Genomic DNA, 57353 nt, shown 5'->3' on the forward strand with positions numbered 1-57353 from the left:
CCCCCCGACCCGAACCGTTCCAGATCCCCGAAGGGACCGTACTAGGTCGCGCGCCGTTCAGCTACGCACCAATGTCCATGTTCCACCCATGAGCAACCAGCCGAAGACATCCGCTCCGGAACTGGCCTCTGGACACCCCCAACGGGATGCCACATGCTCCTTAGAAAGGAGGTGATCCAGCCGCACCTTCCGGTACGGCTACCTTGTTACGACTTAGTCCTAATCACCGATCCCACCTTCGACGGCTCCCTCCACAAGGGTTGGGCCACCGGCTTCGGGTGTTACCGACTTTCATGACTTGACGGGCGGTGTGTACAAGGCCCGGGAACGTATTCACCGCAGCGTTGCTGATCTGCGATTACTAGCGACTCCGACTTCATGAGGTCGAGTTGCAGACCTCAATCCGAACTGAGACCGGCTTTTTGGGATTCGCTCCACCTTACGGCATCGCAGCCCTTTGTACCGGCCATTGTAGCATGCGTGAAGCCCAAGACATAAGGGGCATGATGATTTGACGTCATCCCCACCTTCCTCCGAGTTGACCCCGGCAGTCTCCTATGAGTTCCCACCATCACGTGCTGGCAACATAGAACGAGGGTTGCGCTCGTTGCGGGACTTAACCCAACATCTCACGACACGAGCTGACGACAACCATGCACCACCTGTTCACCAGTGTCCAAAGAGAACCCCATTTCTAGGGCGTTCTGGTGTATGTCAAGCCTTGGTAAGGTTCTTCGCGTTGCATCGAATTAATCCGCATGCTCCGCCGCTTGTGCGGGCCCCCGTCAATTCCTTTGAGTTTTAGCCTTGCGGCCGTACTCCCCAGGCGGGGCGCTTAATGCGTTAGCTGCGACACGGAAACCGTGGAATGGTCCCCACATCTAGCGCCCAACGTTTACGGCGTGGACTACCAGGGTATCTAATCCTGTTCGCTCCCCACGCTTTCGCTCCTCAGCGTCAGTTACGGCCCAGAGAACTGCCTTCGCCATCGGTGTTCTTCCTGATATCTGCGCATTCCACCGCTACACCAGGAGTTCCATTCTCCCCTACCGCACTCTAGCCTGCCCGTACCCACTGCAGACCCGAAGTTGAGCCTCGGGATTTCACAGCAGACGCGACAGACCGCCTACGAGCTCTTTACGCCCAATAATTCCGGACAACGCTCGCACCCTACGTATTACCGCGGCTGCTGGCACGTAGTTAGCCGGTGCTTTTTCTGCAGGTACCGTCACTTACGAAAAGCTTCTTCCCTACCAAAAGAGGTTTACAACCCGAAGGCCGTCATCCCTCACGCGGCGTTGCTGCATCAGGCTTGCGCCCATTGTGCAATATTCCCCACTGCTGCCTCCCGTAGGAGTCTGGGCCGTGTCTCAGTCCCAGTGTGGCCGGTCACCCTCTCAGGCCGGCTACCCGTCGTCGCCTTGGTAAGCCATTACCTCACCAACAAGCTGATAGGCCGCGAGTCCATCCCCCACCAAAAAATCTTTCCACCCACAACAGATGCCTGTGCGGGTCATATCCAGTATTAGACGCCGTTTCCAGCGCTTATCCCAGAGTGAAGGGCAGGTTACTCACGTGTTACTCACCCGTTCGCCACTAATCCCCCCAGAGCAAGCTCCAAGGATCATCGTTCGACTTGCATGTGTTAAGCACGCCGCCAGCGTTCGTCCTGAGCCAGGATCAAACTCTCCATAAAAAATGATTACCCCCAACCAAGCAAAACCTGGAAGAAGGCGAGTTTGTCTGACTAGATCGAATATCAAACTGACATTCAAAATATCTAACCAAAAGGAATCTCGCACCAACAACAACCAAAAAAGGCCGCCATCAGTGCCGAGGTTAATTGGCATTGAACATTGTGCACGCTGTTGAGTTCTCAAGGATCGGACACTCCCGGTTTTCAGTCTCTCGACTTGCTCTCCGGGGCAACTTCTCTACCTTACCACTCTCGCCGTTCTTGTCAAGCTGGCGATCCGGCATCGTCGGCGCCCGGGGGCGCATCGACACCGGGAGATCCAGATGATCTGAGATCAGGCTCCGAGTGGATTTTCCATCCTACAGGCCAGTGGTTCTCTCCTACAAGAGGAGTAGCTCTTCGGCTGAGGATCGGTCCCGCTTGAGGCCGGAAGCCCTTCGGACTTTCCGCACCTTTGGGGTGACGAGTGATTACTTTACGCAGCGGCGGCCGGGGCGCGCAAATCGTGACGGCACGTCGGGCGTGTCGAAGGCATCCGCAGCGCCCGTCACTCGACGAAGACGCCGGCGAGGGTCTTCTTGCCCCGCCGTAGCACCGCCATTCCCGTCGGAAGTACCCGGCCGGCGATGGTGGCCGCGGCGTCGTCGACCTTGTCGTTGTTCACGTAGACACCGCCCTGACTGATGGCACGGCGTGCGTCGGAAAGGCTCGACGTGAGCCCCGTGTCGACGAGGAGTTGAGCGATGGGTGCGTCCGGCGACGTCGTGGTGTTCGGCAGTTCTCGCAGGGCTGCATCGAGGGTGCCGGTGTCGGTCGCGGCGAGATCACCATTGCCGAACAGCGCAGCAGCGGCGCCGATGGCCGCCTCGGTGGCGGCACGGCCGTGCACCAATGTGGTCACTTCGAGGGCAAGGGCACGCTGTGCTTCTCGCTTGTACGGCTCCTCGGCCACCGCCTTCTCGAGGCGTTCGATCTCGGCGCGCGGCAGGAAGGTGAAGACCTTGAGCCGATCGATGACATCGGCGTCCAGCGCGTTGAGCCAGAACTGGTAGAAGGCGTACGGACTGGTCATGGCCGGATCGAGCCAGACGGCATTGCCCTCGCTCTTGCCGAATTTCGTGCCGTCGCTGTTCGTGACGAGGGGGGTGCCGATGGCGTGGACTGATGCGCCCTCGACGCGATGGATGAGGTCGGTTCCACTCGTGAGATTCCCCCACTGGTCGCTGCCGCCGGTCTGCAGAACGCAGCCGTACTGACGGAACAGCTCGAGGAAGTCGTAGCCCTGCAATATCTGGTAGCTGAACTCGGTGTAGCTGATGCCGGCATCCGAGTTCAGGCGCGCCGAGACGGCATCCTTCTTCAGCATGGTGCCGACCCGGTAGTGCTTGCCGATGTCGCGGAGAAAGTCGATGGCCGACAGCGGCGCCGTCCAGTCGAGGTTGTTGACGAGTCGCACGGCGTTCTCGCCCTCATCGCTGAGGAAGCGCGAGACTTGTCCTTGCAGGTAACCGACCCATGTCGAAACGGTCTCTTTGGTGTTGAGCGTGCGCTCAGCGGTCGGCTTCGGATCGCCGATCAGCCCCGTTGACCCGCCGACGAGGCCCAGCGGACGGTGTCCGGCGAGCTGCAGCCGGCGCATCACGATCAGCTGCACGAGGTTGCCGAGATGAAGGCTCGGTGCCGTGGGATCGAACCCGCAGTAATAGGTGATCGGACCCGCATTCAGTGCCTCGCGCAGCGCTTCGGGATCTGTGGAGACGTGGATGTGTCCGCGCCACACGAGTTCCTGCCAGATGTCGTCGAAATCGGGATCGTTGCACTGAGTGGCGAGTACGTCGGCTGGCACGCGATACACAGTACCAAGGCCCTCCGCCCTAGTCTCCCGATAATTAAGGATGTTGGCTTTACAAGGCGGCAGTTAGGCCTGTAGCCTTATGGCTCGAAGAGTGGGGCGAAGGAGGACCGGGAATGTTCGTCATCACAGCGGATCAGGTGAACAGCAGGAACGCGCCCGATCTCGTCGGGCATGCGCTGCGGTCGCTCGACGACCGATTCGGTGATCTGCTCGCCCTCCCACCTGACCGCAACGCCGGCGACGAGCTGCAGGCGATCACCCACGACTCGGCGGCGGCGCTGGGGATCGTCCTCATGCTCGACCGCGCAGGGACCTGGAGCACGGGTGTCGGCGTCGGTTCGGTGCGCGAGCCGGTTCCCGACAACGTGCGCGCCGCAAGCGGACCCGCATTCTTCGCCGCGCGCGACGCCGTCGACGCCGCGAAGAAGACGATCCCACGATTCGCCCTGCGTTCCGGCAGCGACGCGAACGAAGCACAGGCATCCGATCTCGAGGCGCTCATCGATCTGCTGCTGAGCATGCGAAGCCGACGGAGCGAGGCGGGCTGGGAGCTGTACGACCTGCTCGAGCAAGACCTGACCCAACGCGAGGCGGCCGAACGGCTCGGGATCAGCGCTCCTGCGGTCAGTTCACGCGCGCGTGCCGCCGCCCTCAAGATCGAGGATGCCGCGGTGCCGGCGCTCAGTAGGCTGTTGCGGGACCTCGATCGGCAGTCGAACGAAGGAGTCTCCGCGTGAACCACGACTTCGGGCTGGATCTGATTCTCGCCACCGTGTACTGGGGGATCGTGATCGCCGTGCTCGCGCTCGGAGTGGTGTGCGCGGCCGTGACCCTGCGCACGCCCCGGCGATGGCTGGTGATCACGGCCGCGACCACGATCGTCGTCGGCACCATCATCGTGCTCATGCCGCATCGGCCTCCCGTTCCCGGCGTCAGCGTGCTGGTCGCCCTGGCCGCACTCGCGCTCAGCGTGCTCGGCGGCGGGCCGGCGGTGCTCTTCACCCTCGCGCTCGCCTCACGCGGCAGCGTGCGCGAGGGCGCCCACGGCGGGATCGTCGTCACGAAATCCGCCACACTCCCCGACGGGGAGGTGGAGCGCGGCGAAGTGCTGCGCGGCGGCACCGTGATCGGAATATTCGAGCGAGTGGCAGCCACGGCCAGCATCATGGTCGGCTACCCCGCGGCGATCGCGGTGGTCGTCGCGGTGAAGAGCGTGGGGCGTTTCACGGAGCTGGCCGCCGCCGAGGCGAGAGAGAGATTCATCATCGGCACGCTGGTCAGTCTCGTCTGGGCTGCCGCATGCGGCGCCCTGTTCCGGTTCGTCATCGGCGCCTGAGGACGTCACAGGTCCGAGACAACCGCCCCGGGTCTCCCGCGTCACCGCGGTTGCGCGAGCGGCCTCAGTTCGCGGATCCCGCCTTCGGATGCCGCTTGTACGGTGAAACCGATCTCTCACCCGGGATCCAGAACCGCCACGGGTACCGCCCGCCGTCGCCGCCGGCACCACTCACTCCCGTTCGGGGACCCGCTGCGACCGAGGCGACCGGCTCGTCGGGCAGGACGAGCGAGAACGGGGCGCTGAAGGCATCCGCACCGTTCTCGTCCAGACGGATGCCGGCGGCCACCGTAAGCCGTGCCGGTCCTCTGGCCAGATCGCGATCGGAGACCTGGGTCGCCCGCGTTTCGTGCTCGTGCGCAGTGCCTCCCCGGCCCGCCGACCTGCGCAAGCGGGCGAGATCGACGCCCTCGACGACCTCGGCGGCGCGCAGAAGCACCGCCGACGCTCTGGCCTGCGGCGAGCACACGAGGTTTGCGCACGCGTGCATGCCGTACGTGAAGTAGACGTAGACGTGGCCGGGTTCGCCGAACATCACTGCGTTGCGCGGTGTCTTTCCCCGGAACGCGTGCGACCCGGGATCGTCGCCGTGTCCGAGGTAGGCCTCGACCTCCGTGAGCCGCAGCGACACGGTCCCCTCGGGTGTCGTGTGCGAGAGCACTGCTCCGAGCAGATCGGGAGCCACCGCTACCGAGTCCCGTTCGAAGAATGATCGTTCCGGGGCGCGCACGTGGTTCAGAACAGGCTTCCGCCGAGCACGAGCGCGGCCACAACGGAGCCGACCACGAGGAGCACTGCGACCCAGACGACCGCTTGGATCACCCGGTTGCGGGTCCCACGACGCTTCGCCATGATCCGCCCCCTCAGACCAGGCCGATCGATCGATCGCCGAAGAGCGCGTCCGAGAGCACGCGCACGCGTTCGGTCAGATGACTGCGCTGCTCGGCCACCCGATCGGACGCTGTGCCGCCGAGCCCGCTGCGCGAGGCGACGGACCCGTCGAGTGTGAGGATGTCGCGCACCCTCGAGGTCAGCTGCGGCGAGATCCGGGCCAGCGCGGCATCGTCCACCTCGTCGAGCTCGAGTCCGTGGGACTCCGCGTAGGAGACCAGGTTGCCCGTGATCTCGTGCGCGTCGCGGAACGGCACGTGCTGCTTCACCAGCCACTCGGCCACGTCGGTGGCGAGCGAATACGCCTGCGGGGCGAGTTCACGCATCCGATCGGTGTGGAACGCGAGCGTCGCGACCATACCCGTGAACGCGGGCAACAGGACCTCGAGCGTGTCTATCGAGTCGAACACCGGCTCCTTGTCTTCTTGCAGGTCACGGTTGTAAGCGAGCGGAAGACCCTTGAGTGTGGCGAGAAGACCGCTGAGGTTGCCGATCAGGCGACCGGCCTTGCCCCTGGCCAGTTCGGCGATGTCGGGGTTCTTCTTCTGCGGCATGATCGACGATCCGGTCGAATACGAGTCGCTGAGCGTGACGAAGCCGAACTCGCGAGTGTTCCAGAGGATGATCTCCTCGGCGATGCGCGACAGATCGACTCCGAGTTGGGCCGTGATGTAGGCGAATTCCGCCACGAGGTCGCGGGACGCGGTGCCGTCGATGGAGTTCTCCACGACGCGGGAGAACCCGAGCTCGCTCGCCACCAGGCCTGCGTCGAGACCGAGCGTGTTGCCGGCGAGCGCTCCCGAGCCGTAGGGCGAGGCATCCGATCGCGCCCGCCAGTCGGCAAGGCGCTCGAGGTCGCGGACGAACGGCCAGCAGTGCGCCAGCAGGTGATGCGCGAGCAGCACCGGCTGTGCGTGCTGCAGATGAGTACGACCCGGCATGATGGCATCCGGGTGGGCTTCGGCCTGCTGCGCCAACGCGTCGATCAGGTCGAGGACGAGACGCGCCAGACGGTTGGCATGGTCGCGGAGGAAGAGCCGCACCAGCGTGGCGATCTGATCGTTACGGCTGCGGCCCGCGCGGAGCTTGCCGCCGAGCTCCGTTCCGGCGCGATCGACGAGGCCGCGCTCGAGCGCCGAGTGCACGTCTTCATCGCTCGGCTCCGGGCCGAACGCCCCGGAGACGACGTCGACGCGCAGCGACTCGAGCGCGCTGGTCATGCCGGCCAGTTCGGCATCGGTGAGATAGCCGGCTGCGGCGAGCGCCTTCGCGTGCGCCTTCGAACCCGCGATGTCGTACTCGGCCAGACGCCAATCGAACTGCGTCGACCGGCTGAGTTCGGTCAGTTCCGGTGACGGGCCACCAGAGAACCGCCCACCCCAGAGAGCGCCGGCCTCACCCGCGCGGTTGCCGTGCTGATCAGCCATGCTTCGTCTCCATCGCCTTCGTCGTCACCGCGTTCCCGGGTGCCGGGATGCTCATGACTGGCCCTTCGCCAGCAGCCAGGCGAGCAGCGCCTTCTGCGCGTGCAGCCGGTTCTCCGCCTCGTTCCAGATGGCGCTCTGCGGGCCGTCGATCACCTCGGGGTCGACCTCGTAGCCGCGATCGGCCGGCAGGCAGTGCAGGAAGATCGCGGATGGCTTGGCCAGCGACATCAGCTCGGTGGTCACCTTGTAGTCGGCCATGGCGGCGATGCGGTGAGCCTTCTCCTCTTCTTTGCCCATCGACACCCACGTGTCGGTGACGACCACGTCGGCGCCGGCGACGGCCTCGAACGGGTCGGTGTAGAGCGTGATCGATCCGCCCGTCGTCGCGGCGATCGCATCGGCGTCCGACACCACGGAATCCCTCGGCGCGAACTCCTGCGGGGAGGCGACGCGCACGTGGACGCCGGCGACGGCGCCCGCCAGCAGGTAGGACTGAGCCATGTTGCTGGAGCCGTCGCCGAGAAAGGTGACGGTGAGGCCGGAGAGCCTGCCATAGACATCCCGGATCGTGAGGAGATCGGCGAGCAGCTGGCAGGGATGGAAGTCATCGGAGAGCGCGTTCACGACGGGGACGGTCGTGCCCTCGGCCATCTGCTCGAGGCCGGACTGCGCGTAGGTGCGCCACACGATCGCCGACACCATGCGCTCCAGCACGCGCGCCGTGTCGTACGGAGTCTCCTTGCCGCCGAGCTGGCTGTTCGCCGTCGTGATGATGAGCGGACTGCCACCGAGATCGGCGATACCGACGGCGAACGACACGCGCGTGCGCGTCGAGGACTTGTCGAAGATGACGGCCACGGTCTGCGGACCGGCGAGTGGCTTGCGCGCCCACCGGTCGTCGCGCACCTGCACGGCGAGATCGAGGATCTCCGACTGCTCCTGCGGGCTCAGATCATCATCGCGGAGGAAATGGCGGGTCACGACACGGCTCCTTGCGTCTCGGTGGGAATCGAGGTGGCATGCTGCGCCGTCAGCTCGGCGAGCGCCGCGCGGAATCGCCGGCCGAACTCGGCGACCTCCTCGTCTCCGACGATGAGGGGCGGCGCGAGCCGGATCGTCGAGTCGTTGGGCGCATTGATGATCAGCCCGTGCCGCAGTGCCACCGCCGACAGTTCGTCGGCCACCGGCTCGCTCAGTCCGATGCCGATCAGCAGGCCGGTGCCGCGCACCTCCCGGACGAGCGGCGATCCGATGCCGGTGAGGATGCCGCGCAGCTGTTCACCGCGCAGCCGTGCGTTGTCGAGGAGGTCGGCCCGCTCGATCTCGCCGAGCACTGCTCCGGCGACCGCGGTGGCGAGCGGATTGCCGCCGAAGGTGCTGCCGTGCTGGCCGCGCGCGAAGAGCTCGGATGCCGCGCCGAACGTGACAAGGGCTCCGATCGGCACTCCCCCGGCCATGCCCTTTGCGACGGTGACGGCGTCCGGCAGGATGCCCGCGAGCTGGTATCCGAACCATTCGCCGGTGCGGCCGACCCCGGTCTGGATCTCGTCGACGATCAGCAGCGCGCCGTGCCGGGCGGTGACCTCGCGCGCCGCGGCGAGATAGCCGGCGGGCAGATCGATCACGCCGGCCTCACCCTTGATGGGCTCGACGAACAGCGCGGCCACGCGGTCGTCGACGGCAGCTTCGAGGGCCTCGAGCGTGGAGTCGATGTGCTCGACGCCGGGCGGCATCGGTTCGAACGGCTCGCGCATGTGCGGCTTGCCGGTGAGCGCCATCGACCCCATGGTGCGGCCGTGGAAGCTGTTCTTCAGTGCGAGGATGCGCGTGCGGCCGTTCGCGTTGTTCAGCCGCGCCAGCTTGAACGCGGCCTCGTTCGCCTCGGCACCGGAGTTGCCGAAGAAGACGCGGCCGCTCTCGCCTGCCCCGGTGATGCGCAGGAGTCGCTGCGCGAGCTCCACCTCGGGCCGGGAGGCGAAGTAGTTGGAGATGTGCACGAGCTTCGCGGCCTGGGAGGTGATCGCCTCCAACAGCACCGGATGCGCGTGGCCGAGCGAGTTCACCGCGATGCCGCCGAGGAAGTCGAGGTACTCGTTCCCGTCGACATCCCACACGTACGCGCCACGGCCGTGATCGAGCATGAGCTGGGGCGTCGCGAGCGAGCCCATCATCACGTGGCCGAACGTGTCGTGCCAGTCCTGTGCGACCGGGGTCGTGGACGATGTCGTCATAACGCGGTCACCTCCGTTCCGCTGCCGCTGGTGGTGAAGAGCTCGAAGAGCAGGGAGTGCTCGTCTCGGCCGTCGATGACCGCCGCCTTCGGCACGCCGCCCTCGACGGCATCGAGACAGGCGGTCATCTTGGGGATCATCCCGGCGTCGAGCGACGGCAGCAGCTCGCGCAACTCGGCGACGGAGATCGTGGAGATGAGGGAATCGCGATCGGGCCAGTTCCGGTAGAGACCCGGCACGTTCGTGAGGATGACGAGCTTCGCTGCGCCGAGGGCGACGGCGAGAGCGGAGGCGGCGGCATCCGCGTTCACGTTCAGGCTGCGGCCCGGGACGTCGACGTCGAGCGCGACCGATGAGACCACCGGCACCCGACCCGCGTGAACCTCGGCCAGGACGCCCGCCGGATTGACGTCGACGACGTCTCCGACGAGACCCAGGTCGACGGGTTCACCGTCGATGACGGCCCGGCGCACGCGCCCCTCGAACAGTCGCGCGTCTTCGCCGGACATGCCGGAGGCGATCGCGCCGTGCCGGTTGATGTGCCCGACGATGTCGCGACTGATCTGACCGGTGAGCACCATGCGCACGACGTCCATCGTCTCGGGCGTGGTCACGCGGTACCCGCCACGGAACTCACTGACGATACCGAGCCGGTCGAGCATCGCGGAGATCTGCGGGCCGCCTCCGTGCACGACCACCGGACGGATACCCACGTAGCGCAGCAGGGCGATGTCGTCGGCGAAGGCGCGCACCAGGTTCTCGTCGACCATGGCGTTGCCGCCGAACTTGATCACGATGGTCTGGCCGTGGAACGTCTTCAACCACGGAAGCGCCTCGATGAGCACGGCCGCCTTGGCGCTCGGATGGCCGGCCAGGGGCAACGGCTGCGGTTCGGTATCGGCGGGGTCTGTCATCTCGCTCGCCTAACTCGAGTACGCGCTGTTCTCGTGCACGTAGTCGTGCGTGAGGTCGTTCGTCAGGATGGTCGCAGAGTGTTCGCCGGCGTGCAGATCGATCACGATCGAGGTGGCGCGCGGCGCGAGATCCACGAGTTCGCGCGGCTGGTCCGGTTCGCCGGCCGTGCAGACCTGCACGCCGTTGAACGCCACGTCGATCCCGTACGGGTCGAACTGCGCGTCGGTCGTCCCGGCCGCCGCCAGCACTCGACCCCAGTTCGGATCGTTTCCGAAGATCGCCGTCTTGAAGAGGTTGCTGCGGGAGACAGCACGTCCGACCGTCACCGCGTCGTCCTCGCTCGCCGCGTGCACGACCTCGATCGCGATGTCGTGCGACGCACCCTCTGCGTCACCCTGAAGCTGCAGCGCGAGATCTTCGCAGAGGTCGGTCAGCGCGAGGGCGAACTCGTCAACGCCGGGTCTCACGCCCGAGGCGCCGGAGGCGAGCAATGCCACGGTGTCGTTGGTCGACATGCAGCCGTCGGAGTCGAGGCGATCGAACGTGACGCGCGTGGCGGCGCGCAGGGCGGCGTCCAGATCGGCGGATTCGAGCGCGGCATCCGTCGTGATGACCACGAGCATGGTGGCCAGGCCGGGCGCAAGCATGCCCGCGCCCTTCGCCATGCCGCCGATGGACCATCCGTCACCGGCGACGACCGCCTGCTTCGAGTGCGTGTCCGTCGTCATGATCGCCTCGGCTGCGCTGAGGCCGCCGGCTTCGTCCGACGACAGGGACGCGGCCGCTCGCGCCACGCCGTCGATGATCGCGGCCCGATCGAGCTGTTCGCCGATCAACCCGGTGGAGCAGACGACGACGTCACCGGACGAGATGTCCAGGTGCTCGGCCACGGCCTCGGCGGTGGCGTGCGATGTCTGGAAGCCCTGCGTGCCGGTGTAGCAGTTCGCGCCGCCGGAATTGAGCACTATCGCCGAGACGATGCCGTCGCTTGCGGCCTGTTCGCTCCACAGCACCGGATTCGCCTTGCACCGGTTGGAGGTGAAGACCACGGCCGCGTTCTGCAGTGGTCCGAGGTTGCGCACGAGCGCGACGTCGCGCCCGCCCGAAGCCTTGAGTCCAGCCGCGACTCCCGCGGCGGCGAATCCTGCTGGTGCCGTGATGCTCACGGTGCCACTCCGTTCACGCTGAGGCCGGTGGTCTCCGGCAGGCCGAGCGCGATGTTCGCGCATTGGATCGCGGCACCGGCGGTGCCCTTGGCGAGGTTGTCGACCGCGATGATCGACACCACGCGGTTCGCCGCGGCGTCGACCGCGACGCCGATCAGCGCGGTGTTCGCGCCGAGCACGTCGGAGGTGCGCGGGAACTTGCCCGCCGGAAGCACCTGCACGAACGGCTCCCCCGCGTAAGCGTCGTTCCATGCGGCGCGCACCTCGTCGACGGTGACGCCCGGCTTCAACGGGGCGCTCACGGTGGCGAGGATGCCCCGGGCCATCGGCACGATGACCGGAGTGAACGAGATGGCGGGGTTCGCGGCCCCTGCCACGCGCAGGTTCTGCAGGATCTCCGGGATGTGCCGGTGCGTGCCGCCCACCCCGTAGGGCACAGCATTGCCGAGCAGCTCGGATGCGAGGTAGGTGGTCTTGAGGTTCTTGCCCGCCCCGCTCGGTCCGACGGCGAGCACGGCGACGATATCGGTCTCATCGACCAGACCCGCCGCGACACCGGGGGCGATCGCGAGGGAGACGGAGCTCGCGTTGCAGCCGGGTGCGGCGATGCGGTTCACGCCGGCCAGGGCATCCCGCTGCTTGCCGTCGGTCGTGGGCAGCTCCGGAACGCCGTACGGCCAGGCGCCGGCGTAATCGCCGCCGTAGAACGCGTTCCAGTCGGACTCGGACGTGAGTCGATGGTCGGCGCCGCAGTCGACGACGAGCACGTCGCCGCCGAGCTGCGCGCTGATCGCGCCGGATGCACCGTGCGGCAGCGCCAGGAACACGACATCGTGACCGGCGAGGGTGGCCGGATCCGTCTCCTGCAGCGTGAGGTGGGCGAGCGAACGCAGCTGCGGCTGGTGGTCGATCAGCGGGGATCCGGCGTTGGAACCGGCGGTGACAGTGCGAATCTCGAACGAGGGATGATCGGCCAGAATGCGGAGGACTTCGCCTCCCGCGTAGCCCGAGGCGCCGGCGACGGCAACCGAATAGGACATGTCTCTACCTTAATTGTGGACGGACGGTTCTCGGCACGGCGACGCCCACGGCGGACCACGGCTCGTGGTCGGCGTACACGTCGCCTAGCTTCGGCGCGCGCCCAGAAGACGTCGGCACTGACGTCGGCGCACGGCACGGGTCGTGAAGACCTGTGCGGTGGAGGTGCGCCGGGTGCAAGACATGTCGGCCAGCATACCGGGCGGGTGCCGCGTGTCACGAATCGTGACGTTCCGCGGCGTCGTCACTCCCGAACGGTGGCGCCGAACCGCTCGTGGGCGACCGCGGCGCCGGCGAGCTTCGCTTCGCTCGCCTCGGCCGCCGTCAGCGTGCGGTCGCTCGCGCGGAAGCGCAGCGCGAAGGTGAGGCTCTTGGACCCCTCCTGCACGCCCTGGCCCCGATAGTCGTCGACGATGTGCGCGTTCTCGAGAAGCGCGCCCGCACCGTCGACGACCGCGGACAACACCTCGGCGGCCGGCACCGAGACGTCGACCACGAGCGACAGGTCCTGCGTTGCCGCAGGGAACGTCGAGATGCCCCCCACCTGGATGTCCGCTCCCGCGGCCTCGATCAGCGCGTCGAGGTCCACTTCGAGCGCGCCGACCACGCGCGGGAGGTCTGCCTCCTCGGCCACCTGCGGCAGCAGTTCGCCCGCGTAGCCGACGACCTCGCCATTCAGCAGCACCTCCGCGGTACGGCCCGGATGCAGCGCCTTGTGCGCACCCTGGCGCACCGTGAGCGGCACACCGAGCGCCGTCTGCAAGGTGCGCACCGCGGCCAGCGCGTCGGCGATGCCCGCGGCGACCGCCGGCTGACCGGGCTGCTTCGGCGTGACGTCGCCGGTGAACAGGGCGCCGACCATGCGCGGCTGCGGGGGGATGCCGTCGTGCAGCTGCGCGAGCTGCTCGGGGCTCGGCAGCGCAGCGCCGGCCGGGAGGTCCGCGGTGCCTCGCACCTCGCCCTCGGGACGGAACACCAGGCCGATCTCGTAGAGCGCGAGGTCGGTGAGGCCGCGGGACAGGTTGCGCTTCGCCGTCTCGATGAGGCCGGGAAGTAGCGAGGTTCGCAGGAACGGCACCGAGGCATCCAGCGCGTTCGTCAAACGCACCGCGGGAACCCTCTGGTCGACCGGCGAGCCGAAGAGGTCGTTCTGCACGGCCGTCACGAACGGATAGACGAGCACCTCGGTGAGCCCGCTCGCGGCGAGCGCCGTCGCCGCCTGGCGGCGAAGCTGCTGCGCCCGCGTGAGCCCGCGTCCGGAAGGCGCGACCGGCAGGACGGACGGGATGCGCTCGTACCCGACGATGCGCGCCACCTCTTCGGCGAGATCGGCCTTGTCGCCGAGATCGGGCCGCCAGCTCGGCGGAGTGACGAAGAGTCCGGCGTCGGTCTGCTCGATCGTTCCGCCGATCTCGGCCAGTGTGGAACGCACCTCGTCGTCGGTGAACTCGACGCCCACCAGCTGGGTGACGTACCCGTGCGGGAGGAAGATCGGCTCCCCCTGCGGGGCCGCGTGCTGCGTGGATCCGAGGCCGTCGGCGCGACCGCCGCCGAGCTGTTCCAGGAGCTGCACGACACGAGCCGCAGCCGCGCGGGCGACATCGGGGTCGACGCCACGCTCGAAGCGTCGGGATGCCTCGCTCGGCAGCTTGTGCCGGCGTGCGGTGCGCGCGATGGACACGGGATCGAAGTTCGCCGCCTCGATGAGCACGTCGGTGGTGCCGTCGCCGACCTCGGTAGTAGCACCACCCATCACGCCGGCAAGGCCGATCGGGCCGGAGTCGTCGGTGATGAGCAGGTCTTCGGCATCGAGCGTGCGCGTCTGACCATCGAGGGTCTCCAGCGTCTCGCCCGGCGTCGCGCGGCGCACCGTGATGCCGCCGGCCAGTGTGCTGAGGTCGTAGGCGTGGATCGGCTGCCCCAGCTCGAGCATCACGTAGTTCGTGACGTCGACGATGAGGGAGATCGAGCGGATGCCCGCCAGCACGAGCCGCGCGATCATCCACGCCGGCGTGGGGGCGTTCGGATCGATGCCGCGCACGGCGCGCGTGACGAAGACACTCGCGCCGACGCGGCCGCGGATCGGCGACGCGTCGTCGATCACGACACGGAATCCCTCGCCGTCGACCGGCTGCACGGCGGAAGCGGGGTCGCGGAACGCGGCACCCGTGGAGTGCGCGTATTCGCGGGCGATCCCGCGGATCGAGAGCGCGTACCCCCGGTCGGGCGTGACGTTGACCTCGACGGCCGCGTCGTCCAGGCCGAGCAGGGCGATGGCATCCGTCCCTGGCTCCGCGTCGAGACCCAGTTCGGCCAGCCGCAGGATGCCGTTGTGCTCGTCGCCGAGGCCGAGCTCGCGTGCGGAGGCGATCATGCCGTCGGAGAGGTGACCGTAGGTCTTGCGCGCCGCGATCGGGAACGGCCCGGGCAGCACCGAACCCGGCAGCGTCACGACGACCTTGTCACCGCGGAAGAAGTTGCCTGCGCCGCAGACGATGCCGTGCACGGCATCCCCGCCGTCAGCGGCAGTTCGGCCGTCGGGCGCGACCCGCACCTGGCACCAACGGATGGTCTTGCCGTTCTTCTGCGGCTCCTCGACGAAGTCGAGCACTTCGCCGACGACGACGGGGCCGGAAATGTCGAAGCGGTGGATCTCCTCCTCTTCGAGGCCGACCTTCACGAGCACGGCGTGCACGTCCTCCGGCGTCGAGCCAGGGGCCACGTCGACGTACTCGGCGAGCCAACTCAGGGGGATTCTCATGCCCTCAAACCACCATTCCGAACTGCTGCGAGAAGCGCACGTCGCCCTCGATCATGTCGCGCATGTCGTTCAGTCCGTTGCGGAACTGGAGCGTGCGCTCGATTCCCATACCGAACGCGAAGCCGGAATAGACGTCCGGATCGATGCCGGCCGAGCGCAGCACATTGCGATTCACCATGCCGCAGCCGCCCCACTCGATCCAGCGCGCGCCGCCCTTGGCGCCGGGGTGCCAGACATCCATCTCGGCACTCGGCTCGGTGAACGGGAAATAGTTGGGGCGGAGGCGGATCTTCGCCTCATCGCCGAACATGGCCCGCGCGAAGTGCTCGAGCGTGCCGCGCAAGTGCGCCATGGTCAGCCCCTTGTCGACGGCGATGCCCTCCACCTGACTGAAGACCGGGGTGTGCGTGGCGTCGAGCTCGTCGGTGCGGTACACGCGGCCAGGTGCGACGACGTAGACCGGCAGTTCGCGCTCGAGCAGCGCCCGCACCTGCACGGGCGACGTGTGGGTGCGCAGCACCAAGTGCGCTTCGGGCGGCTCGACGAAGAACGTGTCCTGCAGCGCGCGCGCCGGATGGTCGGCATCGAAGTTCAGCGCATCGAAGTTGAACCACTCGCTCTCGAGTTCCGGTCCTTCCGCAACCTCCCAGCCCATGCCGACGAAGATGTCGGCGATGCGCTCCTGCAGAAGAGACAGCGGATGCCTCGCCCCGGCATGACCGGGCAACGCCACCTCGGTCACGTCGACGGCCTCCTCGGCGAGCCGCTTCGCATTCTCCGCTTCGGCCAGCACGACCTCGCGTGCGGCGAACGCCTGGTTCACCCGGCCGCGGGCCTGGCCGACCAGCTTGCCGAGAGCGGCCTTCTTCTCGTTCGGAACGGAGCGCAGCGAGGCGTTCAAACGGGCGAGCGTGGAGTGCTCCGCCGCGTGCGCCGAGCGCGCCGCCTTGAGCTCCGCGATGTCGTTCGCGGCATCCACTGCGGCCAGGGCCGCATCGACCGCCGATGCCACCGCGGATTCGGTGATCTCGAGGGGTTCTGACACGAGGATCAAGTCTACGGGAGCCGGGCCCCGACCTCGTCGGGCTCATCGGCATCGAGGCGCGGTGTCCCGTTCACAATTCAGGCTGCGAGAACATGGACCTGTCAGCTGCGCTGCGCGAACGCGGATTCATACAGGCAGACCGACGCCGCCGTCGCCAGGTTCATCGACTCCGCATGACCGTAGATCGGCACCGTGATCACGCGGTCCACCAGGTCGACCGCCTCGTCGGAGAGGCCTCGTGCCTCATTACCGAAAACCCATGCGGTCGGCTCGGCGAGCTCGCCGCTGAGACGGGCGACGAGCAGATCGTCTCCCGCCATGTCCGCCGCGATCGCCCGGAGTCCCGCGGCCCTGGCGCGGTTCAGCACGTCCTCGATCGTCGCGCCCACGGCCACCGGCAGATGGAAGATCGACCCCGTCGTCGAACGCACGACCTTGGGGTTGTAAAGGTCGACGGTGTGACCGGAGAACACGACGGCATCCGCACCCGCCGAATCCGCCGCGCGGATGATCGTGCCCGCGTTCCCCGGATCGCGCACCTCTTCGAGAACCGCGATCAGCCTCGGCGACGCGTCGAAGACGGCATCCACAGACACCGGGAACTGCCGGCACACCGCCACGAACCCTTGCGGCGTGACCGTGTCGGCCATGGTGTCGAGCACCTGATCGGAGACCATCTCGGTACTGGTTCCGGCCGCGGCTGCCAAGGATGCCACATCGTCGTGCTTGCCGAACGCCCGCTCGGTCGCGAACAACTCCACGACGAGCTCGGGGCGCCACGTCAAAGCCTCCCGCGCCGCCTGCGGCCCCTCCAGCAGGAACATTCCCGTATCGGCGCGCGCGGACTTCTTCGCGAGCTTGGCCACGGCGCGGACCCGGGGGGACCTGGGGTTGTCGAGCACGAAGTCAGTCTATGGCGACGGTGAATCCCGCCATCGAACCGCTGCCGAACGATTCCCCCGGCGCTGAGTGCGACGAAGGGTCAGCGGATCGTGTTTCCCGGGACGAGTCCCCCGCCGTGCTTCGTCCCGCTGCCGCCGAACGCGATGCCCCGGCGGATACGCGATCCCCGACCCCGCCGAGCCGCTCGTCGCCGTGCTCGCGCGGGCCCGAGAAGAGTCGTACCCCTGCTCGGAAGGGGGAATACGCAGAATGGCCCACACCCTGACGGGTGCAGGCCATTCTGTTATCGCTCTCAGGCGGCGTCGGCGCGCGGGGCCGAGGTGTCGGCCGGAAGTGCCTTCTTCGCAGTCTCGACCAGCGAGGCGAACGTGGCGGGCTCGTTCACGGCGAGCTCGGCCAGGATGCGACGGTCCACCTCGACGCCCGCCAGGTTCAGACCCTGAATGAGGCGGTTGTAGGTGAGGCCGTTCTGACGGCTCGCAGCGTTGATGCGCTGGATCCACAGGCGGCGGAAGTCGCCCTTGCGAGCACGACGGTCACGGTAGCTGTAAACCAGCGAGTGGGTGACCTGCTCCTTGGCCTTGCGGTAGAGGCGCGACCGCTGACCGCGGTAGCCCTCGGCGCGCTCGAGGATGACCCGACGCTTCTTGTGGGCGTTGACGGCCCTCTTCACTCTTGCCATTGCTTGTTTCCTTTACGTACGCGTCGTTGCTCGGCTTACTTGCCGAGGAGCTTCTTGGCGACCTTGGCGTCGACGTTCGGCAGCACCTGGTCCTGGTTGAGGCGGCGCGTGCGGCGGCTCGACTTGAGCTCCAGGTTGTGGCGCATGCCGGCCTGCTGCTTCATCACCTTGCCGCTGCCGGTGAGCTTGAAACGCTTCTTGGCCCCGGAGTGGGTCTTCTGCTTGGGCATTATTTCTCCTCATCGGTGGCGGAGGATGTTTCCGCCTCGGTGGCCGCGTCGCCCGAGCGCTGCTGCTGGGAGCGCGCGCGGTTCGCGGCACGTTGTGCGTTGGCCTCGGCCTTGGCCTCCGACTTGTTCTTCAGAGGGCCGATGACCATGACCATGTTGCGGCCGTCGATGGTGGGGGTCGATTCCACGGAACCGAACTCGCCCACGTCTTCGGCGAACCGCTGCAGCAAGCGCACACCCTGCTCGGGGCGGGACTGCTCGCGGCCGCGGAACAGGATCATGGCTTTGACCTTGTCCCCCGCCTTGAGGAACCCCTCGGCTCGCTTGCGCTTCGTCTCGTAGTCGTGTTTGTCGATCTTGAGGCGGAACCGCACCTCTTTCAGCACGGTGTTCGCCTGGTTGCGCCTGGCCTCTTTCGCCTTCTGCGCAGCCTCGTACTTGTACTTGCCGTAATCCATGATCTTGGCGACGGGCGGCTTCGAGTTCGGCGCCACCTCGACGAGGTCCATGTCGGCTTCCTGAGCCAGACGCACGGCGACCTCGATCTTGACGACGCCGATCTGCTCTCCGCCAGGGCCCACGAGGCGGACCTCGGGCACGCGGATACGGTCATTGGTACGGGGATCGCTGATGCGTGTCTCCTCTGATCGAACGGTTCGTGAGGCATCCGCGGCGGCGCCGCCGGATGGTCTGCAGAGGTCTCTCACACGCGCATTCCGTGCTTGCGCACGCCATGCATCCGCACCCTCTACGTCAACCTTCCGAGACTTTCGTCTCTTCGGCGGAGTGCGTAACGACCCGGTAACCTGGTGAAGCGGTCAAGCGCGGGTGGGAGATTCTCCACTTTCCTTTCGGGGCATGACGCACCGAAAGCCCGACACAGCTTAGCAGACGCCGATGGCGCCTGACGAATCCCTGGTCGACGGATGCCCGTCCGCCCCGTTCCCCGTCCCTCCTCTCGCGAAAGACACCATGCCCGACAGCTCCGGCCAGCACGTTCACCGTTTCGACGACGCGGCCACCGCCGCACACACCCACGACAGCGTTCCGCCGCTCACGGAGGACGACGCCGCTGCCGCGCTCTCCGAGGTCACCCGCGACATCGCCGACGTCCCCGCCGTCGAGGTGATCACCACGACAGCCGTGCACCTGATGAGCGCCGCCGCCGTAAAGTGCGGCCTCGCCGACGACCCGCGGGCGCAGACCGATCTCGACGAGGCGCGCAAGCTGATCGACGCATTGGCGGGCCTCGTGACGGCGAGCGCCGGCCACATCGGCGACCAGCACGCACGCAGCCTGCGAGACGGCCTGCGAAGCGTGCAGCTGGCCTTCCGCGAGGCGTCGCCATTCCCCGACGAGCCGGGCAAGGGACCGGGCGAGAAGTACACCGGCTCGGTGATCTGACCTGCAGGCGGCCGGCGGCCGGTGAGAGGCGGGGCCCCGGTCCACCGGGCTCACCCCACCGGCTGCTCCGCCGCTTCCCAGCGGCCTCAGTTCGCGAGCAGCCGGAGCGCCATCGAGTCGACGCGTTCCGCGATGACCTCAGAGGCGGCCCATGCGGCGGTGAGGCGCCCGACCAAGGCGTGGAGGGCATCCGCGTCCAGGCCGGGACGCAGAACGACGCCCACCTCGACCTCGGGCCCCTGCAGGCGCGCACCGGGGTCCGCCGATGCCAACCGCACCTCGATCACGTCGGGCTCGCTCGCCGCGGACCGGCGGAAGGCGTCCCCGACCTCGGGCGCGGCCCACGGCGGCGTCCATTCCGCCCCGGTCGCGAGCGCCTTCACCGCCGGGCGCCGCAGCACGTGCTCGGTCGGGCTGGTGGGGTCGATCACGACCAGCTCCGTCTGCTCGCCGGCCGCCGCCAGCGCGATTCGCGGACCGACTGCGGGCACCGGACGGGCTCGCGGATTCCATGCCGCCAGCGTCTGCACGCTCGTGAAGGCGGGGAGCACAGCCCGGCCATCGGGAGCGCGCACGGTGGCGATGGAGAGTTCCTGCGTCTTGTCGACGACGTGGCCCTCCGGCGTCTCGCCGATGTCGCCCGCGTGCGCCAGCAACGGCACGAGCAGCCGCGCCGCGCGCACCGACTCGACGATGTCGACGGCGGAGTGGGTCCCGGCGGCGAATCCGGTCAGCGCCGCGAGAAGTGCGGGATCGGCCGAGCCGTCGTCGTCCGACGCCGGGGCGTGCTCGAACCTGCGGCCCTCCCACGGCACTCCGGCGGAGTCGGCGCGATCGCTCGACCCGAAGAGGTGGCGGTCACCAGCCGCGTGCGAAGCGTGCGGATCAGTATCCGGCAACGTCCAGCGCCTCCGGCAGTGTGAACGCTCCCGAGTAGAGCGCCTTGCCGACGATCGCGCCCTCGATACCGTCGGGCACCAGGTCGCGCAACGCCGCGATGTCGTCGAGGCTGGAGATGCCTCCGGATGCCACGACGGGCCGGTCCGTGCGCTGCGTGACGAGCTGAAGAAGTTCGAGGTTCGGGCCCCGCAGCGTGCCGTCCTTGGTGACGTCCGTGACGACGTAGCGTGCGCATCCTGCGTCCTCGAGCCGGGCGAGGACATCCCACAGCTCACCGCCCTCCCGCGTCCAGCCTCGTGCCGCCAGGGTCGTGCCGCGCACATCGAGGCCGACCGCGATCGCCTCGCCGTACCGCGAGATCACATCGGCGGCCCATTCCGGGTTCTCCAATGCCGCGGTGCCCAGGTTGACGCGCTTGGCGCCCAGCTCGAGCGCGTGTTCCAGCGAGGCATCGTCACGGATGCCTCCGGACAGCTCGATCTTCACATCGTGCCTCGAGCGCAGCACGGCCTTCAGCACGTCCCGGTTGTGTCCCCGACCGAACGCCGCGTCGAGGTCGACCAGGTGGATCCATTCCGCGCCCTGCCGCACCCACTCCTCCGCTGCCTCGACGGGGTCGCCGTAGCTCGTCTCGCTTCCGGCCTCGCCCTGCGTGAGGCGTACGGCCTTGGCGTCGGCGATGTCGACGGCGGGGAGCAGTTCGAGACGAGGGGTGTCGGTGATGGGACTCATCGTGACCTGAGTTCTTTCGGGAGTAGGGACGAGGGCGCGGGAACCTGCACAGCCGCTAGGCCGAGCGCGCCGCGAGAGACTGCACCCAGTTGCGCAGCAGGCGAAGGCCGGCCTGCCCGGACTTCTCGGGGTGGAACTGGGTGGCCGACAGCGGACCGTTCTCCACGGCCGCCAGGAACCGTCCGCCGTGATCGGACCAGGTGAGCTTCGGAGCGGTCCGGCCTGAGGCGGGCAGTTCCCAGCTCTGGGCCGCGAACGAGTGCACGAAGTAGAAGCGCTCCTGCCGGATCCCGGCGAAGAGCACCGAGTCGTCGGGGGCGTCGACCGTGTTCCAGCCCATGTGCGGCAGCACGTCGGCCTTCAGTGCCTCGACGGTGCCCGGCCATTCGCCCAGGCCATCGGCGTCGTGGCCGTGCTCGACACCGTGTTCGAAGAGCACCTGCATGCCGACGCAGATGCCGAGCACCGGGCGACCGCCGGCCAAACGGCGTCCGATGATCTCCGGTCCGTGCACCGGCCGCAACTGATCTACGACGGCCTTGAACGCGCCGACGCCGGGCACCACGAGCCCGTCGGCGTTCTCGGCGGCAGCGCGATCCGAGGTCAGCATGACATCGGCGCCGGCTGCTTCCAGCGCTTTCGCCGCGGAGTGCACGTTGCCCGACCCGTAGTCGAACACGACGACCGACGGCGCAGTGCCGCCGACGGCGTCTGCCGCTGCCGAGTCCGTCGTACTGCTCGTCATCACAGCGCACCCTTGGTCGACGGGATGCCGTCCACCAGCGGATCGAGCGCCTTCGCCTGTCGGAACGCACGCGCGAACGCCTTGAACTCGGCTTCGGCGATGTGATGCGGGTCGCGACCGTTCAGCACGCGCACGTGCACGGTCAGCGCGGCGTTGAAGGCGAGCGCCTCGAAGACGTGGCGCACCATGGACCCCGTGAAGTGCCCGCCGATCAGGTGGTGCTCGAAACCCTCCGGCTCGCCCGTGTGCACCAGATAGGGGCGTCCGGAGATGTCGACGACGGCGTGCACGAGCGCCTCGTCCAGCGGCACAGTGGCGTCGCCGAAGCGGGAGATGCCGGACTTGTCGCCGAGGGCGTCCCGGATCGCCTGGCCGAGCACGATGCCCGTGTCTTCGACGGTGTGGTGCACGTCGATCTCGATATCGCCGGTCGCGCGCACCGTGAGGTTGGTGAGCGAGTGCTTGGCGAACGCGGTGAGCAGGTGATCGAAGAACGGCACCGTCGTGTGGACGCTGCTGCGGCCCGTGCCGTCAAGATCGAGCGACAGCTCGATGCTCGATTCACTGGTCTCGCGACGGATGCTCGCGGTGCGGCTGCTCATGCCTTCCAGCCTACCGGCGCGTCGCGCGCGCACCGCCCGGCCCCAGGCCGGCGATGGCGTCGAGGAACACGGTCGTCTCCTGCTGCGTGCCGGCGCTCACCCGGAGGTGGTTCGGGATGCCCGGGTCACGCACCAGCACGCCCCGATCCTTGAGCGCGAGGAACGTCGCGTGCGAATCGTCGACGCCACCGAAGAGCACGAAGTTGCTGCCGCTGACGTGGACCGCGTAGCCGAGCTCCGTCAGCCGCTGCGAGATGCGATCCCGCTGCCGCACGATGTCGTGCACCGTTCCGAGCATCTGGTCGGCGTGCCGCAAGGCAGCGGTCGCCGCGGCCTGCGTGAGCACCGAGAGGTGGTAGGGCAGGCGTACGAGGCGCAAGGCGTCGGCGACGGCCGGGTCCGCGGCCAGGTACCCGAGGCGCACGCCCGCGAAGGCGAACGCCTTGCTCATCGTTCGCGAGACGATGAGGCGCTCGCGTCCGGCGAGCAGCGTGAGCGCACTCGGAGCATCGTCGGGCATGAACTCCGCGTAGGCCTCGTCGACGACGACGATGCCCTCGGTCGCGTCGTACACCGCTTCGACGACGTCGAGACCCAAGGGGGTGCCCGTCGGATTGTTCGGAGCGCACAAGATGACGACGTCCGGCTTCTTCGCGTTCGTCCAACCGGCGGCGTGCTCTGCCGTGAGGACGAATTCGGGACCGCGATCTGCGGCGATCCATCCGGTGCCCGTGCCGGAGGCGAGGAGCGGGTACATCGAATAGGTCGGAGCGAATCCCAGGGCGGTCCGTCCCGGACCGCCGAATGCCTGCAGGATCTGCTGGAGCACCTCGTTCGACCCGTTGGCGGCCCAGATGTTCGAGGCATCCAGACCGTGGCCCAGATAGCCGGCCAGGGCTGCCCGCAGACCGGCGAATTCTCGATCCGGGTACCTGTTCGCCTTGCGCAGTTCGACCTCGAGCGAGGCCATGACGTCGGCCACCACATCGTCGGGAATCGGATGCGTGTTCTCGTTGACATTCAGCGCGACAGGAACGGCGGCCACCGGCGCGCCGTAAGGTGTCCTGCCACGAAGGTCATCCCGGATGGGGAGATCGGAGAACGAAGTCACGCCTCCATGCTAGGTGCGACGGAACGCCGTCTCCGACGCACCGGAACCGTCAGCGCGCGTCGTCGTACTGATGCGGTATCGCGAGCCGCTCCCCCGCGATGACCGTGCTGGAAGCCAGGCCGTTGAGGTCTTCGAGTGCCGTCACGACATCGCGCGGGTCGCTGTTCGGCGCGATTCGCTCCGCGACCGTCCACAACGAGTCTCCCGGCTGTACCGTGACGTGGTCGAACGACGCCGATTGCGAACCGTCCGTTCCTGCTGCCGCCGTGCCGCCGACGACGAGCACGCCACCGCCGATCAGCAGCGGAAGCACGATCAATGCCGCCATGACGGCCCTGCCGCGGCGCGTGAGGCGCGTGCGAACGCGGACGGTGCCACGGCTCGCGAACGCTGCCGGATGCTCCAGTGCGATGGTCGTCATGACCGCCTCCTGTCTTCTATCGAACCCGTGTTCCGAATCTATCTTCGATTTCCTCGATTTTCAACGGTATATTCGAAAACACACCGTGAGACGTTCTCAACACGCTCGAACAAAGCCGCTGGTTCGGCTGCCTGAGCAGATAGAGTTTCGATCGTCACGAAGACAGCGCATCACGAACCACCGACATTCGTCCCCGAGGCCCTGCAGACAGCGGCGCCGACATTCGAAATCGACGAGAGGACCGCACCTTGACCGACGCAGAAACGGCCGGAAGCGCGCGCACCGGCACCACACGGCGCAGCGCTGCGGACAAGCCGCGCACTCGCCGTCGTAAGAACCTGAGCGACAAGCAGCGGGCCATTCTCGAGGTGATCCAGCGCTCCGTGAGCCAGCGCGGCTACCCGCCGAGTATGCGGGAGATCGGCGACGCCGTCGGCCTCGCGTCGCTCTCGAGCGTCGCGCACCAGCTGGGGCAACTGGAGCTGAGCGGATACCTGCGCCGCGACCCGAACAGGCCTCGCGCTCTCGAGGTGCTGATCGATCTCCCCGCCGCCACGGGCCGTTCGGAAGACGCGACCGACCTCGAGACCTCCATCCCGGTCGGCGACGCAACCATGGTGCCCCTCGTCGGCCGCATCGCCGCCGGAGTCCCCATCACCGCGGAGCAGCAGATCGAAGAGGTCTTCCCGCTCCCGCGCCAGCTCGTCGGCAACGGCGAGCTGTTCATGCTCAAGGTTCAGGGCGAGTCGATGATCGACGCCGCCATCTGCGACGGCGACTGGGTCGTCGTGCGACAGCAGAAAGACGCGGAGAACGGCGACATCGTGGCCGCGATGCTCGACGGCGAGGCGACGGTCAAGGTGTTCCGGCAGCGCGACGGTCACACCTGGCTGCTGCCTCGCAACTCCGCCTTCGAGCCGATCCTGGGAGACTTCGCGGAGCTCGTCGGAAAAGTGGTGGCGGTCCTCCGCACGGTCTGAGCAATCCCGCTGAGGCGCCGGGATGTTGTTCGTGCGGGACATTCCCCCGCCGCTGACGCGGCTCCCGCCCGCCCGATGCCAGCCCGCACGAACAACATCCCCGGCGCCCAGAGATCTCGCAGTTCCGCCGCGAGCACCGCGGTGGAGAAGCTTGGAAGTGCGGAAACGCCCTGCGCCGATCACCCGATCGGCGCAGGGCGTTTCCGCACCTCTGGGGCTACGCGGTCTGCTTCTCGCGCACGGCGCGGGTCGCGTCGATGATGTTCTTCAAGGATGCGACCGTCTCGTCGTAGCCCCGGGTTTTCAGGCCGCAATCCGGGTTGATCCACACCTGCCGCTGCGGGATGCCCGCCAACGCCTTCTCGATCAGCTCGGTCACTTCTGCGGTCGACGGCACGCGCGGCGAATGGATGTCGTAGACGCCGGGCCCGATGCCGTGATCGAAGCCGCTCGCCTTGATGTCATCGACGACCTCCATGCGACTGCGGGCCGCCTCGATGCTGGTCACATCGGCGTCCAAGTTGCGGATCGCATCGATCACGACGCCGAACTCGGAGTAGCAGAGGTGCGTGTGAATCTGCGTCGCATCGCCCACCCCGCTCGTCGCCAGCCGGAAAGAGCCGACGGACCAGTCGAGGTAGCCGGGCTGGTCCTTCTTCTTCAGCGGGAGCAGTTCCCGCAGGGCGGGCTCATCGACCTGCACGATGCGGATTCCGGCACTCTCCAGGTCCGCGATCTCGTCGCGCAGGGCAAGCGCCACCTGACGGGCGGTCTCCCCCAGCGGCTGGTCGTCGCGCACGAATGACCACGCGAGGATCGTCACGGGCCCGGTCAGCATGCCCTTCACCGGCTTCTGCGTCAGCGACTGCGCAAACGTCGACCACTCCACGGTGATCGGGCGAGGACGCTCCACGTCTCCCCAGAGAATCGACGGACGCGTGCACCGACTGCCGTAGGACTGCACCCAGCCGTTCTGCGTCACTGCGAAACCGTCCAGATTCTCGGCGAAGTACTGCACCATGTCATTGCGCTCCGGCTCACCGTGCACGATGACGTCGATGCCGATCTCCTCCTGTAGGTCGACCACGCGCGTGATCTCCGCCTGCATCCGGCTCAGATACTCGGCCTCGTCGATGACACCCTTGGCGAACTGGGCACGGGAGCGTCGAATGTCGGCGGTCTGCGGAAACGAGCCGATGGTCGTCGTCGGCAGCGCGGGAAGGTGCAGTGCGGCATCCTGTGCGGACAGCCGATCGGCATAGTCGCCACGACGGAAGTCCGCGTCGGTCAGCGATGCCGTGCGCGCACGAACCGAGCCGTCCCGCACTCCCGGAGCACTGCGGCGATCGACGAGGGCTGCGGATGCCTGCCTCAGGTCGTCCTGAATCGTCTCGTGGCCGTCGTCCAAGCCGCGTGCCAGCGTGGCGACTTGCGCGACCTTCTGGTCTGCGAAGGCGAGCCAGGACTTCAGGCGCACGTCCAGCTCCGGTTCATCCTCGACGTCGTGCGGAACATGGAGCAACGAGGTCGAGGTCGACGCCGCGACGTTCGGCGACAGCGCGAGCAGCGACTCGAGCCTGCCGAACGCCGCCTCCAGGTCACCGCGCCAGATGTTGTGCCCGTCGATGACGCCACCGACCAGGGTCTTGCCGCGCAGTGCCGAGGCGACTTCGGCATCCTCGGTGTTCGGGATGCTCCCCCGCACCAGGTCGAGCCCGATCGCCTCCACGGCAGTGCCTGCGAGCACCGGGAGCGCCTCGTCGAGACCGCCATACGGCGTTGCCACGAACAGCGCAGGACGCTCGCTCGCAGATCCCAAGACCCCATACGCCTCGCGGGCCGCCTCGAGCACGGAGGCACGATCGTCATCCAGGCTCTCGCTGACCAGCGCCGGCTCGTCGAGCTGCACCCACTGCGCACCTTCCGCCTTCAGCCGCGCGAGGAGCTCGCCGTAGACGTCGAGCAGCTCCGGCAAGCGGGACAGCGGGCGGAAGCCCTCGGGCGCCTCACCCGTCGGCTTGCTCAGTGCCAGGAACGTGACAGGTCCGACGATGACCGGCCGCGTGAGATATCCGTCGGCCTTCGCCTCCGCGAATTCGCGCACGAGGCGGTCCGAGGCGAGCCGGAACGACGTCTCCGGCCCGATCTCAGGGACCAGGTAGTGATAGTTCGAGTCGAACCACTTGGTCATCTCCAGGGGCGCGTCCTCGCCGGCCCCGCGCGCGATCGTGAAGTAGCCGGCGAGGTCGACGCCGCCGTCGGCATCCTGCAGCGACGCGAAACGGGCGGGGACGGCGCCAAGCGTGACCGCGGCATCCAGAACCTGGTCGTAGTAGCTGAACGACTCGGGGATCGACGAGTCGGCCGCGCCGAGGCCGAGCTCGGTGAGACGCTCGCGGGTCGTGCGACGCAGCTCGGCGGCGGTCGCCTCGAGCTCGTCCGCCGTCGTGGAGCCGGTCCAGAAGGCCTCGACGGCCTTCTTGAGCTCGCGTCGACGGCCGATGCGCGGGTAGCCGACGATGGTGCCGGTGGGGAACGCGGGAGAGGTCATGAGATTCCTTCTGGTTCGTGAGGTGACAGTCTGTGGTGGCGATCGAAGATCTAGCTGGTCGGGACGGCGTCGATGAGTCCGCAGCGCTCGAGCACGGCGAGCGCAGTGTGCGGTTGATTGAACGTGTAGAGATGGATTCCCGGTGCACCGCCGGCGACGAGGCGCTCGGCGAACCGAGCGGCGTGGTCGATACCGATCTCGCGCCGGCCCTCGTCGGTCGGCTCGACCTCGAGCCGGATGCCCAGGCCGCTCGGCAGGTCTTCACCGCTGAGCTCGAGCATGCGCTTGAGCCGCGCCGGGCTGGTCACTGGCATGATGCCGGGCAGGATCGGGAAGAGCACGCCGGCATCCCGCACCCGCTGAGCGAACGCGAAGTAGTCCTCGGCATGGAAGAACAACTGGGTGATGGCGAGGTTGGCGCCGGCCGCCTGCTTCGCCAGGAGCGTGTCGACGTCCTGCTCCAAGGAGTGCGAACGCGGATGTCCGTTCGGGAACGCCGCGACGGCGATCGTCACGCGCTCCCGCCTGCCCACCGCACTCGCGTGCGGGAGGCCCGGCACCGGAATCTCCCGGTACGGCGCACGTTCCGCCTGGATGCGGTGGATGAGCTGCACCAGCTCGGCGGAGCTGCGCAGGTCGCCGAGCGCGGCGTCCGAAGCGGAGCCCTCAGGCGGATCGCCTCGCACCGCCAGGAACTGTCGCACGCCTGCATCGAGAAACTCCCGGATCATCTGCGCGGCCTGCTCGTGCGACGAGCCGACACAGGTGAGGTGCGCCATCACCGGCACCTCGGTGTTTCGCACGATGTTCGTCACGACGTCGAGTGACGACGCGTGCGAAGAGCCGCCCGCGCCGTAGGTGACCGAGATGAACTCGGGTCGGACCGACGCCAAAAGGCGGATCGTCTCCGGCAGGGAACGGGCCGCCGCCTCGTTCCGGGGCGGGTAGACCTCGAACGAGAAGGGTGTTCCGGCCGGGCACGGCGCGATGCCGTCGATGCTCGGCGATGCGCTCACGTCGGCTCCCTCATCGGGCGGCGCGAACGCGAAGACAGCCGGTGCCTCGCACGTCCTCACCGCAGCGGTGGCAGATCGCACTTCTCGTACGATCTGTGGGCGGGTGCCGGGCTCGGCTGTCGCTCCCATCGGGGGCCATCACAGCCCCTCGACGAATAACGCGTTCAGATTAGCAATCGAGATGCACTGCGGATGCCACGTGTTACGTCGCGCTACGCGCGACCGCGCTCGAGTCAGACCACCGCAGGCGCCGAGACGAACGGCTCGAAAACCGGCACGAACTCGGGTGCGATCTTCGCGGTGATCCGCGTACCGTCTTCCTCGTACGAGGTGTGCACGACTCGACCGCGTTCGTGCAGTGCCGACACCAGGTCGCCGCGGTCATACGGGAGCAGCAGGTCGAGTTCGACCGAGCGGTCCGGCAGCAGGCGCGCGATGGCCGCGAGCACCTCGTCGATCCCCTCTCCGGTGCGCGCGGAGGCGAAGACGGCGTTGGGCTCCATTCCACGAAGCTCGAGTCGGCGTGCGTCGTCGATCAGGTCGGACTTGTTGAACACCACGAGTTCGGGGAGTTCCCGCGCGCCCACTTCCCCGATCACGTCGCGCACCGTGGAAAGCTGTGCAGCGGGATCCGGATGCGAGGCGTCCACGACGTGCACGATGACGTCGGAATCGGCGACCTCCTCGAGCGTCGACCGGAACGCCTCGACGAGCTGGTGGGGAAGGTTGCGCACGAAGCCGACCGTGTCGGTCAGGGTATAGAGACGGCCGTCGGCAGTGATGGAGCGCCGCACCGTGGCATCCAGCGTCGCGAACAGTGCGTTCTCCACGAGCACGCCGGCCTTCGTGATGCGGTTCAGCAGGCTCGACTTGCCGGCGTTCGTGTAGCCGGCGATCGCCACGGACGGCACGCTGTTCCGACGCCGGTTCGCGCGCTTCGCCTCACGCGCGGGCTTCATGTCCTTGATCTGCCTGCGCAGCTTCGCCATGCGCGTGTGGATGCGCCGACGGTCGAGCTCGATCTTCGTCTCGCCGGGGCCGCGGCTTCCCATGCCCGCGCCCCCGCTGCCGACCTGGCCTCCGGCCTGACGGCTCATCGACTCGCCCCAGCCGCGCAGTCGCGGCAAGAGGTACTCGAGCTGCGCGAGCTCGACCTGCGCCTTGCCCTCGCGGCTCTTCGCGTGCTGGCTGAAGATGTCGAGGATGACCGCGGTGCGGTCGATCACCTTCACCTTGACGATGTCCTCCAGCGCACGCCGCTGGCTGGGAGCCAGCTCGGTGTCGGCCACGACGGTGTCTGCGCCGAGAGCGGCGACCACGTCGTGCAGTTCCTGCGCTTTGCCGCTGCCCAGGTAGGTGCCCGGATCCGGATGCGGGCGACGCTGCAGCAGGCCGTCGAGCACGACCGCCCCCGCTGTCTCGGCGAGGGCTGCGAGTTCGCGCAGCGAGTTCTCGGCATCCGTCAGCGTTCCGCCCGAGTACACGCCGATCAGCACGACGTTCTCCAGCCGCAGCTGCCGGTACTCGACCTCGGTGACGTCTTCGAGCTCGGTCGACAGCCCCGAGACGCGACGCAGTGCGGCGCGCTCCTCGCGGTCGAACTGCTCGCCGTCGGCGCTCTGGCCGTCAACCTGGGCGCGCTGCAGAGCCTGGGCCCCCTGTCCGAAGATCCTGGTACGGGCGGATGCCTGTTCCGCGCGCGCGAGGACCCTCGCCACAACGTCGTCCGTCTCCCCGTTCGTCGCCGAACGGTCCGTCATCGTGTCATCTGCCATCGTCTCGTCCGGCGTCGTGTCATCGATCATTCCGCGTACCGGATCATCCCGGCGCTCGTCCCGTTCACCATGGGTCTGCGTCATCGTGTCCTCCACCCTAGGCGCTCTCGTCCCTTCCGTACCTGTGCTCTCCGGTAGCGTCCTGGTATGGCCACCGGAGAGCACTACTTCACTTCCCGTCCGGGCAGCGAAGCGAAGCTGCACGCACTCTCCGTCCGCCTCGCCGGTCGCGACCTCGAACTGACGACGGCCGCCGGAATCTTCAGTCCTGATCACGTGGACATCGGAACGGCCGTGCTCCTCGACGATGCACCGCAGGTGCCCGCCACCGGTGACCTCCTCGATCTCGGCTGCGGCTGGGGTCCGATCGCGCTCACGCTCGCGCTTCACGCACCCGACGCGACAGTATGGGCGGTCGACGTGAACGAGCGCGCGCTCGACGTGGTGCGGCGCAACGCGGCATCCCTCGGCCTGAGAAACATCAACGCGGTTCTACCCGGCGATGTTCCCGAGTCGGTGGCGTTCCGCGCGATCTGGTCGAATCCGCCGATCCGCATCGGGAAGGCGCAGCTGCACGACCTGCTGAACCGCTGGCTTCCGCGACTCGACGTCGGTGCGGATGCCTGGCTCGTCGTGCAGCGCAATCTCGGCTCGGACTCGCTCCAACGGTGGCTCGCGGCGGAACTGGCTGACGACTTCGAGGTGACCCGCGCGTGGTCCAGTAAGGGGTTTCGCGTGCTGAACGTGCACCGCGGCGGTGCCGCGGCCGCGCGCGACGACGCGTGAGCGAGAGCGGTCTGCGGGAGCGTTCGCGCGTCAGCCGATCGTGACCTCGCCGTCGAAGACGAGTTCGGCGGGCCCGGAGAGGGCGACGTGCTCGCCGTCCTCGGCCGCGAACATCCGCACGCCCAGCGTGCCGCCCGGGGTGCGCACCTTCCAGTTGTCGGGTGCGCCGGAGCCGGCCCAGAAGCGGGTGGCGAGCGCCGCAGCCGCCGTTCCCGTGCCGCACGCCAGTGTCTCTCCGCTGCCGCGCTCGTGCACGCGCATGCGAATGCGGCCGATGCCGTCGGCCACGAGCGGCTCGAACGGAACCACGAACTCCACGTTCGCGCCGTCGGGCAGCTCCGGGTCAAGAATCGGTGTCGGCCCGAGGTCGAGGCGGTCCAGTTCGTCGTCGTCCGGCAGTGCGACGACGACGTGCGGGTTGCCGACGTCGATTCCGAGACCCGGCCGCGCCACTTTCAGGCCTTTGGCCCGCACCAGCGGATCGTCGTCGGTCAGTCGCCAGCGACCAAGATCCACCTGGAATCCGGTCCCGCTCTGCTGGACGTCGCGCACACCGGCGCGCGTGCCGACGGGCAGCGTCTGTCCCGCCGGAATGTCTGCAAGGCCCCCATCGAGCAGATAGCGTGCGAACACCCGGATGCCGTTGCCGCACATCTCCGCGGGCGTCCCGTCGGCGTTGTGGTAGTCCATGAACCATTCGGCCGTGGGGTCCTCCGACAGCACCGATGATCCCTCGGGAATCGCCGAGGACCGAACGGCGCGAATGACACCGTCGGCGCCGACACCGAAATGCCGGTCGCAGATCAGGGCGATCTGTGCCGGGGTGAGGTCGATGGCGCCCTCCGGATCGGAGAACAGCACGAAGTCGTTGCCCGTGCCGTGGCCCTTGCTGAAGGAGAGTGTGGTCACCTACGAGAGCCTATCCAGAACGCGCCGTGCCAACCTGTCAGCCCACTCGGTGCCGGGCACCGCATCGGTGTCGAGCCACTCCAGCTCGGCGTAGCGCTTGAACCAGGAGACCTGACGCCGGGCGTAGCGCCGCGTCAGCCGCTGGGTCTCGACGATCGCCTCCGCTTCGCTCACCTCGCCGCGCAGCTGCGCGACCGCTTGCGCGTACCCGATCGCGCGCGGTGCCGTGCTGCCGCTCTCGAGCCCCGCGCGCAGCAACTCGCGCACCTCGTCGAGAAGCCCTGTCTTCCACATGCGCTCGACACGGGCATCCAGTCGAGTCACCAGACGATCGCGCGGCACGCTCGCGCCAACGACGACTGCCGGCGACCAGAGAACGGGACGCTTCGGCAGCACGGCCCCGTGCCCTTTCTGCTGCAGTTCGGCGATCTCGAGCGCGCGGATGACACGGCGCGGGTTCGCGGCATCCACCTGCTGCGCGGTCTCCGGATCGAGTCGGCGCAACCGTTCCACGAGCGACGAAAGCCCTGCACTGCCCGCCTCCGCTTCCAGCTGCGCCCTTCGTTCGAGATCCCGACCGGGGAACTCGAACTCGTAGAGCACCGACGACACGTACAGTCCGGACCCGCCGACGAGGATCGGCACGGCGCCACGCGAACGGATGTCGTCGATCGCCGCCCTGGCGTGAGGCTGATACCAGGCCACGGTCGCCTCGTCGGTGATCTCGAGCACGTCGATGAGGTGGTGCGGAATGCCACGCCGTTCTTCGAGCGTGAGCTTGGCCGTGCCGATGTCCATGCCGCGGTAGAGCTGCATCGCGTCCGCGCCGACGATCTCGGCGTGAACTCCGCATGCGGCGAGCCTGGTCGTCACCTCGAGTGCGAGATCGCTCTTGCCGGTGCCCGTGGCCCCGACGATAGCGAGCACGGGCGCCGCGTTCGGATGCGCCCTGTCGCGCGCCGGCGTCACCCGCGTTCCGCGCTCGTCACCGCTCGCCGTCGGCGAGGTCGTAGAGGGGCGTCGTCGGCCCCGCGGGCGACGCGGCTTCCAGTCGCGAGCGGAGGGTCGGCAGACCCAGCGAGATCCGGCCGCCGCCGCTCTCCCCCTGCGCCGGAACCGCGCACGAGGCGGACTCGGCGGCGTCCCAGGCGTCGCCGGCACGAGTGCGGCGCACCCGCAGCGCCTGACCGGCACCGGCATCGGCCAGCAGGTGGAAGGGTGCGGCGTGCGTGATGCGCACCGTGACGACATCGCCGGGGCGGGGCGTCTCGGAACCTTGCGGGACCTCGAAGTGCACGAGGCGGCTGTCTTCGGCGCGACCGCTCAGGCGGTGCGTCTCGGCGTCCTTCTTGCCTTCTCCGGTGGACACGAGCACCTGGACTTCGCGTCCGACGAGTCTCTCGTTCTCTTCCAGGCCGATGCGTTCCTGCAGCTCGATGAGCCGGTCGTAACGATCTTGCACGACCGCTTTCGGCACCTGATCGGGCATCGTGGCCGCCGGCGTGCCGGGGCGTGCCGAGTACTGGAAGGTGAACGCGGAGGCGAATCGTGCCTCTTCGACGACGCGGAGCGTCTCTTGGAAGTCCTCCTCGGTCTCGCCCGGGAATCCCACGATGATGTCCGTGCTGATCGCCGCGTGCGGGATGCGCGCACGCACCCTGTCGAGAATGCCCAGGAACTTCTGCGAGCGGTAGCTTCGGCGCATCGCCCGAAGCACGCGATCGGAGCCCGACTGCAACGGCATGTGCAGCTGCGGCATCACCGCCGGCGTCTCCGCCATGGCGTCGATCACGTCGTCCGTGAACGCGGCCGGGTGCGGCGAGGTGAACCGGATGCGCTCCAGTCCTTCGATCTGCCCGGCTGCCCGCAGCAGCTTGCCGAATGCGAAACGATCCCCGAAGTCGACGCCGTAGGAGTTCACATTCTGACCGAGCAGCGTGACCTCGACGACGCCATCGTCGACGAGGGACTGGATCTCCGCGAGCACGTCACCGGGACGGCGATCGTTCTCCTTGCCACGCAGTGACGGCACGATGCAGAACGTGCACGTGTTGTTGCAGCCGACGGAGATGGACACCCATCCGCTGTACGTGGACTCGCGCTTGGTGGGCAGCGTCGACGGGAATGTCTCGAGCGCGTCGAGAATCTCCACCTGCGCCTCGTGATTGTGCCGCGCGCGCTCCAGCAGGCTCGGGAGTGATCCCATGTTGTGGGTGCCGAAGACCACATCGACCCACGGCGCCTTCTCGAGAATGACGTTCTTGTCCTTCTGCGCCAGGCATCCGCCGACGGCGATCTGCATGCCCGCGTGCCGGCGTTTCACCGACGCGAGGTGTCCGAGATTCCCATACAGCTTGTTGTCGGCGTTCTCGCGAACCGCACACGTGTTGATCACCACGACGTCGGGCTCGCCATCGGCGGCGGGCCTATAGCCGGCGGCCTCCAACGACCCGCTCAAGCGCTCGGAGTCGTGCACGTTCATCTGGCAGCCGTAGGTGCGAACCTCGTACGTGCGCACCCGGCCGTCATCGTCGAGCGCCGCATCCGACACGGCGATCGGCGTCGGCGCCGAACTGGGTCGGACTCGATCGACAATGCTCATAGTGCCGTTAGTCTACGTTCCCGGCCTGACTGCTTCGGACCGGTTCGCATCGCGAAAGATGCGCCGATGTGGAACGACATCCCCTCACCGGAACCGCACGGTTCCCCGGCCGTTCGAGGAACCGTGCGGATGCCCTTCCAACGCGCGCCGTACCGCGCTGCGGACCGTCTCGCCGTCGTATCCCTTGCGAGCCAGATATCCGCTCAGGCGGCGCACCGCCACCTCATAGTCCACGCTGGTCAACTGGCGTGCGCGCGTGGTCGCCAGCTCGAGCGCTCGCTCGAGCTCGTCGTCGCGGTCGAGCTCAGCCATCGCTTCCTCGATCACCTCCGGCGCCAGGTGCCGCCGCCGCAGCTCTTGCTCGATCGCAGCCCGCCCCGCGCCCTTGCGTGTATGCAGCGTGTAGACGACCGATACAGCCAGAGACGCGTCATCGACGAGCCCGATGCTCTCGAGCCGGTCGAGCTCCGCGGCCGCCGTCTGCTCGTCGACGTCTCGCTTCGCAAGAACCTGCTCGAGCTCCCAGCGCGACATGCCGCGCCGTGCGAGCTGATGGATCGCGACATTTCCCGCGCGCGCTGACGATCGGTCCCGGCCCGTGCGGCTCATGCCGCCGACGGCGCGTTCCGCTACGTCATCGTCGCGCCCTGCGCCGGCACGACGCGCGCGGTGCGAATGGCGCTCCGACTCGGCGTCGTCGTTCTCGCCCTCGCTCTCGGCGATCGCCTCCACCCGGGCCAGTGCTTCACGCGCTGCCTCGGAGGGTTGAGCACCGGGCAGATAGGTCACCGGCGCGAGGCCCTCCCGCGCGGTGCTCTCTCTCTTCAGACCTCGCCCCGCGCCCTTGCCACCGGTGCCCGACACCGATCCCGCTGACGGAAACTGGACCACCATCGTGCTGCCCGTGCCTCGCTACGCGCCCTTGCGCTGCGCGAGCTTCGTCTCTATCGACTCGACATTGGAGGTCTCGTCGGCTTTGGCATCCGGATCGTCGACGACGCCGAGTTTGATCAAGATCTTGCGCTCGATCTCCGCGGCGATGTCGGGGTTCTTGATCAAGAAGTTGCGAGAGTTCTCCTTGCCCTGACCGAGCTGATCTCCCTCGTACGTGTACCAGGCGCCGGACTTCTTGACGATGCCATGCTCCACGCCGAAGTCGAGCAGGCTGCCCTCGCGCGAAATTCCGACGCCGTAGAGGATGTCGAACTCCGCCTGCTTGAACGGCGGCGCCATCTTGTTCTTGACCACCTTGACGCGTGTGCGGTTGCCGACCGCGTCGGTTCCGTCTTTGAGCGTCTCGATGCGGCGGATGTCCAGCCGTACGGAGGCGTAGAACTTCAGCGCCTTGCCGCCGGAGGTGGTCTCCGGGCTGCCGAAGAACACTCCGACCTTCTCACGCAGCTGGTTGATGAAGATCATCGTGGTGCCGGTCTGGTTGAGCGCGCCGGTGAGCTTGCGAAGCGCTTGAGACATGAGCCGCGCCTGCAGGCCGACATGCGAGTCGCCCATCTCGCCCTCGATCTCCGCGCGCGGTACGAGCGCCGCCACCGAGTCGATGACGATGAGGTCGATCGATCCGCTGCGCACGAGCATGTCCGCGATCTCGAGCGCCTGCTCCCCCGTGTCGGGCTGCGACACGAGCAGCGAGTCGATGTCCACGCCGAGCTTCTTGGCGTATTCGGGATCGAGCGCGTGTTCTGCGTCGATGAAGGCGGCGATGCCGCCGCCCTTCTGCGCATTGGCGATGGCGTGCAGCGTCAGGGTCGTCTTACCCGACGACTCCGGACCGTAGATCTCGACGATGCGCCCGCGCGGAAGCCCGCCGATTCCGAGCGCCACATCGAGTGCGATGGAGCCGGTCGGCACGACCTCGACGGGTGCGCGCTCGTCGCTGCCCAGGCGCATGACCGACCCCTTGCCGAACTGACGGTCGATCTGGGCCAGAGCGGTTTCGAGGGCCTTTTCGCGATCCGCTGGTGTGGGCATGTTGTGGCTTCCTTTCGCCGGGACAGTGAAGTGAACTCGCTGCTTCGTACCGTAGGACGCACCTGCGACATCCGGATGTCTGCAGCCCAGAGAAGTGGATAACTCGCTTCGAGAGGAACTGTGACCTCAGAGTATCAACTACCGAACATCTCTTCGGCAATCGGTGGGCGTGTCGCACGGCGTCGGCCGTCGATGTGCGCAGACATCCACGAGGGGTCCGGTGCCCGGTCAGGAGGTGCGCGGCTCCGGAAGGCCGACGCCGTGACGGCGCTCGACCGGAACCTCCATGGCGTCGCATAGGGCGACCCAGACCTCGCGTTCGGAGATCCCGGCCGCCAGGGCCTGATCCGCGGTGCGGCCGCCGAGCTTGTCGATCACGAGATCGCGCAGCAGTGCGCGCCCATACTGCTCGCCGAACTCTGTCGCGACGGCACGTCGGAACTCGCTGAAACGCACCGCGCCAGCATAGGCCGTCGTGCACGCGTCAGGGGCATGGCATGATGCCGACGGCCCGACGGTCCGGCGGGCGGACGCGGAATACGAGCTCGGCGCTGCTCACACGAAGAACGCCCCGCGATGCGGGGCGTTCTGGTTCGTGGACGGCGACGCGGGTCGGACCGAGGCCCGGCCATCGCCGTCAGTGTGCGACGAGGTCGGCGTCGAGTTCTGCGACGAACTCGTCGGGAACGGTGTCGGGGATGACCTGGTCGATGCCCTCGAGCACCGCGAGCCGGTCACCGACTTCGCGCATGATCACGGCGATCGGGGTGTCCAGAGCGTCGGCCACCGAGGCGAGGATCTCGCTCGAAGCCTCTTTCTGTCCCCGTTCGACCTCGCTGAGATAGCCCAGCGCGACGCTCGCCCGGCTTGCGACCTGACGAAGAGTGCGCCCCTTCTGCAGGCGGAAGTCCCGCAGCACGTCGCCGAGTTCCTGACGTACAAGAATCATCGGAGCCTCCTTTTCTCTTCCTGCCACAACCTTCGATCGACCTCCGCCGATCGTAGCCACGCTTCTCTCATTCGGTCCTAGAACTCTAACCATCGATCACTGGAGTTTGGGTGTGAAGCACACAGCATGTAACCGAATCGGTGCCATCGCTATTCCGCCTCGCCCGGTCGATGCGGGGTCTCGGCCCCGATGACGAAACGGTCGGCGAGCGCGTCGACGACAGCATCCACCGTCGCCGCCCGGATCTGCGCACGAGACCCGGTGAGAGCCAGTTCGATCACCTCGTCGGCATCGCCATGGGAGAGTCCGACGAAGACCGTCCCCGGCTTCCTGCCGCCTTGAGGATCCGGGCCCGCGACGCCCGTCGTCGCGACCCCGATGTCGGCCGCACGACCGGCCACGGCAAGACGCGAGCGCACGCCCCGTGCGAGTTGTCGAGCGACCTCGGGATGCACGGGCCCCTCGGCGGCGAGCAGAGCGGCATCCACGCCGGCCAGCGTGTGCTTCAACTCCGTCGCGTAGACGACGACGCCTCCCACGACCACGGCAGACGCCCCGGCCGGCGCAGTCAGCTCCGCCGCGACGGCGCCACCGGTCAACGACTCCGCGACGGCCAGCGTCAGACCGCGTTCGGTGAGGCGCGAGATCAGCGCGGTCGTGGCGTCCGCCGAGGTCATGTCGCGTCTCGCCTCGTGCGCAGCCGGTACGCCTCCCACAGGTAGTCGAGACCGGACCACACGGTGAGCACCAGCGCGATGCCCATGAGCACCCAGTTCAGCCAGAAGATCCAGTCCCCGATGACGGTCCACAACGGAGCGAGCGCGAACGAGATCGCCACTGCTTGAGCGACGGTCTTCAGCTTGCCGCCGCGGCCGGCGGGCATCACGTTTCCCCGCGGCAGTTCGATCATGCGCCACACGGTGATGCCGACTTCGCGAACGACGATCACGATCGTGACCCACCACCACAGCTCACCGAGGATGGAGAGACAGACCAGCGCTCCCGAGGTGAGCAGCTTGTCGGCGATCGGATCGAGGATCTTGCCGAGGTCGGTGACGAGTCCGCGGCGTCGCGCGATCGCACCGTCCACACCGTCGGTCGCGATGGCGAGGATGAAGAGCCCGGCCGCGATCCAGCGCAGCACACCATCAGCCTGGTCGTCCGCGAGCAGAAGCCAGAAGAAGACGGGCGCCAGCAGTATGCGCACGACCGTGATGGCATTCGGCAGATTGAAGTTCCCGGATTTCGCGGGTGTCACGGCGCCGGAGTCGGTCATGGAGCAAGCCTACGGGGACGACCACCGGGTGCGATCGTCTCGCGCACCGTCCGAGCCGCGTCAGTCGCGGCCTGTGAGACCCCACGCATCTTCGTCCGAGTCTCCATCGACCTCTTCGAGCCCGTCGAACCGGCCCGTCACCGGATCGCCGTCGTACCTGTCGTCTCCCGATGAGGCAGGAGGCTGGGACGTGGAGCCCTGGCCCGACGGCGCCGCGGCCGCCGCTGCCTGCCCGGCGGAGGTTTGACCCGCGGATGTCTGCGCACCGTTCGAAGGCGCCTGAGGCGCCGATCGGTCGTCAACTCCACGCAGCCGGGCGAGCACCTGTGGGAGCTGCTCCGGCGTGACCAGAACGTCTCGGGCTTTCGACCCTTCGGACGGGCCCACGATGTCGCGAGACTCGAGCAGGTCCATCAGGCGTCCCGCCTTCGCGAACCCGACGCGCAGCTTGCGCTGCAGCATCGATGTGGATCCGAACTGGCTCGACACGATGAGCTCCGCGGCCGCGAGAAGCAGCTCGAGGTCGTCGCCGATGTCGGAGTCGATCTGCTTCTTCTCGGGACCCGCCGCCACATCCTGGCGGTACTCCGGCCGCGCCTGGCCCGTGACGTGTTCCACGACGCGCTGGATCTCGCTCTCGGAGACCCATGCACCCTGCACGCGGAGCGGTTTGGAGGCGCCCATGGGAAGGAACAGGCCGTCGCCCTGGCCGATCAGCTTCTCGGCACCGGGTTGATCGAGGATGACGCGCGAGTCGGTGACGCTCGAGACCGCGAGAGCGAAACGCGACGGCACGTTCGCCTTGATCAGGCCGGTGACGACATCCACCGAGGGACGCTGCGTCGCGAGCACCAGGTGGATTCCCGACGCACGCGCCAGCTGCGTGATGCGCACGATCGAGTCTTCGACATCTCTGGGTGCCACCATCATCAGGTCGGCGAGCTCGTCGACCACGACCAGCAGGTAGGGATAGGGCTTCAGCTTGCGCTCACTGCCCTCGGGCAGCACGATCTCGTCGTTGCGCACGGCCTTGTTGAAGTCGTCGATGTGCCTGAAGCCGAAGCTCGCCAGGTCGTCGTAGCGCATGTCCATCTCTTTGACGACCCACTGCAGCGCCTCGGCGGCCTTCTTCGGGCTCGTGATGATCGGCGTGATCAGATGCGGAACACCCGCATAGACCGCGAGCTCGACTCGCTTCGGATCGACGAGCACCATGCGCACTTCACTCGGCTTGGCACGCATGAGCACGCTCGTGATCATCGCGTTCACGAACACCGACTTGCCCGTGCCGGTGGCTCCCGCCACCAGCAGGTGCGGCATCTTGGCCAGATTCGCCACCACGAAGCCGCCGCCGACGTCTTTGCCCACTCCGATCGTCATCGGATGATGGCTGTTCGCCGCAGCCGCGGAGCGCAGCACATCGCCCAGCGACACGGTCTCGCGATCGGAATTGGGGATCTCTACGCCGATCGCGCTCTTGCCGGGAATCGGCGAGAGGATGCGCACCTCGTTCGACGCCACGGCGTAGGAGAGGTTCTTGCTCAAAGCGGTGACGCGCTCGACCTTGACACCCGGCCCGAGTTCGATCTCGTACTGCGTGACCGTCGGGCCGCGCGAGAAGCCGGTGACACGGGCATCCACCCCGAACTGCTCCAGAACGGAGGTGATGGCGGCCACCACCTCATCGTTCGCCGCTGATCGGGTCTTCGCCGGGGTCCCGGCCGCCAGCGTGGATGCCGCCGGCAGCACGTACGGTGCGTCGGGGACGCCGTCCAGCGGTCGTGCGGCCTCGGCGGCCGCCTCGTCGAACTCGTCGTCGGTCAGAGCACCGAACCCGGGCAGTACCTCCGTTGCACCGTCTGGCCGGAGTCCAGTGGGAGTCGTGCCCGTGCGCGCCACATCACCGGTGAAACGGCTGACCGCGTTCTCCGCATCCTTCAGATCGGCGAGAACCTCGGTCTTGTAGTCCTGCGGTCCGGGCTCGAGCGCGGTGTCGAAGCTTCCCGTTCCCGCTGAGTCGCCGCCGAGAACCTCGGTGAACGAGGGGCCGGCCGGCTCGAATTCGGGATCGACCTCACGCCCGCTCTTGTTGCGACGCCACCACGGCATGCTCTCCTCGGCGCCGTCTGCTTCGGAGTCGTCATCCGCCGACTTGCGGCGTCGCTTCTTCGTCGGCTCGGCTTCGTCGGTCTGCGCCTCCTGCTCGGCGGTGTCCGGCTGCTGCGCCCCGAACAGGTACGCGTAGAGCTCGCTCAGCCGGCGCCCGATGCGAGTGGGCGGCGTCTTCGTGATGATCAGGATGCTCAACAGCAGCAGCACGATCACGACCGCCGCCGCGCCGACCGGTGTCAGGACGGCGACCAGCGGAGCACCGACCATCCAGCCGATGACCCCACCCGCCTTGGCGAGCTCGTCGATGCCGTCGCTGGGCTGCGGCCGTGCGGAGAAGACCTCGCACAGGGCGGACACCGTGACGAGCAGGAGCGCCAGCCCGATGCCGATGCGCGTGTTGTCATGCACGGACGCGGGATGCCGGAACAGCCAGATCGCGAGCAACAACATGATCACGGGAAGCCCGAAGGCCACGCGTCCGAACAGCCCGCCGAAGGTCCAGTGATCGAGCTGCTGCGCCACCGCGTTGTCGATCAGGAACCACTCCACGATCGCACCGGCGACCGCGAGGAGCACGATGAAGAACGGCAGGCCGTCCCGCCGCTCCTCCTTGGCGAGCTGCTCCGGGCCGAACGCGCGTGCCGCCCCGCCGACGAGGTGAGCGAGGCCCAGCCATGCGCGCGCGAGGACGCCGCGTTCCGGTTGCGGTGCGGGCAGCACCTTCGTCTTCTGGGTCGTCGCCTTGCTCGACGATGTGCGCGCCGACGACGCGCCACGCGAGCGGGCGCGCGGGGTCGACTTCGTGCTCGTGGCCATGAGATCAAAGGTAGCGGGGGCGTCCGTCAACGCCCGTGAGCACGAGCGGGTGTCTCGCAGATGGAAGCCGGAGGCTAGGCCTCGATGACCAAGGGGACGATCATCGGTCTGCGGCGCAGCGACTGATTCACCCAGCGCCCGATGGTGCGGCGCACCACCTGCGAGAGCGCGTGATTGTCACGTACGCCGGACTGGGCCGCCTCATGGAGCGCGGCCGCGATCTTCGGCTTCACGGCGTCGAAGACCGCATCGTCCTCGGCAAAGCCTCTGGCGTGCACTTCGGGGCCGGTGACGATGCGCCCGGTCGCGGAGTCGACCACGACGATCACCGAGATGAACCCCTCTTCGCCGAGGATGCGGCGGTCCTTGAGGTCGGCATCCGTGATCTCGCCCACCGTCGAGCCGTCGACGTAGACGAAACCGATGTCGAGCTGACCGACGACTTCAGCGACGCCGTCCTTGAGGTCGACCACCGTGCCGTTCTCACCGAGAATGGTGTTCTCCTCCGGCACACCGGTGTCCTGCGCCAGTTTCGCGTTCGCGAAGAGGTGACGGTGCTCGCCGTGGATCGGCATCACGTTGCGCGGCCCGACGATGTTGTAGCAGTACAGCAGTTCTCCCGCCGCGGCGTGGCCGGAGACGTGCACCTTCGCGTTGCCCTTGTGCACGACCGTGGCGCCGAGCTTGGTGAGCCCGTCGATCACGCGGTAGACCGCGTTCTCGTTCCCCGGGATGAGGCTGGAGGCGAGGATGACCGTGTCGCCTTCTCCTGGCTCGATCGCGTGGTCCAGGTTGGCCATGCGGCTCAGCACGGCCATCGGCTCGCCCTGCGACCCGGTCGACATGTAGACGATCCTGTCGTCGGGCAGGTCCTTGGCCTTCTTGTAGTCGATCAGCACACCCTCGGGGACGCGCAGGTAGCCGAGCTCCTCGGCGATCGTCATGTTGCGCACCATGCTGCGGCCCAGGAACGCCACGCGGCGACCATGCGCTTGCGCCGCGTCGATGACCTGCTGCACCCGGTGGACGTGACTGGAGAAGCTCGCCACGATGACGCGGCGCGGCGCCTTGGCGATCACCTGGTCCAGCACGGGACCGATCGACCGTTCGAGCGCGGTGAACCCGGGCACATCGGCGTTCGTGGAATCGACCATGAACAGGTCGACGCCCTCCTCGCCCAGACGTGCGAATGCGCGCAGATCGGTGAGCCGGCCGTCCAGGGGGAGCTGGTCCATCTTGAAGTCGCCCGTACCGAGCACGAGCCCGGCCGGCGTGCGGATGGCGACGGCGAGCGCATCCGGGATCGAATGGTTGACCGAGACGAACTCGAGCTCGAACGGCCCGACCTTCTCGCGCTGGCCCTCTTTCACGGTGAGCGTGTATGGCTTGATGCGGTGCTCCTTGAGCTTCGCCTCGACGAGCGCGAGGGTCAGTCCGGAACCGATCAGAGGGATGTCCGCCTTCAGCTTGAGCAGGTACGGCACGGCTCCGATGTGGTCCTCGTGCCCGTGCGTGAGCACCACCGCGACGATGTCGTCGAGGCGATCCCTGATGGGTGCGAAGTCCGGAAGGATCAGGTCGACGCCGGGCTGGTTCTCTTCGGGGAACAGCACCCCGCAGTCGACCACGAGCAGCTTGCCGCCGAACTCGAAGACCGTCATGTTGCGGCCGACCTCGCCGAGGCCGCCGGCGGGGATGATGCGAAGTGCGCCCTCTTCGAGAGCGGGCGGGTCGTATACCGACGCGGGCATATGCCGTGCCTCCAGTGTTTCTGCGCTGGTCAGCGCGTGGTGCCGGCCACCTTGGGGAGTGCTCCCCCGGCAGCGGCGTTGCGGTCCGGCCGGAAGTTGGTCAGATCGAGCCCGTCGACGTCGCGAACGAGGTCGAGGTCCGCCTCGATCTCGGCCGCTTCGAAGTCCTCGGGCCCCACGAGGGGCAGCCGCACGCGCGGGCTGTCGATCCGGCCGAGGCCGTGCAGGATGTACTTGGCTGCCACCGTACCGGGCACGTGCGTCATGACCGCACGCACGAGCGGCTCGAGCTTCTGGTGCTGCTGGGTGGCGGTGGTGAGATCGCCGCGGTTGACGGCATCCACGATGGCGCGGTAAGGGCCGGCGGCGATGTTCGCGGTCACGCCCACGAGGCCGGCGGCACCGATGGCCAGGTGCGGAAGGACGTTCTCGTCCGATCCGGAGAAGTAGAGCAGGTCCGTGTTGTTGAGAACGCGCGAGACCTGCGCGAAGTCACCCTTGGCATCCTTGATCGCGGCGATGTTCGGATGCTTGGCGGCGCGCAGGATCGTCTCGTACTTGATCGGAACCCCGGTGCGCCCGGGGATGTCGTAGAGGATCACGGGCAGGTCGGTGGCGTCCGCGATCAGCCGGAAGTGGGTGAGGATGCCCGCCTGCGTCGGCTTGTTGTAGTACGGCGTGACGATCATCACGCCGTCGGCACCCGCCTTCTCGCTCGCCTTGTAGAGCTGGATGGCGTGAGCCGTCTCGTTCGAGCCGCCGCCCTGGATGATCTTGGCGCGGCCGCCCGCGACATCGAGCCCCACCTCGATGAGGCGCAGCTTCTCCGCATCGGTGAGGGTGGACGTCTCACCGGTGGTACCCGAGATGACGATGCCATCCGCGCCCGCGGCGATGACGTCGTCGAGATGCTTCTCGACCCCGGGCCAATCCACTTCGCCGTCCGCCGTGAAGGGGGTCACGAGCGCGACGAGGACCTGGCCGAAGGGATTCGCTGACGTGGACACCCGTTCAGGCTATCGCGGCCCGGCGACTCGCGGGTCATGCGGTGGACCGGAGATGACTGACGCGCGGCACCGTGCACGTGAGAACGAGATGGGCGTCACGGAGCGTCACAGAGCCCCGATGGGCGCGCAACCGATTTAGCGTGACGTCAGCCATGAACACCGTGCTCGCCCTCATCGTCACCGTCGGACTGGTCGTCGTCACGACCGCTGTCGGTGCGATCTGGCGTGCGCGAACCGGACGCGTGCGCTCTGCACACCGCGAAATTCTGTCGCCGGCACGTCTCGGTGCGAACGTCGCGTTCGGAGCGAATGCGACCATCGTGCAGTTCTCCACGGAGTTCTGCGGGCCGTGCCGCACGGCCCAGCGGCTGTTGCGCGCCTCGGCAGCGGAGCGCGACGGCGTGCGCTACGTCGAGGTGGATCTCACCGGGTCGCCTCGGCTGGCCACCGAGTTCGCCGTCATGCAGACGCCGACCATCTTGCTGCTCGATGCCGAGGGCGGCGTGCGTTCGCGCATCGGCGGCGTTCCTCGGCCCCACGAGCTGAACGAACGATTGGACGAGATCGTGAAGGAGAGCCATGTCGGCATTCGGTGACGACATCAGCACGGGATCCGTGCACGGGGAAACGCCCGGGCCGGCGAGGTCCGACGGTTCGGGCCGCTCGCGCGGGATCGATCCACGCGGCCCACGATTCGGGGCGGGGATCACGGCGTTTCTGCTGCTCGTCACGGTGTTCCTCGGCCTCGCCGGGTTGACCGTGGCTGGCACGGTGTTGCTGGCCGCGCTCACTCTGCTCTTCCTCTGGGGCGCCACCGCCGGCGTCACCCGTCATCCGTGGGGCATCGTGTTCGCGAGGGCAGTGCGCCCGCGGCTGAGCCCGCCGACCGAACTGGAGGACAGCACTCCTCCGACGTTCGCACAGGGCGTCGGCTTCGTGATCACGGCGCTCGGTGTCGGTCTGCAACTGGCCGGCGTTCCCGGGGCGGCCGTCATCGGCGCGGCGCTCGCCTTCGTCGCCGCGTTCCTCAACGCGGTGTTCGGCTACTGCCTGGGATGCCAGACGTACCTCCTGCTCGTTCGCGCGGGCATCCTGCGGCGCGCTCGTACCGGCGCCTGACGGAGGGGCCGCCCGCGCCGACGGACCGGAACCGCTCCGTCGAAACCGACCGCGCGCACGCCACGCCGATGCCACGGGCCCGTGCGGATCATCCACCGGGTCTCGCGTGTCCCCTGTTCGGGTGGTAGGTTGCCTACACCCCGGTGCCGAGCGCACCTCGGGCTTCGTGAGCCGCACTTCCCCGCACTCGTCGATGCTCGTCTCGCTCACGGTTCCGACGCCTCGTCGGTGACCGCGTGACGTGCAGGCTCCGCGCCGCCCGCCACGCTCGGCGACACGGCTCATGGCATTGACACGAAGGAGCGCCACATGGCCATCACGAGCGAAGCCACCACCCAATGGCGCGGAGACCTGCAGAGCGGGAGCGGCCGGCTCGATCTCGACTCCTCGCGGGCCGCGCAGTTCAACGTCGACTGGCGGGCGCGGTCGGAGGGCGTCGCCGCCACGACGAACCCGGAGGAGCTCCTGTCTGCAGCTCACTCGTCGTGCTTCGCGATGGCGTTCACAGACCTGCTCTCGGACTTCGGGATGCCCGCCGAAAGCATCCAGGTCACGGCTGCGGTCACGTTCGACCCCGACGAGGGCATCACGGGAAGCCACCTGCTGGTCAACGGGAACGTGCCGGGAATCGAGGATCACGACTTCCAGCACCTGGCCGAGGAGGCGAAGCGCACCTGCCCGATCTCGCGCGCGCTCGTCGGCATCCCGATCACCATCGAGGCGCAACTGGTCTAGTGTCACGTGGCGGCACGCATGCCTGTCCCTGGGCGGCACGCATGCCGAGCGGCGCGCGGACTACACCGCCGGCGTCTTGTGCAGCTTGATCGCCTCGCGCATGGCGTGACGCGCCCGTCGACGATCGCCCGAGGCGTCGTAGGCGAGGCCGAGGCGGAACCAGGCGCGCCAGCTGAGCGGCGACGCTTCGACTTCGGCCTTGTAGGCGGGGAATTCCTCGTCTGCCGCATCACGGAGCGGTCTCCCGCTGGCCCGGTGCGGAAGATCGTCGACCGGCAGGCCGCCTTCGGACTCGAGAATGCGCACGAGGCGCTGCGTCTGCATGCCGAACCTGACCTCGCGCCAAAGCGCCCAGACCGCGATCACCGCAAGCACGAACAGGGCGATCGCCATCGCGATCCCGATGCCGGAACCGCTCTCGATGAGGATCACGCCATAGCGCACGACCAGCACGATGTAGAGCAGTAGGAGCACGGCCATCACGATGGCCGCGACGCGCCCCTTCACAGTCCGAGCAGACGGTCGAGGCCGACCGTCAGGCCGCGGGCCTGCGGCGCCGACCGAATCGCATGCAGGATGCCCGCCGCATACGCTCGCGAGTCCGTGGTGTCGTGCGTGATCGTGAGCGTCTCCCCCGCGCCGCCGAGCACGACGGACTGCTTCGCGACGATCCCCTCCAGCCGCAGGCTGTGCACCGGGATGCCCGCCACCTGTTGGCCGCGTGCCCGCTGGTCCGTGTGCGGGGCGGCGACCGGTCCTCGTTCCTCGCGCGCCCGCGCCATCAGCTCTGCCGTGCGCACGGCGGTGCCCGACGGGGAATCGATCTTGGTGGCGGCATGCGCCTCGACGATCTCGATGGAGTCGAAGTATTTCGCCGCCGCGGCGGCGAAGGCCGTGCCGAGCGCCGACCCGAGAGAGAAGTTGGGCACGACGATCACGCCGCGATCGGGCTCGTCGCGCAAACGCGATCGCAGCGCCGCGAGCCGTTCCTCCGACCAGCCGGACGTTCCGACGACGACGTTGCGGCCGGCATCCAGGGCGTACTCCACCACGTCGGGGCTGACGGCCGGGAGCGTGACGTCGAGCACGACGTCCGACGGCTCGTCGTCGGTGCCGAGCATGTCGGCGTAGTCGTTCCTCGACCCCAGCGCCGCCACCAGCTCGAGATCGGCCGTGCGTTCGATGAGGTCGGCGGCGACACTGCCGAGTCTTCCGGTCGCGCCGACGACGGCCACACGAATGGTCATGCTTTCACGATATCAACGCACCGACGGCCTGCCGTCGGGCGACGACCGTAGGCTGAGCGACGATGCTCACGTTCTCCTCGCTCCGCACGGACGATGCCCTCGCCGCCGCGCTTCTGCACGACTACTTCACGGAAAGGGAACAGACGTTCCCATCGGCGCAAGGCACGTACACCGTTGCCCTCCCCGATCCCGCCCGCTTCGTCTCTCCAGTCGGTGATTTCGTGGTCGCCCGGCTCCACGGCGTTCCCGTCGGGTGCGGCGGAGTTCGTCGCATCGAGGATGCCCGGACGAGCGGCGGCGACACCATCGTGCGCTTCGAGGTCAAGCACCTCTGGCTGGACCCCGCCGCGCGCGGCCAGGGTGCGGGGCGCGCTCTGCTGCACGAGCTCGAGTCGAGGGCGATCGCGCTCGGCGCGCGCCGCCTCGTGCTGGACACGAACGAGAGCCTCGCTGCGGCCGGCGGCCTCTACCGCAGTTCGGGCTACGAGGCGGTCGAGCCGTACAACGACAACCCGAACGCCACGCACTGGTACGCGAAGGACGTCGACGTGGCCTCGGCCTGAGACCGCGTCGGTTCTCGCCTGCTCACACCGGCTGCAATTCGGGCATGCCCGTGCGCAGCTCGACCGGCAGATGCCCGAGGTCGTTGTGCACGACGAGCACGGGAGGCTTGGCGGAGCGCACGCGGATGATGGTCAGCCCGCAGTTCGCCTGGTTCAGCCCCAGCCAGCGCCATTCCGGTGCGTCGAAAACGTGTCGGACGAACCAGCCGATCACGAAGTTGTGCGTGATGAGGAGATCGTGGCGATCGGCGCGGGCCGGAGTCAGGAACTCGCTGACGGCATCCGCCATCTGAGCACTCCCCGCCTCGATCTCCGCCTCCGTGATGCCGCCGTAGAACGACTCGAAGGCCTTCGGCATGTCGGGCGTCGGACCCGAGGGGATGCAATCGAACAGCAGGCTGGACGGCTGCGGATTGAGCGCCGGCAGCCGCTCCGCCATGATCTTCGCTGTCTCTTCCGCCCGGCGCAGCGGCGAGTGGTACACGGAGGTGAACGGCACTCCGCCGAGTCGCTCGGCGATGAGCGTGGCCTGCCGCTTGCCGCGCGCCGAGAGGGGGCCGTCCGGCATGCCGTGCTCGGCATCCTGTTGCTCTCCGTGGCGCACGAGATAGAGGTAATGGGGCAAGGGTTCTTCGATCCTTCGAGTCGTCGACCTGATCGATTCAGGTCAGGCCGGAGAACACGTCGTCATCGACGGCTCCGACCGCGGCAATGGTCAAGGGGCGGGATGCCAGTGTGCCGGCGAGCTCTCGCACGTCGTCGTCGGTGACGAGCGCGAGGCGCCGCAGCGTCTCGTCGAGATCGGCGAACTCGCCGATCCCGAGCTCGGAACGACCGAGCCTCGTCATGCGCGTGTCCGAATCCTCGAGGGCGAGAGCCGATCCGCCCGAGAGCTGGCCCACCGCCCGCGCCAGCTCCTCGTGGGAGATCCCGTCGGAGGCGAGGCGGCGCAGCTCATCGATCATGATCGCGGCGACGGACCGCGCCTTCTGCGGCGCGCACGCGCCGTACATGCCGAAGATCCCGGTGTCGGAGTATCCGGCGGCGAACGAGTACACGGAATAAGCCAGGCCGCGCTTCTCACGCACCTCCTGGAAGAGCCTGCTCGACATGCCGCCGCCCAACACCGAATTCAGCACGCCCATGGTGATCCGCGAATCGTCGCCGGCCCGAAGCCCGCGGGTTCCGATCAGCACGTGGGCCTGTTCGATAGGGCGCCGCACCGTAGCGAGCGAGCGGGCGCCGATCAGCTTGGCCTCGTCGTTGCCGCGGCGCGCAACCGGCGCCGATCGTTCGTCCATCGCCCAGCCGCCCTCGGCCAGCGTGCGCTCCACGTCCGCCACCAGGCGGGCATGGTCGACGGCTCCCGCCGCAGAGACGACGAGGTCTTGCGGGCGATAGTTGGCCCGGTAGTGCTGCCAGACGGCATCCCTCGTCGCCGCGTTGATCGTGGCGGGGCTGCCGCCGATCGGCCGCGCGATGGGGTGGTCGCCCAGCACCGCCTCGAAGAAGCGTTCGTTCACCACGTCGGCCGGGTCGTCTTCGGCCATGGCCAGTTCCTCGAGGATGACGCCGCGCTCGTTCTCGAAGTCCGTCGCGTCGAGCAGAGACGACGTCACCATGTCGCTCAGCACCTCGGTCGCCATGCTGAGGTCCCGGTCTTGCACCTTCGCGTAGTAACAGGTCTGCTCTTTCGCGGTGAGCGCGTTGTGTTCGCCGCCGACACCGTCGAAGGCGATGGCGATGTCGAACGCCGAGCGAGCCGACGTGCCCTTGAACAGCAGATGCTCGAGAAAGTGCGTCGAACCGAAGCTCGTCTCCCGCGTCGAGTCCTGGCGGCCGACGCCCGTCTCATCCCGAGACCCCACGCCGAACCAGAAGCCGATCGTCGCGCTGCGCACGCCCGGAACGCGTTCACTCAGCACACGTGCGCCGCTGGGCAGCACCGTGCGGGAGACGAGCGCATCGCCGGATGCCGCGAAGGTCAGATCAGCGCGATCGAGGGGGAAGTCAACGGCGCCGTTCATCCCCTCCAGCCTAACGGCGATCCCAGACGCCCCGAGCATGGCGAACGATCGTCGGCTCCGATTGCGACACTCTGTGACGGAACGACTCCCGCCGCGCGGCGAAGACTGCGAAAAATGTGTCCTCATTCTTGAGGACAAACAGCGTTGTCTACCTCGATATACTGGCAGCGCTTTGCGACGTCCCCCGGTTGCGGAGCCCGTGAGTCCTGCGAATCGAGGAGCACCCGATGACCGAGCAGAGCGCTGCCGACCGGCTCCCAGCGAACAAATCCATCGCGAGCCGATCGAACGCGGGCTCGGATGCCTCGGGCCGGGTCTCGAAAGCTCCCCGGCCGCCCGCTCCCGCCAAAGTGAAGATCCTCGAGACTGCCGATCGCCTGTTCTACGACCAGGGTGTGAACGCCGTGGGCGTGGACCTCATCATCGCCGAGTCGCACGTGACCAAGGCCACGTTCTACAAGCATTACCACTCGAAAGACGTGCTGGTCGCCGCCTTCGTCGATCGTCGTGCCGAGCAGGCGCGCGAGAGCCTGGCGGCGGACCGCGAACGCCTGAAGGACCCCGCAGCCGTGCTCCGTGCGATCGTCGACGGGTTCGCCGTCGAATCGCACCGGCCCGGCTATCACGGCTGTCCGTTCATCAACGCGTCCGCCAACCGCCTGACGGAGGCGGGCCCTGTCACACCAGCCGTCGAAGCGTGGCGCAACTGGCTGCGCGGCGCGCTGGTAGGCCTCTTCACCGAAGCCGGCACGACTGAGCCCGACGAGGCGGCCGACGACCTGTTGCTGGCCCGCGACGGCGCGTTCGGCGGAGGTGCCGTCGCGGATCCGGATGCGTCAACCGCGTCGCTCAGTCGCGTGCTGGAGCGACTGCTGGCCTGAACGAACGCGCCGCGTCTACTCCGAGATGCGGTCCAGCTCGAGCATCTGACTGCGGCTCAGACTCACACTGCACGCCGCCATCAGATCGTCCATCTCCACGGCGGACCCCACATTGACCACCGGTGCGACGACGCCGCGCTTGGCCAGCAGCCAGGCGATGGCGACGGTCGCCATGCTGCAGGCATGCTCCGCCGCCACGCGATCGAGCACCTGGAGCACGCGATGACCGCGACGTCCGAGGAAGCCGGCTACCCCGGCGTCGCGCGCCGGAGCGTCCAAGTCGGAACGCGACCGGTATGCACCGGCCAGGTAGCCGTGCGCCAGTGCGTTCGTCGGAAGCACGCCGAGCGACTGGGCGGCGGTGACGATGCGCAGGTCGCCCTCGAACATTGTGCGGTTCATCAGGTTGTACGGCACCTCGACCGCTGAGACCTTCGGGAAGCCGGATGATGAGAGAACCCGCGCCTCCATCAAGCTCTCCCCGGAGAAACCGCTGAAGCCCACGAACCGTACCTTGCCGGTGTCGATGAGCCACTCGACGGTGGCGAGCGTATCGGAGAGTGCGGCGCCGGCATCCGGGCCTTCCAGCGTCAGAACCTCGACGTGATCGGTCCCCAGCCGACGGAGCGCGGACTCCACGGAGCGCACCACGTTGACCTGTCCCAGGCCGGGGCTCTCTTCTCCCTTGCCCACACGAAGGTCGATGACCAGGTGGTCGCGCAGATCGCGGCCGTGCATCCAGCCGCCCACGATCGCGTTGCCGAGGCCGCGCTCGTGCGCGTCGGAGGTGACGATGAGGTTGCCGCCCAGCTGGACGAAACGATCGAGCACCGCCTGCGCCGCGTCGACGTCGGAAGAGCGCGCGAGCGCCCCCGTGCCGAGCGCGAGGGGATAGACGGCGAGCTCCGTCTCCCCCAGCCGGCGAGGCGCGACGATCGGCAGCGGCGCCGTGGCCGCACCGTCGTCGTCAGGCGGCGTCAGTGGCACGCCGAACACCGGGCCCATCCCCGTGACGCCGCCGTTCGCGTGTTCACGTGCGCGAACGGGGTACGGCTGTGCCATGTTCCCCCCTGCGGCTCCTTGTGCCCCCGAGCCCAGACGTGCTGCGGGATGCCACATCACATCTGTTTGGAAGCGAGCGTAACCGACGGCCCCGACTTCCTTCGGTCGAAACGATTGAACCGTTACCAAATCTTTGGAAAACAGCACGAATCGGACGGCTCCAACGGCAGCACCGACCCGCGGACGTCGTGAGCTCCCCCACGACGGGGGACGTAGTGCTGCAACCGCCGCGTCGCACACCACGGAGCGGTCAATCGACAGACAAGCGCGAGGGAATACTCGCGAACCTTCTTATGTTGCCGGCAACGTAGATTGAATCCTGTTGCCGACGACATATCGGTTGACGTGAAGGAGAAGAGAAGGTCATGACGAACCTGTGGGACGCGACCACGATCAAGGACATCCAATTGAAGCACCGGTTGGCGCTGGCACCGATGACGCGAAGCCGGGCGCTGCCCGACGGCGTTCCGGGCCCGCTCGCCGCCGAGTACTACGCACAACGGGCCGAGCTCGGCCTGCTGATCACCGAGGGGACCCAGCCATCGGCCGACGGCCAGGGTTACCTCAACACACCGGGCATCTATACCCCGGAACAGATCGCGGGATGGCGGACCGTCACCGATGCCGTACACGCGCGGGATGCGCACCTGTTCATCCAGCTGATGCACGTGGGCCGCATCTCGCATCCGGGCAACACGCCGCATCACCGGCAGGGCGTCGCACCGTCGGCCATCACGCCCCGGGCGAGCATCTACACGGTGGACGGCATGCAGCCGGTCCCGACACCGCGCGCGCTGAGCATCGATGAGATCGCCACGACGGTCGCCGACTTCCGACACGCGGCGGCTTCCGCCATCGCCGCCGGTGCCGATGGAGTAGAGATTCATGCCGCGAACGGATATCTGTTGCAGCAGTTCCTGGCACCGAACGCCAACCAGCGCACCGACCGGTACGGCGGCAGCATCGAGAACCGGACACGCCTCGTGGTGGAGGTCGCCGCGGCCGTCGCCGACGAGATCGGCTCCGACAAGGTCGGCATCCGCCTCTCGCCGGGCGGCCGGCTGGGCGACATCGACGAAGGCCCCGAGTACGGCGCGCTCTACCGCAGTCTTGTCGCCGAACTCGCGAAACTCGATCTGGCCTACCTGCACCTGTTCTACTTCTCCGACGACGAGAACCTGCTCGCGGATCTCCGCCATGCCTGGCCGTCCACACTGCTGCTCCTGCGTGCTGGCCGATCGGTGACCATCGAGTCGCTGGACGCGGATCTCGCGAGCGGTCTCGCCGACGTGGTGCCTCTGGGAAGCAGTGCCCTGGCCAACCCTGACATCGTCACGCGCCTGCGCGTCGGCGCCGAATTGAACACACCGGTCCCGGCTACCTTCTACGGTGGGGGTGCGGACGGTTACACCGACTATCCGTCTCTCGCTGCCTGACTATCGTTCCAGGAGGCTGATATGAGCGACGAACGTCACCCGCGAGCCGAGGCCACAGAGCTCGATGAGGCGTTCCCCGTCAGCTACGCGATCTTCGCGATGGCACGGACGCACCGCGCGATCGCTGCCGCGCAGCTCGCGAAGCTCGGGCTGTTCCCCGGCCAGGAGATCATCCTCATTCAGCTGGCGGCGTCCGACGGACTCTCGCAGAAGACTCTGGTCGAGACATTGAGCGTCAACCACGCCACCGTCGCGAAAACCATCGGACGGATGGAGAAGGCGGGACTCGTTCAACGCCGCGTGTCCGAACAGGATCGGCGCGTCAGCCTGGTCTATCTCACGCCTGCCGGGCGAAGCCTCCACGACGATGTCATCGCGGTCTGGCGAGAGCTGGAGACACTCACTTCCGGCGATCTCACCGCAACCGAGCGGGCGGCGCTTCTGGCGGCGACCGAGAAGATCCGTGACGCGATGAGCCGCGCGGCTGGATCCCCGACGCGCGTCTCGGCCTGAGGCTCACGGCCAGAACGACGACGCGCCCGCCGCAGCCGAAGCTGCGACGGGCGCGTCGATCGTGTGACGAAGATCAGGCTTCGACGGACTGGGCCGAGCCCTCCGCGGAGCCTTCCGCCGGGGCAGCCGGAGCTTCCGTCGGCTCGTCGACGACCGGCTGCAGCGACAGCTTGCCGCGGTCGTCCACCTTGGTGATGGTCACCAGGATCTTCTGGCCGACCGAGAGCACGTCCTCGACGTTCTCGACTCGCTTGCCACCGGCCAGCTTGCGCACCTCGGAGATGTGCAGCAGGCCGTCACGACCGGGCAGCAGCGACACGAACGCACCGAAGCTGGCGATCTTCACGACGGTTCCGAGGAACTGGTCGCCGACCTCGGGGTTGGTCGGGTTGGCGATCGCGTTCACCTGGGCGCGGGCGGCCTCGGCGCTCGGGCCGTCCACGGCTCCGATGAAGACGGTGCCGTCCTCCTCGATGGAGATGTCGGCGCCGGTCTCGTCCTGGATCGCGTTGATCGTCTTGCCCTTCGGGCCGATCAGCTCACCGATCTTGTCGACCGGGATCTGCACGCTGATCACGCGCGGCGCGGTCGGCGCCATCTCGTCGGGGCTGTCGATGGCGGCGTTGAGCACGGAGAGGATCGTGGTGCGGGCATCCTTCGCCTGCTGCAGTGCGCCGGCCAGCACCGACGACGGAATGCCGTCGAGCTTGGTGTCGAGCTGAATGGCGGTGACGAACTCGCTCGTTCCGGCGACCTTGAAGTCCATGTCTCCGAGGGCATCCTCGGCACCCAGGATGTCGGTCAGCGCTGCGTAGCGCGTCTCGCCGTCCACCGTGTCGGAGATGAGGCCCATGGCGATGCCGGCGACCGGCGCGCGCAGCGGCACGCCCGCGTTCAGCAGCGACAAGGTGGAGGCACAGACGGAGCCCATCGACGTCGAGCCGTTGGAGCCGAGCGCCTCGGAGACCTGACGGATCGCGTACGGGAACTCGTCGCGGCTGGGCAGCACCGGGACGAGCGCGCGCTCGGCCAGGAATCCGTGGCCGATCTCGCGACGCTTCGGGCTGCCGACGCGGCCGGTCTCACCGGTCGAGTAGGGCGGGAAGTTGTAGTGGTGCAGGTACCGCTTCTTCGTGACGGGCGACAGCGAGTCGATCTGCTGCTCCATCTTGAGCATGTTCAGTGTGGTGACGCCGAGGATCTGCGTCTCGCCGCGCTGGAAGATGGCAGAACCGTGCACGCGCGGGATGACCTGCACCTCGGCGTCGAGCGGACGGATGTCGCGCAGGCCACGACCGTCGATGCGGATACCCTCGCGCAGCACGCGGCCACGCATGACGACCTTGGAGACGGCCTTGTACGCACCGGAGAACTGCTCCAGCACCTCGGCGGGCAGCGCACCTGCCTCGACCTTCTCGGCGACGGCGGCCTTCGTGCGCTCCTTGAGCGCGTCGTCGGCGTTCTGTCGCTCGATCTTGTCGGCGATCTGATAGACGTTCACGAGCTCGTCGTAGGCGAGAGCCGCCACGTTGTCATAGCTGACCTGCGAGTACGGCAGGAACACCGGGTACTCGGCGATGGCCTTCGCGGACTGCGAGGCGAGCACGCTCTGCGCGCCGACCAGCTGGCGGATGAACGGCTTGGCGGCCTCCAGACCCTGCGCGACGACATCCTCGCTCGGCTTGGTCGCGCCGGCCTGGATGAGGTTCCAGCTGTGCTCGGTGGCCTCCGCCTCGACCATCATGATCGCGACGTCGCCCTCGGAGCCGTCGTCGTTGGTCAGCACGCGGCCGGCCACCACGATGTCGAAGACGGCGTCTTCGAGTTGCGACGCCTTCGGGAACGCGACCCACTGGTCCTCGTGCTCGCCGCGCCCAGGGATGAACGCCATGCGCACCCCCGCGATCGGGCCGGAGAACGGCAGACCGGAGATCTGCGTCGACGCGGAGGCCGCGTTGATCGCGAGCGCGTCGTAGAACTCGTCAGGCGCGATGCTCAAGACCGTGATCACGATCTGCACCTCGTTGCGCAGGCCGTCGACGAACGACGGGCGCAGCGGGCGGTCGATCAGGCGGCAGACGAGGATGGCGTCAGTCGACGGACGACCCTCGCGGCGGAAGAACGAGCCGGGGATCTTGCCGGCCGCGTACGACCGCTCCTCGACATCCACCGTCAGCGGGAAGAAGTCGAAGTTGTCTTTCGGGTGCTTGCTGGCGCTCGTGGCGCTCAGCAGCATGGTCTCCTCATCGAGGTAGGCGGCGACGGCGCCCTGCGCCTGCTGCGCCAGCCGACCGGTCTCGAACCGGATCGTGCGGGTGCCGAAACGACCGTTATCGAGAACGGCTTCGGCGAATTTGATTTCTGGACCTTCCATCGAGGTCTCTTCTCCTTATGTTCGTGCGCCGTCCCGTGTGGACGTAGCGCTCTCGCCGAACGCGCTGGAGAACAGGCGTAACCGAGCCAAGGGGCTCCGCGCCGGCCATCAGTAGAAAAACACCACTCGCTTCTGTGCGGCGCATGCGGTGATCGCGAACGCGGCTACGACTGGGATTCCACCACCGAGGACCAGCAGCCTGCCGGCCTGCATGGCGAGTTTCATGTGGTAATCGAACCTCGTCGATCCTAGCAGAGCGGGATGTTCGGGCTCGGGAAGGGACACCGCCGACACCCCTCAACGCGCGTCGGCGAGCGCGATCACCCGCGCCGCGGCATCCGCGAGCGCATCGCCGTAGCCCCGGCCGTAGCTCGCCGCGTGCACCGCGAGCGGATGCAGCTGGTGCAGCGGGACGCGCTGCCGCCAGCCGTCGCGCAACGGCCGCGCCGACTCGTACCCGACGACGATCTCGTCGAGGTACGGGCATCCGAACAGCGCGAGCATGGCGAGATCCGTCTCGCGGTGGCCACCGTGAGCAGCCGGGTCGATCAGCACGACACCGTCGGCTCCCCACAGCACGTTTCCGTTCCAGAGGTCCCCGTGGATGCGCGCCGGCGGCTCGTCGTCGTCGAAGACGCCAGCGGCGATCTCGTCGCACGCCTGCCTCACGATGGATGCCTGCCCGCGGCCGATCCCGCGCGCGTCGATCGCGATCTCCAGGTATGGCAGCACCCTGTCCCTGGCGTAGAAGGCTCCCCAGCTGCTCTCGTGCGCGGCCGGCAGCGGACG

The 57353-nt window shown here is 67.8% G+C and carries 54 protein-coding genes and 1 rRNA gene (1 of these 55 running past the window's edge); 12 read left to right on the forward strand and 43 right to left on the reverse strand.

Annotated elements, in window-relative coordinates; translation table 11 throughout:
• Window positions 1–164: 164 nt before the first annotated feature.
• Window positions 165–1696 (reverse strand): 16S ribosomal RNA (locus H623_RS0114535).
• Between the two features lie 547 nt (window positions 1697–2243).
• Complete coding sequence (tyrS, locus tag H623_RS0114540) at window positions 2244–3542, reverse strand: tyrosine--tRNA ligase (RefSeq protein WP_033372081.1); 1299 nt, start codon at window positions 3540–3542, stop codon at window positions 2244–2246.
• 122 nt (window positions 3543–3664) lie between these two features.
• Here tyrS and H623_RS20235 point away from each other — a divergent pair, with 122 nt between their 5' ends.
• Together H623_RS20235 and H623_RS0114550 are read left to right on the forward strand one after the other, a co-directional pair.
• Entirely contained in the window at window positions 3665–4288 is a 624-nt protein-coding gene (locus H623_RS20235) for a DNA-binding protein (RefSeq protein ID WP_022901651.1), read from the forward strand.
• Window positions 4285–4887: a hypothetical protein gene (locus tag H623_RS0114550; RefSeq protein ID WP_022901652.1), complete on the forward strand. Its 603-nt coding sequence runs from the start codon at window positions 4285–4287 to the stop codon at window positions 4885–4887. Before H623_RS20235 ends, H623_RS0114550 begins: the two co-directional genes overlap by 4 nt.
• Before the next feature lie 64 nt (window positions 4888–4951).
• On the opposite strand, the gene H623_RS0114555 is transcribed toward H623_RS0114550, so the two are convergent.
• From H623_RS0114555 to infC, 13 genes are all read right to left on the reverse strand, one after another.
• Entirely contained in the window at window positions 4952–5626 is a 675-nt protein-coding gene (locus tag H623_RS0114555) for a DNA-3-methyladenine glycosylase (RefSeq protein ID WP_051143272.1), read from the reverse strand.
• Window positions 5627–5750: 124 nt separating this feature from the next.
• Window positions 5751–7205, reverse strand: a complete 1455-nt coding sequence (argH, locus tag H623_RS0114565) for an argininosuccinate lyase (RefSeq protein ID WP_022901655.1) — start codon at window positions 7203–7205, stop codon at window positions 5751–5753.
• Between the two features lie 51 nt (window positions 7206–7256).
• Window positions 7257–8186, reverse strand: coding sequence for an ornithine carbamoyltransferase (gene argF / locus H623_RS0114570; protein ID WP_022901656.1), 930 nt, complete (start codon window positions 8184–8186; stop codon window positions 7257–7259).
• Window positions 8183–9436, reverse strand: a complete 1254-nt coding sequence (locus tag H623_RS20240; RefSeq protein WP_022901657.1) for an acetylornithine transaminase — start codon at window positions 9434–9436, stop codon at window positions 8183–8185. The genes argF and H623_RS20240 overlap by 4 nt, the downstream gene beginning before the upstream one ends.
• Window positions 9433–10350 (reverse strand): acetylglutamate kinase, encoded by a 918-nt coding sequence (gene argB / locus H623_RS0114580; protein WP_022901658.1) that lies wholly within the window; start codon window positions 10348–10350, stop codon window positions 9433–9435. Before argB ends, H623_RS20240 begins: the two co-directional genes overlap by 4 nt.
• Window positions 10351–10359: 9 nt before the next feature.
• Window positions 10360–11517, reverse strand: coding sequence for a bifunctional glutamate N-acetyltransferase/amino-acid acetyltransferase ArgJ (gene argJ / locus H623_RS0114585; protein ID WP_022901659.1), 1158 nt, complete (start codon window positions 11515–11517; stop codon window positions 10360–10362).
• The gene (gene argC / locus H623_RS0114590; protein ID WP_022901660.1) at window positions 11514–12557 is read right to left on the reverse strand and encodes an N-acetyl-gamma-glutamyl-phosphate reductase; all 1044 of its coding nucleotides are present in this window, start codon (window positions 12555–12557) and stop codon (window positions 11514–11516) included. Before argC ends, argJ begins: the two co-directional genes overlap by 4 nt.
• A gap of 242 nt (window positions 12558–12799) precedes the next feature.
• Window positions 12800–15316, reverse strand: coding sequence for a phenylalanine--tRNA ligase subunit beta (gene pheT, locus H623_RS0114595; RefSeq protein ID WP_022901661.1), 2517 nt, complete (start codon window positions 15314–15316; stop codon window positions 12800–12802).
• 4 nt (window positions 15317–15320) lie between these two features.
• Window positions 15321–16361 (reverse strand): phenylalanine--tRNA ligase subunit alpha, encoded by a 1041-nt coding sequence (gene pheS / locus H623_RS0114600; protein WP_026940393.1) that lies wholly within the window; start codon window positions 16359–16361, stop codon window positions 15321–15323.
• Between the two features lie 101 nt (window positions 16362–16462).
• The gene (locus H623_RS0114605; protein ID WP_022901663.1) at window positions 16463–17263 is read right to left on the reverse strand and encodes a TrmH family RNA methyltransferase; all 801 of its coding nucleotides are present in this window, start codon (window positions 17261–17263) and stop codon (window positions 16463–16465) included.
• 293 nt (window positions 17264–17556) lie between these two features.
• Window positions 17557–17946, reverse strand: coding sequence for a 50S ribosomal protein L20 (rplT, locus tag H623_RS0114610; protein WP_022901664.1), 390 nt, complete (start codon window positions 17944–17946; stop codon window positions 17557–17559).
• Between the two features lie 35 nt (window positions 17947–17981).
• Window positions 17982–18176: a 50S ribosomal protein L35 gene (gene rpmI / locus H623_RS0114615; RefSeq protein WP_022901665.1), complete on the reverse strand. Its 195-nt coding sequence runs from the start codon at window positions 18174–18176 to the stop codon at window positions 17982–17984.
• The gene (gene infC, locus H623_RS0114620) at window positions 18176–18775 is read right to left on the reverse strand and encodes a translation initiation factor IF-3 (RefSeq protein ID WP_245559004.1); all 600 of its coding nucleotides are present in this window, start codon (window positions 18773–18775) and stop codon (window positions 18176–18178) included. The genes rpmI and infC overlap by 1 nt, the downstream gene beginning before the upstream one ends.
• Window positions 18776–19148: 373 nt before the next feature.
• On the opposite strand from infC, the gene H623_RS0114625 reads away from it, so the two are divergent.
• Window positions 19149–19580 carry a DUF1844 domain-containing protein gene (locus H623_RS0114625; protein WP_026940395.1) on the forward strand — a complete coding sequence of 144 codons (432 nt, stop codon included), beginning with the start codon at window positions 19149–19151 and terminating at the stop codon, window positions 19578–19580.
• 86 nt (window positions 19581–19666) lie between these two features.
• On the opposite strand, the gene H623_RS20245 is transcribed toward H623_RS0114625, so the two are convergent.
• Genes H623_RS20245 through H623_RS0114655 form a run of 6 tightly spaced genes read right to left on the reverse strand, consistent with a single transcriptional unit; the run spans window position 19667 to window position 24091 of the window.
• Complete coding sequence (locus tag H623_RS20245; RefSeq protein ID WP_022901668.1) at window positions 19667–20479, reverse strand: SseB family protein; 813 nt, start codon at window positions 20477–20479, stop codon at window positions 19667–19669.
• Window positions 20466–21212, reverse strand: coding sequence for a bifunctional 1-(5-phosphoribosyl)-5-((5-phosphoribosylamino)methylideneamino)imidazole-4-carboxamide isomerase/phosphoribosylanthranilate isomerase PriA (priA, locus tag H623_RS0114635; protein WP_022901669.1), 747 nt, complete (start codon window positions 21210–21212; stop codon window positions 20466–20468). The genes H623_RS20245 and priA overlap by 14 nt, the downstream gene beginning before the upstream one ends.
• 55 nt (window positions 21213–21267) lie before the next feature.
• Window positions 21268–21957 carry an imidazole glycerol phosphate synthase subunit HisH gene (gene hisH / locus H623_RS0114640; RefSeq protein ID WP_022901670.1) on the reverse strand — a complete coding sequence of 230 codons (690 nt, stop codon included), beginning with the start codon at window positions 21955–21957 and terminating at the stop codon, window positions 21268–21270.
• Window positions 21957–22559 (reverse strand): imidazoleglycerol-phosphate dehydratase HisB, encoded by a 603-nt coding sequence (gene hisB / locus H623_RS0114645; protein WP_022901671.1) that lies wholly within the window; start codon window positions 22557–22559, stop codon window positions 21957–21959. Before hisB ends, hisH begins: the two co-directional genes overlap by 1 nt.
• A 10-nt stretch (window positions 22560–22569) precedes the next feature.
• Complete coding sequence (locus H623_RS0114650) at window positions 22570–23670, reverse strand: histidinol-phosphate transaminase (RefSeq protein ID WP_022901672.1); 1101 nt, start codon at window positions 23668–23670, stop codon at window positions 22570–22572.
• A gap of 49 nt (window positions 23671–23719) precedes the next feature.
• Window positions 23720–24091, reverse strand: a complete 372-nt coding sequence (locus tag H623_RS0114655; RefSeq protein WP_022901673.1) for a LysM peptidoglycan-binding domain-containing protein — start codon at window positions 24089–24091, stop codon at window positions 23720–23722.
• A 338-nt stretch (window positions 24092–24429) separates the two neighbouring features.
• Between H623_RS0114655 and lexA the strand changes: the two genes are divergently transcribed.
• Window positions 24430–25071: a transcriptional repressor LexA gene (lexA, locus tag H623_RS0114660; protein WP_245559012.1), complete on the forward strand. Its 642-nt coding sequence runs from the start codon at window positions 24430–24432 to the stop codon at window positions 25069–25071.
• 217 nt (window positions 25072–25288) lie between these two features.
• On the opposite strand, the gene metE is transcribed toward lexA, so the two are convergent.
• From metE to hflX, 3 genes are all read right to left on the reverse strand, one after another.
• Window positions 25289–27622, reverse strand: a complete 2334-nt coding sequence (gene metE / locus H623_RS0114665) for a 5-methyltetrahydropteroyltriglutamate--homocysteine S-methyltransferase (protein WP_022901675.1) — start codon at window positions 27620–27622, stop codon at window positions 25289–25291.
• Between the two features lie 50 nt (window positions 27623–27672).
• Window positions 27673–28638 (reverse strand): methylenetetrahydrofolate reductase, encoded by a 966-nt coding sequence (locus H623_RS20250; protein ID WP_245559005.1) that lies wholly within the window; start codon window positions 28636–28638, stop codon window positions 27673–27675.
• 233 nt (window positions 28639–28871) lie between these two features.
• Complete coding sequence (hflX, locus tag H623_RS0114675) at window positions 28872–30413, reverse strand: GTPase HflX (protein WP_425402099.1); 1542 nt, start codon at window positions 30411–30413, stop codon at window positions 28872–28874.
• 147 nt (window positions 30414–30560) lie between these two features.
• On the opposite strand from hflX, the gene H623_RS0114680 reads away from it, so the two are divergent.
• Window positions 30561–31199 (forward strand): class I SAM-dependent methyltransferase, encoded by a 639-nt coding sequence (locus H623_RS0114680; RefSeq protein ID WP_022901678.1) that lies wholly within the window; start codon window positions 30561–30563, stop codon window positions 31197–31199.
• A 30-nt stretch (window positions 31200–31229) separates the two neighbouring features.
• Here H623_RS0114680 and dapF read toward each other — a convergent pair whose 3' ends face one another.
• The 12 genes from dapF to dapA all read right to left on the reverse strand — a co-directional run bounded on the left by dapF (window position 31230) and on the right by dapA (window position 44607).
• Window positions 31230–32108: a diaminopimelate epimerase gene (gene dapF / locus H623_RS0114685; RefSeq protein WP_022901679.1), complete on the reverse strand. Its 879-nt coding sequence runs from the start codon at window positions 32106–32108 to the stop codon at window positions 31230–31232.
• Window positions 32109–33077 carry a tRNA (adenosine(37)-N6)-dimethylallyltransferase MiaA gene (gene miaA, locus H623_RS20255; protein WP_022901680.1) on the reverse strand — a complete coding sequence of 323 codons (969 nt, stop codon included), beginning with the start codon at window positions 33075–33077 and terminating at the stop codon, window positions 32109–32111.
• Window positions 33078–33093: 16 nt separating this feature from the next.
• A complete protein-coding gene (miaB, locus tag H623_RS0114695) occupies window positions 33094–34710 on the reverse strand; it encodes a tRNA (N6-isopentenyl adenosine(37)-C2)-methylthiotransferase MiaB (protein WP_022901681.1) in 1617 nt (538 codons plus the stop codon).
• Between the two features lie 84 nt (window positions 34711–34794).
• On the reverse strand, window positions 34795–35604 hold the full coding sequence (locus H623_RS22225; protein ID WP_022901682.1) for a regulatory protein RecX: 810 nt from the start codon (window positions 35602–35604) through the stop codon (window positions 34795–34797).
• A gap of 18 nt (window positions 35605–35622) precedes the next feature.
• Complete coding sequence (gene recA / locus H623_RS0114705) at window positions 35623–36696, reverse strand: recombinase RecA (RefSeq protein ID WP_022901683.1); 1074 nt, start codon at window positions 36694–36696, stop codon at window positions 35623–35625.
• A gap of 228 nt (window positions 36697–36924) precedes the next feature.
• Window positions 36925–37152, reverse strand: coding sequence for a DUF3046 domain-containing protein (locus H623_RS0114710; protein WP_022901684.1), 228 nt, complete (start codon window positions 37150–37152; stop codon window positions 36925–36927).
• Between the two features lie 181 nt (window positions 37153–37333).
• Window positions 37334–37645 carry a helix-turn-helix domain-containing protein gene (locus tag H623_RS0114715; RefSeq protein ID WP_022901685.1) on the reverse strand — a complete coding sequence of 104 codons (312 nt, stop codon included), beginning with the start codon at window positions 37643–37645 and terminating at the stop codon, window positions 37334–37336.
• A 149-nt stretch (window positions 37646–37794) separates the two neighbouring features.
• A complete protein-coding gene (locus H623_RS20265) occupies window positions 37795–38322 on the reverse strand; it encodes a CinA family protein (RefSeq protein ID WP_022901686.1) in 528 nt (175 codons plus the stop codon).
• Complete coding sequence (gene pgsA / locus H623_RS0114725; protein WP_022901687.1) at window positions 38319–38921, reverse strand: CDP-diacylglycerol--glycerol-3-phosphate 3-phosphatidyltransferase; 603 nt, start codon at window positions 38919–38921, stop codon at window positions 38319–38321. The genes H623_RS20265 and pgsA overlap by 4 nt, the downstream gene beginning before the upstream one ends.
• A 60-nt stretch (window positions 38922–38981) precedes the next feature.
• The gene (locus tag H623_RS0114730; protein WP_022901688.1) at window positions 38982–41849 is read right to left on the reverse strand and encodes an FtsK/SpoIIIE family DNA translocase; all 2868 of its coding nucleotides are present in this window, start codon (window positions 41847–41849) and stop codon (window positions 38982–38984) included.
• Window positions 41850–41923: 74 nt separating this feature from the next.
• Window positions 41924–43600 (reverse strand): ribonuclease J, encoded by a 1677-nt coding sequence (locus H623_RS0114735; RefSeq protein WP_022901689.1) that lies wholly within the window; start codon window positions 43598–43600, stop codon window positions 41924–41926.
• Between the two features lie 29 nt (window positions 43601–43629).
• Window positions 43630–44607, reverse strand: coding sequence for a 4-hydroxy-tetrahydrodipicolinate synthase (dapA, locus tag H623_RS0114740; protein ID WP_022901690.1), 978 nt, complete (start codon window positions 44605–44607; stop codon window positions 43630–43632).
• A gap of 152 nt (window positions 44608–44759) precedes the next feature.
• On the opposite strand from dapA, the gene H623_RS0114745 reads away from it, so the two are divergent.
• The 3 genes from H623_RS0114745 to H623_RS0114755 all read left to right on the forward strand — a co-directional run bounded on the left by H623_RS0114745 (window position 44760) and on the right by H623_RS0114755 (window position 46461).
• The gene (locus H623_RS0114745; protein ID WP_022901691.1) at window positions 44760–45203 is read left to right on the forward strand and encodes a thioredoxin family protein; all 444 of its coding nucleotides are present in this window, start codon (window positions 44760–44762) and stop codon (window positions 45201–45203) included.
• A complete protein-coding gene (locus H623_RS0114750; protein ID WP_022901692.1) occupies window positions 45187–45726 on the forward strand; it encodes a DUF4395 domain-containing protein in 540 nt (179 codons plus the stop codon). Before H623_RS0114745 ends, H623_RS0114750 begins: the two co-directional genes overlap by 17 nt.
• 309 nt (window positions 45727–46035) lie before the next feature.
• Window positions 46036–46461 carry an OsmC family peroxiredoxin gene (locus tag H623_RS0114755; protein WP_022901693.1) on the forward strand — a complete coding sequence of 142 codons (426 nt, stop codon included), beginning with the start codon at window positions 46036–46038 and terminating at the stop codon, window positions 46459–46461.
• Window positions 46462–46521: 60 nt separating this feature from the next.
• Here H623_RS0114755 and H623_RS0114760 read toward each other — a convergent pair whose 3' ends face one another.
• Both H623_RS0114760 and dapB read right to left on the reverse strand, forming a co-directional pair.
• Complete coding sequence (locus tag H623_RS0114760; RefSeq protein WP_022901694.1) at window positions 46522–46968, reverse strand: tetratricopeptide repeat protein; 447 nt, start codon at window positions 46966–46968, stop codon at window positions 46522–46524.
• Window positions 46965–47708 (reverse strand): 4-hydroxy-tetrahydrodipicolinate reductase, encoded by a 744-nt coding sequence (dapB, locus tag H623_RS0114765; RefSeq protein ID WP_022901695.1) that lies wholly within the window; start codon window positions 47706–47708, stop codon window positions 46965–46967. The genes H623_RS0114760 and dapB overlap by 4 nt, the downstream gene beginning before the upstream one ends.
• Window positions 47709–47770: 62 nt before the next feature.
• On the opposite strand from dapB, the gene H623_RS0114770 reads away from it, so the two are divergent.
• Window positions 47771–48271 (forward strand): GNAT family N-acetyltransferase, encoded by a 501-nt coding sequence (locus H623_RS0114770; RefSeq protein ID WP_022901696.1) that lies wholly within the window; start codon window positions 47771–47773, stop codon window positions 48269–48271.
• Window positions 48272–48293: 22 nt separating this feature from the next.
• On the opposite strand, the gene H623_RS0114775 is transcribed toward H623_RS0114770, so the two are convergent.
• Both H623_RS0114775 and H623_RS0114780 read right to left on the reverse strand, forming a co-directional pair.
• Window positions 48294–48896, reverse strand: coding sequence for a histidine phosphatase family protein (locus H623_RS0114775; protein ID WP_022901697.1), 603 nt, complete (start codon window positions 48894–48896; stop codon window positions 48294–48296).
• 37 nt (window positions 48897–48933) lie between these two features.
• On the reverse strand, window positions 48934–50298 hold the full coding sequence (locus H623_RS0114780; RefSeq protein ID WP_022901698.1) for a M16 family metallopeptidase: 1365 nt from the start codon (window positions 50296–50298) through the stop codon (window positions 48934–48936).
• Window positions 50299–50525: 227 nt separating this feature from the next.
• Between H623_RS0114780 and H623_RS20270 the strand changes: the two genes are divergently transcribed.
• Window positions 50526–51179, forward strand: a complete 654-nt coding sequence (locus H623_RS20270) for a TetR/AcrR family transcriptional regulator (protein WP_022901699.1) — start codon at window positions 50526–50528, stop codon at window positions 51177–51179.
• Window positions 51180–51194: 15 nt separating this feature from the next.
• Here the strand turns inward: H623_RS20270 and H623_RS0114790 are convergent, their stop codons facing one another.
• Window positions 51195–52241: an aldo/keto reductase gene (locus H623_RS0114790; RefSeq protein WP_022901700.1), complete on the reverse strand. Its 1047-nt coding sequence runs from the start codon at window positions 52239–52241 to the stop codon at window positions 51195–51197.
• A 365-nt stretch (window positions 52242–52606) separates the two neighbouring features.
• Between H623_RS0114790 and H623_RS0114795 the strand changes: the two genes are divergently transcribed.
• Window positions 52607–53677, forward strand: coding sequence for an alkene reductase (locus H623_RS0114795; protein ID WP_022901701.1), 1071 nt, complete (start codon window positions 52607–52609; stop codon window positions 53675–53677).
• A gap of 21 nt (window positions 53678–53698) precedes the next feature.
• Window positions 53699–54190, forward strand: coding sequence for a MarR family winged helix-turn-helix transcriptional regulator (locus H623_RS20275; RefSeq protein ID WP_022901702.1), 492 nt, complete (start codon window positions 53699–53701; stop codon window positions 54188–54190).
• 73 nt (window positions 54191–54263) lie between these two features.
• Here H623_RS20275 and H623_RS0114805 read toward each other — a convergent pair whose 3' ends face one another.
• Complete coding sequence (locus tag H623_RS0114805; protein ID WP_022901703.1) at window positions 54264–56564, reverse strand: polyribonucleotide nucleotidyltransferase; 2301 nt, start codon at window positions 56562–56564, stop codon at window positions 54264–54266.
• A 297-nt stretch (window positions 56565–56861) separates the two neighbouring features.
• Window positions 56862–57353: the 3' portion of a fructosamine kinase family protein gene (locus H623_RS0114815; protein WP_022901705.1), read on the reverse strand. The gene runs 282 nt beyond the window's last position; 492 of the gene's 774 nt are visible here — the last part of the coding sequence; its start codon lies off the right edge, out of view; its stop codon occupies window positions 56862–56864.

Origin of the sequence: Humibacter albus DSM 18994 (assembly GCF_000421825.1) — a bacterium.
Classification (GTDB): Bacteria; Actinomycetota; Actinomycetes; order Actinomycetales; family Microbacteriaceae; genus Humibacter; species Humibacter albus.

Coding starts and splice junctions, on each gene's coding strand:
- H623_RS20240 (WP_022901657.1), bottom strand. CDS start 9,436: ATGACGACATCGTCCACGACCCCGGTCGCACAGGACTGGCACGACACG.
- H623_RS22225 (WP_022901682.1), bottom strand. CDS start 35,604: ATGGTGGTCCAGTTTCCGTCAGCGGGATCGGTGTCGGGCACCGGTGGC.
- H623_RS0114735 (WP_022901689.1), bottom strand. CDS start 43,600: ATGCCCGCGTCGGTATACGACCCGCCCGCTCTCGAAGAGGGCGCACTT.
- H623_RS20270 (WP_022901699.1), top strand. CDS start 50,526: ATGACCGAGCAGAGCGCTGCCGACCGGCTCCCAGCGAACAAATCCATC.
- dapB (WP_022901695.1), bottom strand. CDS start 47,708: ATGACCATTCGTGTGGCCGTCGTCGGCGCGACCGGAAGACTCGGCAGT.
- pheT (WP_022901661.1), bottom strand. CDS start 15,316: ATGAGAATCCCCCTGAGTTGGCTCGCCGAGTACGTCGACGTGGCCCCT.
- argB (WP_022901658.1), bottom strand. CDS start 10,350: ATGACAGACCCCGCCGATACCGAACCGCAGCCGTTGCCCCTGGCCGGC.
- H623_RS0114755 (WP_022901693.1), top strand. CDS start 46,036: ATGGCCATCACGAGCGAAGCCACCACCCAATGGCGCGGAGACCTGCAG.
- rplT (WP_022901664.1), bottom strand. CDS start 17,946: ATGGCAAGAGTGAAGAGGGCCGTCAACGCCCACAAGAAGCGTCGGGTC.
- H623_RS0114750 (WP_022901692.1), top strand. CDS start 45,187: ATGTCGGCATTCGGTGACGACATCAGCACGGGATCCGTGCACGGGGAA.
- metE (WP_022901675.1), bottom strand. CDS start 27,622: ATGACCTCTCCCGCGTTCCCCACCGGCACCATCGTCGGCTACCCGCGC.
- H623_RS0114745 (WP_022901691.1), top strand. CDS start 44,760: ATGAACACCGTGCTCGCCCTCATCGTCACCGTCGGACTGGTCGTCGTC.
- H623_RS0114805 (WP_022901703.1), bottom strand. CDS start 56,564: ATGGAAGGTCCAGAAATCAAATTCGCCGAAGCCGTTCTCGATAACGGT.
- priA (WP_022901669.1), bottom strand. CDS start 21,212: ATGAGTCCCATCACCGACACCCCTCGTCTCGAACTGCTCCCCGCCGTC.
- argH (WP_022901655.1), bottom strand. CDS start 7,205: ATGGCTGATCAGCACGGCAACCGCGCGGGTGAGGCCGGCGCTCTCTGG.
- hflX (WP_425402099.1), bottom strand. CDS start 30,413: ATGGCAGATGACACGATGACGGACCGTTCGGCGACGAACGGGGAGACG.
- recA (WP_022901683.1), bottom strand. CDS start 36,696: ATGCCCACACCAGCGGATCGCGAAAAGGCCCTCGAAACCGCTCTGGCC.
- H623_RS0114680 (WP_022901678.1), top strand. CDS start 30,561: ATGGCCACCGGAGAGCACTACTTCACTTCCCGTCCGGGCAGCGAAGCG.
- H623_RS20235 (WP_022901651.1), top strand. CDS start 3,665: ATGTTCGTCATCACAGCGGATCAGGTGAACAGCAGGAACGCGCCCGAT.
- H623_RS0114795 (WP_022901701.1), top strand. CDS start 52,607: ATGACGAACCTGTGGGACGCGACCACGATCAAGGACATCCAATTGAAG.
- H623_RS20265 (WP_022901686.1), bottom strand. CDS start 38,322: ATGACCTCGGCGGACGCCACGACCGCGCTGATCTCGCGCCTCACCGAA.
- H623_RS20275 (WP_022901702.1), top strand. CDS start 53,699: ATGAGCGACGAACGTCACCCGCGAGCCGAGGCCACAGAGCTCGATGAG.
- hisB (WP_022901671.1), bottom strand. CDS start 22,559: ATGAGCAGCCGCACCGCGAGCATCCGTCGCGAGACCAGTGAATCGAGC.
- pgsA (WP_022901687.1), bottom strand. CDS start 38,921: ATGACCGACTCCGGCGCCGTGACACCCGCGAAATCCGGGAACTTCAAT.
- H623_RS0114625 (WP_026940395.1), top strand. CDS start 19,149: ATGCCCGACAGCTCCGGCCAGCACGTTCACCGTTTCGACGACGCGGCC.
- argC (WP_022901660.1), bottom strand. CDS start 12,557: ATGTCCTATTCGGTTGCCGTCGCCGGCGCCTCGGGCTACGCGGGAGGC.
- miaB (WP_022901681.1), bottom strand. CDS start 34,710: ATGAGCATTGTCGATCGAGTCCGACCCAGTTCGGCGCCGACGCCGATC.
- H623_RS0114715 (WP_022901685.1), bottom strand. CDS start 37,645: ATGATTCTTGTACGTCAGGAACTCGGCGACGTGCTGCGGGACTTCCGC.
- rpmI (WP_022901665.1), bottom strand. CDS start 18,176: ATGCCCAAGCAGAAGACCCACTCCGGGGCCAAGAAGCGTTTCAAGCTC.
- H623_RS0114780 (WP_022901698.1), bottom strand. CDS start 50,298: ATGAACGGCGCCGTTGACTTCCCCCTCGATCGCGCTGATCTGACCTTC.
- H623_RS0114790 (WP_022901700.1), bottom strand. CDS start 52,241: ATGGCACAGCCGTACCCCGTTCGCGCACGTGAACACGCGAACGGCGGC.
- H623_RS0114770 (WP_022901696.1), top strand. CDS start 47,771: ATGCTCACGTTCTCCTCGCTCCGCACGGACGATGCCCTCGCCGCCGCG.
- H623_RS0114730 (WP_022901688.1), bottom strand. CDS start 41,849: ATGGCCACGAGCACGAAGTCGACCCCGCGCGCCCGCTCGCGTGGCGCG.
- H623_RS0114655 (WP_022901673.1), bottom strand. CDS start 24,091: ATGACGACCATCGCACTGGAGCATCCGGCAGCGTTCGCGAGCCGTGGC.
- hisH (WP_022901670.1), bottom strand. CDS start 21,957: ATGACGAGCAGTACGACGGACTCGGCAGCGGCAGACGCCGTCGGCGGC.